This is a genomic window from Pseudomonas sp. CHM02, from assembly GCF_000612585.1.
In the GTDB taxonomy this organism is placed as follows: domain Bacteria; phylum Pseudomonadota; class Gammaproteobacteria; order Pseudomonadales; family Pseudomonadaceae; genus Aquipseudomonas.
In genome coordinates this window covers 57,672-113,678 of sequence record NZ_JFCA01000021.1, presented here as the reverse complement: position 1 = coordinate 113,678, position 56,007 = coordinate 57,672, and the positions used below count along the sequence as shown (strand labels likewise).

Genomic DNA, 56,007 nt, shown 5'->3' with positions numbered 1-56,007 from the left:
CTGCGCCCGTGGCGACATCCCCGGCCACTTCGATCTTGCAATTGGCTGTCGGGCTGGTGCCGCCGATCAATGCCAGGGTCGGTACGGTGCCCTGGTTGAGGGTGTCTTCGTACCCGGCCTTCAACGCGGTGATTTCAGCCAGGCCGGCGGTGAACTTGGCCTTGGCCTGGTGGGTGGTGTACATGGGCAGGCCGATGGTGGCCAAAATGCCGATGATTGCCACGACGATCAACAGCTCGATCAGGGTAAAACCTTTTTGACGTATCACATTCACTCTCCAGGATAGAACTCATGACAAGGCGCATCCTGCGCCCCGTGTTGTGCAGCGGCGCCAGTGTACTCATCTGCAGGCGGTCGATCGCGCACAAGACGCACATTCTGACATTTTATCCTCCGCTACCGGCCTGCCCGAATCCGTCAGCTGACTAAGCTATAAATCTTCGACGACCTCTGTGCGGAACCGTGACATGGACAACGCTGCAACGCTCTACGCCTGGGAAGGCATCAACCGCAAAGGACGCCGGGTGTCCGGGCAAACCACCGGGCACACCCTTGCTCTGGTCAAGGCGCAGTTACGCCGGCAAGGCATCAGCCCGGGGCGTGTACGCAAGAAGTCCGCGGTGCTGCCGAGCCTCGCATCGGCGATCAGGCCGGCCGACATTACCCTGCTCACCCGCCAGCTGGCCACGCTGCTGAAGGCCGGCATTCCTCTTCTGCAGGCCTTCGACATCATCGCCGAAGGTTTCGATGACCGCGCCGTGCGCGAGCTGGTGCAAGGCTTGAAACAGGCGATCGCCGCTGGCACCAGTCTTGCCGAAGCACTGCGCAAGCAACCTCGCTATTTCGACGCGCTGTACTGCAACCTGGTGGCCGCCGGCGAACAGGCCGGAGCGCTGGAAACCTTGCTGGAACGTGTTGCGATACACCGAGAAAAGAGCGAGCAGCTAAAGGCCAGGATCAAAAAAGCCATGACCTATCCGCTCACCGTCCTGGTGGTCGCCAGCGTCGTTACCGGCGTATTGCTGGTCCACGTCGTGCCACAATTCCAGACGCTGTTCGCCGGGGTCGACGGCGAACTGCCTGGTTTCACCTTGCAGGTCATCGCCCTTTCCGAGTTCATGCAGAAAGCCTGGTGGGTCGTGGCGCTGGGTATTCTTGCGGGAGGCCTGGGGCTGCGCGAAGCGTATCGATGCTTAGCGGATTTCCGTCTATGGCTGGACAGCTGTTTGTTGAAAACGCCCCTGGCAGGCAAACTGCTGAGCAAATCCGCCGTGGCCCGCTACGCCCGCACGCTGTCCACCACGTTTGCCGCCGGCGTCCCGTTGGTGCAGGCGCTGGACTCTGTGGCCGGTGCCGTCGGTTCCGATCCCTTCAGACAGGCAATCGAACAGATGCGACGCGACGTAGCGACGGGCATGCAATTGAATCAATCCATGGCCGCCAGCGGCCTGTTCCCCGGCATGGCAATCCAGATGACGGCCATCGGCGAAGAGTCCGGCACGCTGGATCGCATGCTGGAAAAGGTTGCCCACCATTACGAGGCGGATGTGGATAATTGTGTCGATAACCTCACCAGCCTGATGGAGCCGCTGATCATGGTGGTATTAGGAGGCATCGTCGGCGCGCTGGTGATTGCCATGTACCTGCCGGTCTTCCAATTGGGGAGTGCGTTTTGAGCCTGCTGCTGGCTGACTCCCCCTGGGCGTTTGTTGCGATGGCGACAGTACTCGGGCTGATCGTCGGCAGTTTTCTCAACGTAGTGGTGTGGCGCCTGCCGAAAATGCTCGAACGGGAATGGCGCGCTCAGGCCCATGAGGTGCTCGGCTTGCCCGCTGAACCTGCCGGGCCGACCTGCAATCTGATGCACCCCAATTCCTGCTGCCCGCACTGCAATCATCCGATACGCCCGTGGGAAAATATCCCACTGCTCAGTTACCTGTTTCTGCGAGGCCGCTGTGCCCATTGCCAAGGTGCGATCAGCGCCCGTTATCCACTCACTGAACTGGCGTGCGCGCTGATCTCAGCCTGGGTAGCCTGGCATTTCGGCTTTGGCTGGCAAGCGGGCGCGGTGCTGGTGTTGAGCTGGGGGTTGCTGGCAATGAGCCTGATCGATGCAGACCATCAGCTGTTGCCGGATGTGCTGGTGATGCCGCTGCTGTGGCTGGGGCTGATCGTCAACGGGTTCGGCCTGCTGACGACACTGTCCGATGCCCTGTGGGGCGCGGTGATCGGGTACATGAGCCTGTGGAGCGTCTTCTGGCTGTTCAAGCTGGTCACCGGCAAGGACGGCATGGGCCACGGCGACTTCAAGCTGCTGGCGCTGCTCGGTGCCTGGGGCGGCTGGCAGATCCTGCCGCTGACGCTGTTGATGTCGTCGCTGGTCGGTGTGTTCGTGGGCTTGATCCTGATGCGCCTGCACAAGGTCCAGGCGTCGGCACCGATGCCATTTGGTCCGTATCTGGCGATTGCCGGCTGGATTGCATTGCTCTGGGGTGGTCAAATAACCGACTTCTATTTGCAGTCTGTCGGTTTCAGATGACCACTTCTGTTGCAACACCCTGGATTCTTGGCCTCACCGGCGGCATCGGCAGCGGTAAAAGCGCGGCGGCCCAGCACTTTATCGACCTGGGCATCGACCTGGTGGACGCCGACCACGCTGCCCGCTGGGTGGTCGAGCCTGGTCGGCCGGCGCTGGCGCGTATCGCCGAGCACTTTGGTGCCGGCGTGCTGCAGCCGGACGGCCAGTTGGACCGAGGCGCATTGCGCAAGCTGATCTTTGAAGTTCCCGAAGAGCGCCGCTGGCTCGAAGCCTTGTTGCACCCGTTGATTGGCGAGGAGATTCGCAGCCACCTGGCGCGCGCGAAGTCACCCTACGCGATATTGGTGTCGCCGCTGCTGATCGAATCAGGCCAGTACAGCATGACCCAGCGCATCCTGGTGATCGATGTGCCGCAATCGCTGCAGATTCAGCGTACCCTGCAGCGCGACGGCATCAACGAACAACAGGTACACGCGATTCTCAAGGCCCAGTCCAGCCGAGACGATCGCCTGAACCATGCCGATGACGTGCTGGTCAACGACCGGGACCTCGCCTGGCTGCACAGCGAGGTCGAACGACTGCATCACTTTTACCTTACTTTGCGTGGAGGCCGATCATGAGCCAACCCTTGACCGTCGACTGCCCAACCTGCGGTGCACCCGTGGAATGGAAAGCGACCAACCTCAACCGGCCGTTCTGCTCGGAGCGCTGCAAACTCATCGACCTGGGCGCCTGGGCCGCTGAAGAACACAAGATCCCCGTCGCCCCGGATGCCGAAGACGAGCTATTTTCCGAAGACCTGCAGCCGCGCCACTAAGGGCGCATAAAAGCGTATTCCTGCTGGTCGTCGAGGTTCTCTGCAAGGTATTGCAGCTCGTCGGCCAGGTCTTCAAAGGTGCGCACACCCTTGCTTTGCTGCACCACCGCGCTGAGCATGGCACGTAGAGTCAAGCCGGGGTCGAATCCGATTTCCTGTGCCGCGTCCTGGCTTCTGCGCAACTCCTGCCGTGCCCACTCATACACACTCATGATCCGTGCTCCCGCCTTGCCTGGAAAAATTTCGCAGAGCATGGGCCTGCTCGGCTGGGCGGGATTTGATCTGGGTCAACGCTGTGAATCGTCATCCTTCCAGGGGGCCGACAGGTAGCGAGTACGGTTGAAGGTCTCCAGCCATTCCGGGCAGAACACCACCAGGGCGCTGATGACCATGCCGTTGATGAAGGCTTCGGGAAAGATGATCAGCCACAGGTAGCCGACGAAATCTTCCAGCCATTCCGGCATGGCGAAACGGCCGTCGAACCATAACAGGCCCAGCCCGACCAACAGACAGAGCAAAGCCGACAGCGCGGCTGCGAAAAAGCCGGAGCAGAAGATATACACAAAGGGGTTGCGCGGTTGCGCACGCTCGACCAGCAACGCGCAGGCTTCGGTGACCAGCACCGGCAACGCGACAAGCAGCAGGCCGTTGACGCCCAGGGCCGCGAGGTCCTGGCGCCCCAGCGCCATCAATCCCAACTGGGCGGCAAAGCCACCGACAATTGCGAGAGGCCAATCCAGCAGCAGGGTCACGGCGGTCATACCGATGAAGTGGTAGGACACGCCGGTATCGAAATCCCGCCGCACCAGCCACAGCATGAACAACGCGAACACGGTGCCGAACAGCAAATGCTGGCGGCGCCGGTCGGCGAACAACTCGACCCACGGCGAACGCAGGATCGCCCACAGTACCAGCGGCGCATACAACAGCCAGCCGATGCCCATTGTTGTCGGCGCCAACATGGCGGCACTGATCACGGCTGCACTCCCCTGCGTCGAATATTGCTCGGATGATCAGTCTACACCGACGTTTCACAGGGGTACTTCCTGCGGTCATCATTTGGGCGCTAAGCTGCTAGCTATGGATGACTCAGATTACTTGCGCCTGCTCACTGTAGCGGCCGAACAAGCCAACGCATTCTTGTCCAATGCCCGCAAATGGGAGCGTGAGCGTTGGGTCTGCCAGCGCCTGCTGCAAGGCTTGAACGTGCCCTACCGTGCAGAGGAATTCCACGCCGCCGGGCAAGAGCCGCCGGACGTGCTGTTTCGCGATGCCAGCTTCGAGGTGTTTTTTGTGCTGGACGAGGGCCGCCGCCTGAATGACGAGTGGCGCGACGAGTTGCTGCGCCGACGCAGCGCGTTCTCCCTGAGCCAACTGGTACGACGGGAGGCCAAGCCGCGACGCATCCCGGCGCATGAGTTCCTGCTGCGCCTGGCGCCCACGCTGCGCAAGAAGGCCCATAACTACAAAGAGCGCGGGATGGATCTGGGGGAGCTGGATATCGTCGCCTTCACCAGCCTCAAGCGCGAAGTGCTCGACCTCAACAGCCACTTCCCGCCGCCGACGGAATACCTGCGCCAGGGCTGGCGCTCGCTGTCGCTGGTGGGGCCTACCTTTGCACGGGTGTTGTTCGCCCACCCGGACGCGCCGGATTTCTTGCGCAACAACCTGGGCCGCAGCATAGTGTTCGACGTGGGCATCAGCCTCTGAGGCCCCGCACTGTAACGTGGCGCCCTTTTGCAACGTCTACCTGACGAGGCCTTTATGACCAGCCGCCTGAACCCCGATGACCAACAGCATGTCGAAGAGTACCTGCAACTCTCCCAGAATCGAGTCGAGCGCAAGCCTTTCCGGCCGTGGCTGCTCCTTGGTGTGGTGCTGGTAGTGGTGATCGGCCTGGGCCTGCTGAGCCGACTTTTGAGTTACCTGACGCTATGAGCTGCCTGGCGCTCGCGGGGGTAACTGCTCCGATTTCTTTTAGCCTTGCGAGATATCCCCATGACCCATCGTATTATTATCGTCGGCGGCGGCGCCGGCGGCCTGGAGTTGGCTACCCGCCTGGGTAAGACTCTGGGCAAGCGCGGCACCGCCAGCATCACGCTGGTGGACGCCAACCTGACCCATATCTGGAAGCCCTTGCTGCACGAAGTGGCGGCCGGTTCGCTGAATTCTTCGGAAGACGAACTCAACTACGTCGCCCAGGCCAAATGGAACCACTTCGAGTTCCAACTGGGCCGCATGAGCGGGCTCGACCGTGAGCAGAAGAAGATCCAGCTGGCCGCCACCCTCGACGAAGAAGGCCGTGAGTTGGTACCCGCGCGCGTGCTGGGCTATGACAGCCTGGTGATCGCGGTCGGCAGTACCACCAACGACTTCGGCACCGAAGGCGCTGCGCAGCACTGCTTGTTCCTCGACACCCGCAAACAGGCCGAGCGCTTCCACCAGCAACTGCTCAACCACTACCTGCGCGCCCATGCCGGGCAGACGGATGAGGTGGAAAAAATCAGCGTCGCCATCGTCGGTGCCGGTGCCACCGGGGTCGAACTGGCCGCCGAGCTGCATAACGCCGCGCACGAGCTGGCCGCCTATGGCCTGGACCGCATCAAGCCGGAAAACATGCACATCACCCTGATCGAAGCCGGCCCACGGGTACTGCCTGCCCTGCCGGAGCGTATTGGGGTGCCTGTGCATAAGACCCTGGAGAAGCTTGGGGTGACGGTGCTGACCAACTCGGCGGTCAGCGAAGTGACTGCCGATGCGCTGATCACCAGCAGCGGCCAGGTCATCCCTGCCAGTCTCAAGGTGTGGGCGGCCGGGATTCGCGCCCCTGGCTTCCTCAAGGATATCGATGGCCTGGAAACCAACCGCATCAATCAACTGCAGGTATTGCCGACACTGCAAACCACCCGCGATGAGAACATCTTCGCCTTTGGCGACTGCGCTGCCTGCCCACAACCGGGTACCGACCGCAACGTACCGCCGCGGGCCCAGGCGGCTCACCAGCAGGCATCGTTGCTGGCCAAGTCGCTGAAGCTGCGCATCGAAGGCAAGGACCTGCCGAGCTACAAGTACACCGACTACGGCTCGTTGATCTCGCTGTCGCGGTTCTCGGCGGTGGGTAACTTGATGGGCAACCTCACCGGCAGCGTGATGCTGGAAGGCTGGTTGGCGCGGATGTTCTACGTGTCGCTGTACCGCATGCACCAGATGGCGCTGTACGGGTTCTTCCGCACGGCGATGCTGATGCTGGGGAGCAAGATTGGCCGGGGCACCGAGCCACGCCTCAAGCTTCACTGACAACGCCCCCTCTGTAGGAGCCCGGCTTGCCGGCGAAGGCGACCTTGAGATCACCAATATCTCGCTGACGTCATCGCCGGCAAGCCGGCTCCTAAAGGGGCCGGTAGCGCATGATGAAATGGCGGACAAAAAAAATCCCCGTATCTTTCGATACGGGGATTTTTAATATGGTCGGGGTAAGGGGATTCGAACTCCTGACATCCTGCTCCCAAAGCAGGCGCGCTACCGGACTGCGCTATACCCCGGTAAAAAAAGGCGACCTCTCAGTCGCCTTCTTCGATCAGCGCTTTTGGCCTCTGATCTTAAGATTCGATTCCAGCGTTAACTGGTCTCAAAAATGGTGGGTCGTGTGGGATTCGAACCTACGACCAATTGGTTAAAAGCCAACTGCTCTACCAACTGAGCTAACGACCCAAATATGGTCGGGGTAGGGGGATTCGAACTCCCGACATCCTGCTCCCAAAGCAGGCGCGCTACCGGACTGCGCTATACCCCGATTTGAAATTGGCTCCGTGACCAGGACTCGAACCTGGGACCCAATGATTAACAGTCATTTGCTCTACCGACTGAGCTATCACGGAACTACATATTTCAAATTACAACTTTTACTGCGTACTACCTTCTCTTCGACTTGTCCGTATCGCTACGTTCATGTGTCTGAGGCGCGCTATTCTACAATCTTAAAAACCCCTGTCAACCCTTTAAATTGCTTTTAAGACAATGATTTGCGCTTGTTTCTGATTTCTTCTTGGGGAGAAGAAACCTGTGGGCTGACGTTGCTGCGGGGCGCACTTTACAAGCCTTTGCCTTACAGTTCAACGCCCTATCGAAAAAAAAGGCCCCGCAACGCGGGGCCTTCTCTTATCGCCATACAGGCCGGGCTCAGTGGAAGACGATTTCGTCGTTTTCCACAGTCGCCGTGACGCTGGTGCCTGGCATAAAGCTGCCCGACAGGATCAACTGGGCCAGCGGGTTCTCGATCCAGCGCTGGATCGCACGTTTCAACGGCCGTGCGCCATACACCGGGTCGTAACCCACCGCGATCAGCTTGTCCAACGCCTCGCGGCTCAGTTCCAGCGACAACTCGCGCTCTGCCAGACGGCCGCGCAGGCGACCCAGCTGGATCTCGGTAATGCCCGCGATCTGATCCCGTGCCAACGGTTCGAAGATCACCACTTCGTCGACCCGGTTGATGAATTCCGGGCGGAAGTGCGAGGTCAGTGCATCCATCACCGCCGCACGCTGGGCCTCACGATCACCCACCAGTTCCTGGATCTGCGCCGAGCCCAGGTTGGATGTCATCACGATCACCGTATTGCGGAAGTCCACCGTACGGCCGTGGCTGTCGGTCAGACGGCCATCTTCCAGCACTTGCAGCAGGATGTTGAACACATCCGGGTGCGCCTTCTCGACCTCATCCAGCAGGATCACCGAGTAAGGCTTACGCCGCACGGCTTCTGTGAGGTAACCACCCTCCTCGTAGCCCACGTAGCCTGGTGGCGCACCGATCAGGCGAGCCACGGAGTGTTTCTCCATGAACTCGGACATATCGATCCGCACCATGGCCTCTTCGGTATCAAAGAGGAACTCGGCCAAGGCCTTGCACAGCTCGGTCTTACCCACGCCGGTCGGACCTAGGAACATGAACGAGCCGCTCGGGCGGTTCGGGTCGGACAACCCGGCCCGCGAACGCCGTACCGCGTTGGACACTGCCACCACGGCCTCTTCCTGGCCAATCACACGCTGGTGCAACAGGTGTTCCATTTTCAGCAGCTTGTCGCGCTCGCCTTCGAGCATTTTCGACACGGGAATACCGGTCCACTTCGAGACGACTTCGGCAATCTCTTCCTCGGTCACCTTGCTGCGCAGCAACTGGTTCTCAGGCTTGCCGTGCTGGTCGACCATCTGCAGGCTGCGCTCCAGGTCCGGGATCACCCCGTACTGCAACTCGGCCATGCGGTTCAGATCGCCTTTACGGCGGGCAGCTTCCAGCTCCTGGCGCGACTGCTCGATCTTCTGCTGGATCTGCGCAGAACCCTGTACTTCGGCTTTTTCCGAGGTCCAGATTTCTTCCAGGTCCGAATACTCGCGTTCCAGGCGGACGATTTCTTCCTGGAGTTTCTCCAGGCGTTTCTTCGCCGCCTCGTCTTCTTCTTTCTTCAGGGCCTGGGACTCGACTTTCAGTTGAATCAGGCGCCGATCCAGACGGTCGAGCACTTCCGGCTTGGAGTCGATCTCCATGCGGATACGGCTGGCCGCTTCGTCGATCAAGTCGATGGCTTTGTCGGGCAGTTGACGGTCGGTGATATAGCGATGGCTCAATTTGGCCGCCGCAATGATCGCGCCGTCGGTGATCGCCACTTTGTGGTGGACCTCATAGCGCTCTTTCAAGCCACGCAGGATCGCGATGGTGTCCTCTTCGCTCGGTTCTTCTACCAGCACTTTCTGGAAGCGACGCTCAAGGGCCGCATCCTTTTCAATGTACTGGCGGTATTCGTTGAGCGTGGTAGCACCGACGCAGTGCAGCTCACCCCGCGCCAAAGCAGGCTTGAGCATATTGCCAGCATCCATGGAACCTTCGCCCTTGCCGGCGCCGACCATGGTGTGCAGTTCGTCGATGAACAGGATGATCTGCCCTTCCTGCTTCGACAGCTCGTTGAGCAGGGATTTCAGGCGCTCTTCGAACTCACCACGGAACTTGGCACCCGCGATCAGGGAGCCCATGTCCAGGGACAGCAGGCGCTTGCCTTTGAGGCCGTCCGGCACTTCACCATTGATGATGCGCTGGGCCAGGCCTTCGGCAATCGCGGTTTTACCCACGCCAGGTTCGCCGATCAGCACCGGGTTGTTCTTGGTACGACGTTGCAGCACCTGGATGGTGCGACGGATTTCATCGTCACGGCCGATCACCGGGTCAAGCTTGCCCTCTTCGGCACGCTTGGTCAGGTCGACGGTGTATTTATCCAGGGCCTGACGCGACTCCTCATGGTTGGGGTCGTTCACCGCGTCGCCGCCACGCAGGTTGTTGATGGCGTTTTCCAGGGCTTTCTTGCTCACGCCCTGGCCCAGCAACAACTTGCCGAGCTTGCTGTTCTCGTCCATGGCGGCGAGCAGCACCAGTTCGCTGGAGATGAACTGGTCGCCTTTCTGCTGGGCCAGACGGTCGGCCTGGTTAAGCAGGCGCGCCAGATCCTGCGACATATTCACGTCGCCGGTCGGGTTTTGGATTTTCGGCAATTGGTCGAGCTCTTTGCTCAACTCCTTGCGCAGGCTGTTGACGTCGAAGCCCACCTGCATCAGCAAGGGCTTGATAGAACCACCTTGCTGTTCCAGGAGCGCCTGCATCAAGTGCGCAGGCTCGATGGCCGGGTGGTCGAGACCCACCGCCAAGGATTGAGAGTCAGACAGTGCCAACTGCAATTTGCTGGTTAAACGATCAATACGCATTAGTCACCTTCCTTTTGAGCAGGCCGGAGCTAGTAAACACATCCTGAATGAAGAAACCTGCCAGATACCCCTATAGATGGGGTGGATTCTGGAAGATTCAAGCGACAGATGCTTGATGTGAGTCAGTGTTGACCCAGATCAGCTGAGTCTAGCGTTCAAGCCAGATAAGGGAGGCAAAACGCCCGGTGCGAGGGCTGCGCCGGTAGGAAAAGAAGCGCGGGTCGGTCACCGTGCAGAACCCACCCCCATAAACAGCAGTGACGCCACGCACTGCAAGGCGCAGGCGAGCCAGGGTATAGATGTCGGCCATGAACTTGCCCGGATTGCGGCTTGGCACAAAGGCTTCGGCAGAGATCGGCAGTTGCTGCATGAAAGCCTCACGCACTTCCGGGCCGACTTCAAAGGCTTGCGGGCCAATCGCCGGGCCCAGCCAGACCAACACTTCGCCAGGTTCGGCGTCGAGGCTTTCAAACGCAGCTTCCAGTACGCCCGCCGCCAGGCCACGCCAACCGGCGTGAGCCGCCGCCACGCGAGTGCCAGCGCGGTTGCAGAACAACGCCGGCAGGCAATCGGCGGTCATTGACGTACAGGCGATGCCTGGGGTGCCGGTCCAACTGCCATCGGCTTCGGCGGTACGCGCCGGATCGGCCTCAACCACGTTTATCCCGTGGACTTGGCGCAACCAGGCAGGCTGTATGTCGAATACGTCGGTTAGACGACCGCGATTTTCAAGCACGGCCTCCAGGCTGTCCTCGACATGATCGCCCAAATTGAGGCTGTCGAACGGCGCCAGGCTGACGCCGCCGGCCCGAGTGGTGACGCAGGCTTTCACCTGAGCCGGCGCGGGCCAGTCAGGAATCAGCCAGTCATTCACCCGACAAACGCCTCGCGATCCTGCTTGAGCAACGACAGCAACCAGACCAGGTCGTCCGGCAGAGGCGATTCCCAGCTCATCCGCTTACCACTCGTCGGATGATCAAGTTCCAGGAAGCGTGCATGCAGCGCCTGGCGCGGGAAGTTTTTCAGCGATTCGACCATGGTTGCACTGGCCGCTGGCGGAATACGGAAGCGACCACCGTAGGCCGGATCTCCGACCAACGGGAAATTGATGTGCGCCATGTGCACGCGAATCTGGTGAGTACGACCGGTTTCCAGCTTGACCCGCACGTGGGTGTGGGAGCGGAAACGCTCGAGCACACGGTAGTGGCTGACGGCCTGCTTGCCGCCTTCCATCACCGCCATGCGCTGGCGCTGCTGGCCGTGGCGACCGATAGGCGCGTTGATCTTGCCACCGGCCACCACCACGCCGATCACGATGCACTCGTAGATCCGACTGACGCTGCGGCTTTGCAATTGTGTGACCAACTGCGTCTGCGCCTGAATGGTCTTGGCTACCACCATCAAGCCGGTGGTGTCCTTGTCCAGGCGGTGCACGATGCCGCAGCGCGGGACATTGATGATGTCCGGCACGTGGTGCAGCAAGGCATTGAGCAAGGTGCCATCAGCGTGCCCGGCCGCCGGGTGAACCACCAGGCCTGCGGGTTTGTTGATGACCAGGATGTCGTCGTCTTCATAGACGATATCCAGCTCGATGTCCTGGGCAACCCATTCTCCCTGGGCTTCCTGCTCGGCAGTCAGCTCAAGAATCGCACCGCCATGCACTATGTCTCGCGGGCGGATAACCGCTCCATCCACAGTCAGGCGGCCGTCTTTGATCCAGGCGGAAAGGCGCGAGCGCGAGTGCTCAGCGAATAATTGTGCGGCGACTTGATCGAGGCGTTGGCCGCCCAATTCGGACGGCACCTCTGCGCGAAGTTCAATTTTATCGGACATGCTCAGACTAGGCGTGGCACAGCCTTTGGTTTCGGCTGCGCGCTTGTGGTTAAATACGGCGTCTTTTGCCCCGAGGCTTTCAACGGGGCGCTCATCATAACAGGACGGCCCCGCCCAAGACAGCGGCCGTCATAGGGACGCAAGCCGCCATGCAAGTGAAACACCTGCTGCTGATCGCCATCCTCGCCATGACTGCTGCTTGCTCGTCAACAAAGGACGTCGTCGACGAAAACCTGAGTGAAGTCGAGTTGTATCAACTGGCTCAGAAAGACCTGGACAACAATAGCTACACCAGCGCCACAGCGAAGCTGAAGGCCCTGGAGTCGCGCTATCCGTTCGGGCGCTACGCCGACCAGGCCCAGCTCGAACTGATCTACGCCAACTACAAGAACGCCGAGCCGGAAGCTGCCAAGTCCGCCGCCGAGCGTTTCATCCGCCTGCATCCGCAGCACCCGAACGTCGACTACGCCTACTACATGAAGGGCCTGACCTCGTTCGACCAGGACGTCGGCCTGTTGGCGCGCTTCCTGCCGCTGGACATGACCAAGCGTGACCCGGGCGCTGCCCGCGACTCCTACAACGAGTTCGCCCAGCTGACCAGCCGCTACCCCAACAGCCGCTACGCACCGGACGCCAAGCAGCGCATGATCTACCTGCGCAACCTGCTGGCTTCCTACGAGATCCACGTCGCCCACTACTACCTGACTCGCCAGGCCTATGTAGCGGCCGCCAACCGTGGTCGTTATGTGGTGGAAAACTTCCAGGAAACCCCATCCGTGGGTGATGGCCTGGCGGTGATGACCGAGGCTTACCAGCGCCTGCACCTGGACGAGCTGGCCAGTACCAGCCTGGAAACCCTCAAGCTCAACTACCCTGACCACCCAAGCCTGAAAGACGGCCAGTTCGTGCCTCAGGTGGCTGAAGCGGACAACCGCTCGTGGCTGAGCAAGTACACCTTGGGTCTGATCGAGTCCCGTCCACCGCTGCCGCCGGGCGAAACCCGCGCCAACCAGGACGTGATCAAGCAGTTCCAGGACGCCAAGGAAGCCATTCCTTCGGACCTCAAGCCACACGACGAGAACGGCGACGTGATCGAAGAGGAAGAGCCGCAGGCCCTCGGCAACAACCAGGACCGCTCGTGGTTCAGCTACATGACCTTCGGCGTGTTCGACTGATTGCAGCCTGCGTCATCAAGAAGGAGCCTTTCGAGGCTCCTTTTTTGTGGGCGGTATTATTGCGCTGTGCGCCTGGCACGTCCTTGGCTAAACTGGCGCATTCCTTGTCGAGAAACTGCCCATCATGCTTCGTCTACTGTTCTGGATTGCTGTCATTGCCGCCGCAGTATGGTTCTGGCGCAAATTCAAAAGCCCGGCCGCCAAACAGCAACGCGCCAATGAGCCCGATGCTGCCTTGATGGTCCGTTGCGCTCACTGCGGTGTGCATCTGCCGCAGGATCGCGCCTTGAGTTCCCGTCAGGAATGGTATTGCACCCAGGCGCACCTTGAGCAAGGGCCGAAGTCTATCCAGCGTTGATCCGACCTTCAGGCGCATAGGGCGCCGGGTCGATGATCGGCGCACGCGCCAGCAGCAAGTCGGCGAACAACTGGCAGGACGCCGGTGCGAGCACCAGGCCGTTGCGGTAATGCCCGCAGTTGAGCCACAACCCTTTGAAGCCCGGCACTTGGCCGATGTAAGGAATGCCCTCCGGCGAACCGGGGCGCAATCCGGCCCAATGCCCGACCACTTCGGCGTCCGCCAAGGCGGGAATCAACTCCACCGCTGACGCCTTCAGGCTTTCCAGCGCCGTTTCAGTCGGGGTCTTGTCAAAGCCTTCATGCTCCAGGGTACTGCCGATCAGGATGTGCCCGTCACGCCGAGGGATCGCATAGCGCCCCTTGGCCAGGACCATGCTCGACAGGAAGTCCGAGGCGCACTTGTACAGGATCATCTGCCCCTTGACCGGCGCCACCGGTAGCGACAAGCCCAGTGTGCCCAGCAACTCACCGCTCCAGGCCCCCGCTGCCAGGACCACCTGATCGCCCAGGATCGGGCCCTGCGCCGTGTTCACACCCACCACACTGCCGCCGTCCAGTACAAACCCGGTGACCTCGCATTGCTCATGGACGGTCACGCCAGGCAATGCCAGCAGCGCGGCCTTGAGGGATTTGACCAGGCGCGGGTTGCGCACATTGGCGACGTTGGCCATGTAGATCGCCTGGGAGTAACCACCACCCAGCACCGGAACGGCGTCATGGGCGGCCGAGACATCCACTTTGCTCAACGGGCGACCTTCACGTGCAGCCCAGGCCAGCGCTTCGGCTTCGTCATCCAGGTCCAGCCAGTACAGGCCTGTGGTGTGCACCTCCGGGTCAATACCCGTAGCCGCGAACAAGCGCTCCGCCAACTGTGGATAAAAATCCTGCGACCAATGGGCCAGCGCTGTGACTGCCGGGCTATAGCGCCACGGATACAGGGGCGAGACAATGCCACCACCCGCCCAGGAAGACTCCTGCCCCACCCCTGCGCGCTCCAGCAGCACCACCGCCTGCCCCTGGGTGGCCAGGTTGAACGCCGTCAACAAACCGATGACTCCGCCACCGACAATCACTACCTGCTGTTGCTCTGCCATCATTTGATCCAGCCGATAAATAGGAACAAGCGCACCCGGCGCCCAATCATCCAGCACCCTCATCATTGCCCCCAGCACAGCTTGCGCGACATTTCAGGTGCCGCGCCTGGGTTGGTCCGCGTACCGGTGCTGGTCAGGCTGAAGTCGCCACAAGGGTCGCCGCGCATCACCGAGTCGACGACGGGCGTAGCCACCAGCAGGAAATCCTGAGGGTTCAATGCAGCGGTGATTCTATAGCGATCATTGCCCGCACTGACGCCGCTTGCATCAATAAAAGTGCCGTTCCTCGCATAAAAGCGCTCCAGGTGTTGAGCCTGCTCGGTCAATAGCCCGACGACTTCTGCGCGATACACCTTTTTGACGTGGCCGGTATAGCCGGGGTATGCGATCCCGGCCAGAACCGCGATGATCGCCACGCCGATCAGTAGCTCGATCAGGGTAAAGCCTTGGCTGTCCATGCCCATTCCGTTGCTCCTTATTGAAGTTGCCGCCATGCCACCCGCCGAAAACGCGAATCGCCCTCCTCTTCCACCCGCGCGTAGATGCTCTCCAGCACCGTGCGCAATGGGCCACTCAGCCCGACTGCCGTCACTCGATACACCGCGGCCGGGGTTTGCGGCGGTAAATGCGCCAGCCCTGTCGCGGGCCCCAGGAATTGGACGCCGTACAGACCGCCCTTCAGCGTCATCCAGGTGACGCCCGACACAGGGTCCACTCCGGGGCCTACTACCGAAAATGCCCCTTCCGGCGGCGCACACGCCACAATCGAGTGACATAAACGCAACGTCGAAAATGACCGCTGTACGGCCGATTCCCCACGCCTCAGGCCACTCTCGGCACTTTGCAGCGACTGATTGCGGAGCCAGAGGCTGGCGGCGATTTTTTGCTGGGTGACTGCACCCTGCATCGATGACAAACCGACCAGCGACAACAGCAGCAGGAACACCAGGCTGATGAGCAACACCATGCCCGACTGCCGTAAACGAATACCCTCAGTAAGCGTCATGGCCGTGCTACCCCAGACGGTTGCGCAGCGCTGCCGCGACGCTATAGGTTTGATCCTTTACAAGGCCGGCCGGGTCTTGCAGCGTCAACAGGATGCGCACGCTGCGTATCAAGGACGCATCGGCCGGAGCAGCGTCGTAGCGCACAACGTTTAACGATGCCGGCTTGGCGGCGACGCCAAAACTGATATCGAACGCCTTCACGTTATCCACCAGTACGGCCTTGGCGGGCGATGCAGGCGTGCTGACCTTCAATTGGCCTGCTTCGAAGGTGTAGGTAAGTTGGCGTAATGCAAAACGGATCTGTCCGGGTGCGGGTGCCGGGGCATGCCCGACATAGGCCTGGGCGGTACCGGTGCAATCGGACAATACCGTCCAGTCCGGCTTGCCAGCTCCATCACCGACCTCCGCCGTCACCAGCGTCAGCGACTGTGTACCCGCCCCGACGCTCCAGCGCACAGGCTGATCGAAAGCCGGCGGCGCATTGTCGATAAAACCCGTGGCCAAACAGCCAAACATGCCCGCCTGGCGAATGTCCTGAATCATCTTGCCCAGCACGAACCGCGCATCATCCTGCAGCAACATGGCGGCCTGCTGGCTGGCGTGAGTAGCTCTGGAATTGATCGCCACCTGGCCACCGCCAAGCACCAGCACCAACCCCATGGCCAAAGCCAGCAACAACTCCACCAGGCTGAACCCTCGGGCGCGGCACCTCATTGCGCGACCTCGGGGTTATCGCCAATGCGACTGGTCAGGGTGAAAGTTTCCCGAGCGCCCGACCTGTTGGCGCCTCGACTGTCATCCCAACTGATGCTGACGGTCACCTCGCTCCCACTGATCGACACCGAGCCGCTGGCACTCTCCCCGGCGAAACCGAGAATGTTCGCCTCGAAATCATGCAAGTCCTGGTTGCGCACGTTCGCGCTGGCACTGTTGGCCAGGGCCCCCTCGGACCGGCCCCAAGCGTAGTCAGCGCCAACATTGGCTCGAATCCGATCAAGCATGTCATAGGCGATGAAACTGGCCTGGCTGGTCATCCTGGAACTGTCGGTGTACTTGAGCGCATTGAGCTGGATCACCGCCGCGCCCAGCAGGCCGACGGCGAGAATCAGCGTCGCGACCAGTACCTCGATCAGCGTCATGCCGGCTTGGTGCCGGTTCAGGTCTTGGGGCAAACAAGTGTTCGTGCAGGCAAGCATTACCGTCGTCATCCGTGTCGAGGTCCGAAATAGAGCAGGTAAAACCTGCTGTGCGGCCCAAGACTAGCGCCGGTTTTTCGCCTGCGCTGCTCCGGGAACAAAGGGAAATACTTTGGACATAAAGGCCATCATCCAGCGCCCCAACCGGGGCGCTATACCTAGGGCTGCACTCATATCCACGGAGGGATGGCACATGCACCAACGCGGTTTTACCCTGATCGAACTGCTGCTCGGACTGCTCCTGAGCGGCATCCTCGCCAACCTGGCAGTGCCTGGTTTCAAGCACCTGCTGGAATCACAGGAGCGACAGAGCGCGGCTCACGCCTTGACGCAAGGGCTGCGCTACGCCCGCACGGAAGCCATCGCACGCAACCGGGCGGTGGTCATTCACGCGCGGGAAGACAACTGGAGCCTGGGTTGGCGGGTAATCGTGGACATGAGCGGGCGCGGCCACCAGGACAATGACAACCCGGTGTTGCTGGAACGCCAGGACAGTGGGCAGGCTCCGATCGTGGGCAATGGGCCGCTCAAGAGCCAGGTGCGCTTCAGCGGGATGGGCGAGCCGATATTTTCAGGGGGAGGGTTTCGCGCGGGCACGGTGCATGTGTGTACCACGGACCAGGCGCAGAGCCTGCATCAGATCGTGCTGGCGCCCAGCGGGCGCATCAGCCTGCGCAGCGACCGTGCCGAGCAGGCGTTGTGCCGGAGCGAGTCCGGCCCCCGAACACTCACAGCAGTGAGCGAACCCGCAGTTCCTTGGGCATCGAGAACGTGATGTTCTCTTCGCGGCCGGCCAGTTCATCGGCACCAGTGGCGCCCCAGGCATGCAACTGCTGGATAACGCCGCGTACCAGCACTTCCGGGGCCGACGCGCCCGCGGTGATACCAATGCGCTCGACGCCATCGAACCAGCTGCGCTGCATGTCTTCGGCGCCGTCGATCAGGTACGCCGGCGTTGCCATGCGCTCAGCCAGCTCGCGCAGGCGGTTGGAGTTGGAGCTGTTAGGGCTGCCGACGACCAGGACCACATCGCACTCATCGGCCAATTGCTTGACCGCGTCCTGCCGGTTCTGCGTGGCGTAGCAGATGTCGTCCTTGCGCGGCCCACCGATGGCCGGGAAGCGGCTGCGCAGCGCATCGATCACGCGACTGGTGTCATCCATGGACAAGGTGGTCTGCGTCACGAATGCCAGGCGCTCGGGGTTGTGCACCTGCAGGTTGGCGACGTCTTTTTCGTCTTCCACCAGGTAAATGGCCCCGCCATTGCTAGCATCATATTGCCCCATCGTGCCTTCGACTTCCGGGTGACCGGCATGGCCGATCAGGATGCACTCGCGACCGTCACGGCTGTAGCGCGCGACCTCGATGTGCACCTTGGTAACCAACGGGCAGGTGGCATCGAAGACTTTCAGGCCGCGGCCTGCCGCTTCGGTACGCACCGCCTGGGAAACACCGTGGGCACTGAAGATGACGATGACGTCGTCCGGCACCTGGTCCAGCTCTTCGACAAAGATGGCACCGCGCGCGCGCAGGTCTTCGACCACGAATTTATTGTGGACGACTTCATGGCGCACATAGATCGGCGGCCCGAAGACTTCCAGGGCGCGGTTGACGATTTCGATCGCCCGGTCCACACCGGCGCAGAAGCCACGGGGGTTGGCGAGTTTGATTTGCATGCTGTGCCTCGTGTCTTGCAGCGCAAGAAATTGGATCAACTCAGCTCTATAAGAGTAAGCCTTTGTGGGAGCCGGGCTTGCCCGCGATGCAGACGACTCGGTGTATCAGGTACACCGAGGTGATGCAATCGCAGGCAAGCCAGCTCCCACACAAGCCCTACCCCAAAATAGGCCAGAGTCGTCTGCTAGATCGCTTTAACGCTGAAGATTTCAACATCAAAGGTCAAGGTTTTACCGGCCAACGGGTGGTTGAAGTCGATGGTCACTTGCGCGTCATCGAAGGTTTTTACCACGCCGGGCAGTTCGGTATTGGCCGCATCGTTGAAGATCACCAACAAACCTTCAGACAGGTCCATGTCCTGGAACTGCGAACGCGGGATGATCTGCACGTTTTGCGGGTTGGGCTGGCCAAAGGCGTTTTCCGGCAGGATCTGCAGGGTACGCTTGTCGCCAGCCTTGAAGCCGAACAGGGCCGCTTCGAAACCCGGCAGCAGGTTGCCATCACCGACCTTGAAGGTGGCCGGTGCCTTGTCGAACGTGCTGTCGACCGTGTCGCCATTCTCCAGGCGCAATGCGAAATGCAAAGTGACTTCCGTGTTCTGGCCGATGCGTTGCTCAGCCAATACCTGATCAGTCATTGACGGTCTCTCCGGTTTTCTTGCTTTTGAACATATCCAACGCCAGCATGATTGCACCGACGGTGATGGCGCTGTCGGCAAAGTTGAACGCCGGGAAGTAATGGCGGTTCTGCCAATGCACCAGAATGAAGTCGATCACATGGCCCAGGGCAATGCGGTCGTACAGGTTGCCCAGCGCGCCGCCCAACACGAGGGCCAAGGCGATCGCCAGCCAGGTGTCATCGCGGCCGAGGCGCTTGAGCCACACCACCAGTATCGCACTGACCACCACGGCGATCAGGGCGAACAGCCAGCGCTGCCAGCCGCCGCCATCCGCCAGGAAGCTGAAGGCGGCGCCGGTGTTGTAGGCCAGGGTCCAGCTGAAATAGTCGGGGATCACCACGATCTGCTGGAACATCTCCAGGGAGCCCTCGAAATGAGCCTTGCTGACCTGGTCGATGACCAGGACCAGCACGCTCAGCACGAGCCAGCCCAGACGTCCGAAACGACTGGCTGAGTTAGGCATAGTGACGAACCTCGCCTTCACCGCTGATGTTGTCGACGCAACGACCACAGATTTCCGGATGCTCGGGGTTCACGCCAACATCCTCACGGCAGTGCCAGCAACGGGCGCACTTGGGGAAGGCCGACTTGACGACTTTGAGCTTGAGGCCCGGTACTTCGGTGGCGACCGCGTCCGCCGGGGCCTGGGCAAACGGTGCCAGGCTCGCGGTGGAGGTGATCAGCACGAAACGCAGTTCGTTGCTCAGCTTGGCCAGGTCGGCGGTCAGGCCTTCCTCGGCAAACAGGGTGACTTCGGCTTGCAGGTTGCCACCAACGGCCTTGGCCGCACGCTGCACTTCCAGCTCCTTGTTCACCGCGACCTTCACGGCCATCACGCCTTCCCAGAACTCGCGGCCCAGTTCGAAATCTGCCGGCAGTTCGGTCAGGCCTTCGTACCAGGTGTTGAGCATCACCGACTCGTTGCGCTCGCCCGGCAGGTATTCCCACAGTTCGTCGGCGGTAAACGCCAGGATCGGTGCGATCCAGCGCACCAGCGCTTCGCTGATATGGTACAGCGCGGTCTGCGCCGAGCGGCGCGCCTTGCTGTTGGCGCCGGTGGTGTACTGGCGGTCCTTGATGATGTCGAGGTAGAAGCCACCCAGCTCCTGCACGCAGAAGTTGTGGATCTTCGAGTAGACGTTCCAGAAACGGTATTCGCCGTAGTGCTCCTGCAACTCGCGTTGCAGCAGCAGGGTACGGTCCACGGCCCAACGGTCCAGGGCGAGCATGTCCTCGGCCGGCAGGATGTCGGTGGCCGGGTTGAAACCGGTCAGGTTCGACAGCAGGAAGCGCGCGGTGTTACGGATGCGGCGGTAGGCATCGGCGCTGCGCTGCAGGATCTGGTCCGACACGGCGATTTCGCCCGAGTAGTCGGTCGACGCGACCCACAGACGCATGATGTCGGCGCCCAGGGTGTCGTTGATCTTTTTCGGCTCGATCACGTTCTTCAACGACTTGGACATCTTGCGGCCCGTCTCGTCGACAGTGAAGCCGTGGGTCAGCAGTTCGCGGTACGGCGCGTGATTGTCGATGGCGCAACCGGTCAGCAACGACGAGTGGAACCAGCCACGGTGCTGGTCCGAGCCTTCCAGGTACAGGTCGGCACGCGGGCCGGTTTCGTGACCCATCGGGTGCGAGCCGCGCAGCACGTGCCAGTGGGTGGTGCCGGAGTCGAACCACACGTCGAGGGTGTCGCTGATCTTGTCGTACTGCGGCGCTTCGTCGCCCAGCAGCTCGGCGGCGTCCAGCTTGAACCAGGCTTCGATGCCTTCCTGTTCAACGCGCTGGGCCACGACTTCCATCAGTTCGACGGTACGTGGGTGCAGCTCGCCGCTTTCCTTGTTCAGGAAGAACGGGATCGGCACGCCCCAGTTACGCTGGCGGGAGATGCACCAGTCAGGACGGTTGGCGATCATCGAGTGCAGGCGCGCCTGGCCCCAGGCCGGAACGAACTGGGTGTCTTCGATGGCTTTGAGCGAACGTACACGCAGGGTGTCGCCGCTGGTCGGCTCTTTGTCCATGCCGATGAACCACTGCGCGGTGGCGCGATAGATCAGCGGGGTCTTGTGGCGCCAGCAGTGCATGTAGCTGTGCTGGATGGTGGCGGTTTGCATCAGCGCACCGACTTCACGCAGCTTGTCGATGATCGGCTGGTCGGCCTTGAAGATGAACTGGCCGCCGAAGAACTCGAGCGAAGGCACGTAGACGCCGTTGCTTTGCACCGGGTTGATGATGTCGTCGTTGACCAGGCCGTATTTTTTGCAGATGACAAAGTCGTCTACGCCATAGGCCGGCGAGCAGTGAACAATGCCAGTGCCCGAACCCAGTTCGACGTAGTCAGCCAGGTACACCGGCGACAGGCGATCATAGAACGGGTGACGGAAATTGATCAGTTCCAGCGCGGAGCCGGTGGTGGTCGCAATCACCGAACCTTGCAGCTCGTAGCGGGCCAGGCAGGCCTCGACCATTTCCTCGGCCAGCACCAGCAAGCGATCACCGACGTCCACCAGGGCATAGGTGAATTCCGGGTGTACGTTCAGCGCCTGGTTGGCCGGGATGGTCCACGGGGTGGTGGTCCAGATCACGATGGCCGCAGGCTTGCCCAGGCTGGCCAGGCCAAAGGCCTCGGCCAGCTTGGCGTCGTCGGCGATCGGGAAGGCCACGTCGATGGTCGAGGACTTCTTGTCTTCGTACTCGACTTCCGCTTCGGCCAGGGCTGAACCGCAGTCGAAGCACCAGTTCACGGGCTTGAGGCCCTTGAACACGAAACCACCCTTGACGATCTCGGCCAAGGCACGGATTTCACCGGCCTCGTTCTTGAAGTTCATGGTCTTGTACGGGTTGTCCCATTCGCCGAGCACACCCAGGCGGATGAATTCGGACTTCTGCCCTTCGATCTGCTCGGTGGCGTAGGCACGGCACAGTTCGCGGGTCTTATCCGCGCCCAGGTTCTTGCCGTAGGTCACTTCGACTTTGTGTTCGATCGGCAGGCCGTGGCAGTCCCAACCCGGGACATACGGCGCGTCGAAGCCCGACAGGGTCTTCGAGCGCAGGATCATGTCCTTGAGAATCTTGTTCAGCGCATGACCGATGTGAATCGTGCCATTGGCATAAGGAGGGCCGTCGTGCAGGACGAATTTCGGACGATCCTTGCCAATCTCGCGCAACTTTCCGTACAGGCCAATACTGTCCCAGCGCTGCAGGATCTGCGGTTCGCGCTGTGGCAGGCCGGCCTTCATTGGGAAGGCGGTGTCCGGAAGGTTTAGCGTGGCTTTATAGTCGGTCATTTAAGGCTCTTCGGTTAGCGATGGGCGCTAGGTGCGGCTAGTGCACGGGCGGCGGCGACATCCGCATTGATCGCCGTTTTCAACGCCTCAAGCGAGGCGAAACGCTGCTCTTCACGCAGCTTCTGGTGGAAAACCACCGTCAAACGCCGGTCATACAGATCACCGGCAAAATCCAACAGATGAACTTCCAGGTGGGCCTTGCCATCACCTGCAACCGTGGGCCTGACACCTATGTTGGCGACTCCCGGCCACGATTGGCCGTCGATGTCGACGCTCACCAGGTAAACCCCGGTCAGCGGCACGCGACGGCGCTTGAGTTGCACGTTGGCGGTTGGCGTGCCCAATTGGCGCGCCAGCTTCTGGCCGTGCAGGACCCGTCCGGCAATGCGGAACGGGCGGCCGAGCAAACGCTCGGCCAAGGCGAAGTCGGCGGCGGCCAGGGCATTACGCACCTGGGTACTGCTCACGCGCAGGCCGTCCAGTTCGACGGTTTGCGCGGCTTCGACGGTAAAACCTTGCTTAACGCCGGCATGCTGCAGGAAATCGAAATCCCCGACGCGGTCGCAACCAAAACGGAAGTCGTCGCCGACCTCCAGATGCTGCACACCCAGGCCATCGACCAGGATGCGGTCGACAAACTCGGCGGCGCTCAGGCTTTGCAAACGCTGGTTGAAAGCCAGGCAGAGGACGCGGTCCACGCCTTCTTCAGCCAGCAATTGCAGCTTGTCGCGCAGACGGGCCAGGCGCGCCGGCGCTGTCTCGGGCGTGAAATATTCCCGCGGCTGTGGCTCAAAAATCACCACGCAGCTGGGCACGCCCAACTCGACCGCACGCTCGCGCAGCCGGGCCAGGATAGCCTGGTGGCCACGGTGAACACCGTCAAAGTTGCCAATAGTGGCGACGCAGCCCCGATGCTCGGGGCGCAGGTTGTGGAGACCTCGAACCAGCTGCATAACGCGCTTCTTGCTCATAAAGTGGTCGATTATAACCACACCCGGCCCCGGACGACAGGCAACAGCACCGGCCAAATGGATCGAATCGATAAAACAACCGTTTTATCGCAGCAAACTCTCTAGCTCAGCGACTTGCGATTGAAATCCCGCAGCCGGAAGCCTTGCAGCAGCAACATCCCGAAGTACACCACCACGCCAGCGACGACCAGCACGCCAAGGCGCATGAAACGCTCCAGCATATGGCCTTCGTCCCAGGCGGGCATGAAGTGCATCAGGCCCACCAACACAGCCGACATCGCCCCCACGGCCACCAGCAGCTTGAGAGCAAACAGGCCCCAACCTGGCTGCGGCTGGAACATTTGCTGCTTGCGCAGCTGGTAAAACAACAGCCCGGCGTTGATGCACGCGCCCGCGCTGATGGCCAAGGCCAGGCCGGCGTGGGCCAGCGGGCCGATAAACACCAGGTTGAGCAACTGCGTGACGACCAGCGTGAAAATCGCAATCTTGACCGGTGTACGGATGTTTTGCTGGGCGTAGAAGCCAGGGGCCAGCACCTTGATCACGATAATGCCGAGCAGGCCGACGGAGTAGGCAACCAGCGCGTGCTGGGTCATCAGGGCGTCATGGGCATCGAATTGTCCGTATTGGAACAGCGACACGGTCAGCGGCTCGGCCAGGATCCCTAGCGCCAGGGCACATGGCAGCACCAGTACAAAGCACAGGCGCAGGCCCCAGTCGAGGATGCGCGAGTATTCCTGGCGGTCTTTGCTCGCGTAGGTGCGCGCCAGGGTCGGCAGCAGGATCGTGCCTAGCGCCACGCCCAGCACGCCGGACGGCAACTCCATCAGGCGGTCGGCGTAGTACATCCACGACACCGAGCCGGACACCAGCAGCGACGCGAACGCCGTGTTGATAATCAGCGAAATCTGGCTGACCGACACACCGAGGATCGCCGGCAACATATTGCGCATCACACGCCACACGCCGGTGTCCTTGAGGTTCAGGCGCGGCAATACGAGCATGCCGATCTTTTTCAGGTGTGGCAGCTGGTACAGCAGTTGCGCCAGGCCCCCGGCCAGTACGGCCCAGCCCAGGGCCATTACCGGCGGATCGAAGTACGGCGTCAGGAACAGCGCGAAGATGATCATGCTGACGTTCAGCAGGGTCGGCACGAACGCTGGCACCGAGAAGCGGTTCCAGGTATTGAGGATCGCCCCGGCCAGGGATGAAAGGGAGATCAGCAATATATAAGGAAAGGTCACGCGCAGCAGGTCAGTGGTCAGCGCGAATTTTTCCGGCGTATTGGCAAAACCAGGAGCCGTGGCCCAGATCACCCAGGGAGCCGCGAGCATGCCGAGGACGGTCACCAGCATGAGTACCAGGGTCAACAGGCCGGAAACGTAGGCAATAAAGGTACGGGTGGCTTCCTCACCTTGCTGGGTCTTGTATTCGGCCAGGATCGGCACGAACGCTTGGGAAAACGCGCCTTCGGCGAAGATCCGCCGCAGCAGGTTGGGCAGCTTGAAGGCAATAAAGAAGGCATCCGTGGCCATGCTGGCGCCAAAAATGCGCGCCAGCAGGGTGTCACGCACAAACCCCAAAACCCGGGAGATCATCGTGATAGAGCTGACGGCGGCCAACGATTTGAGCAGATTCATTGAAAGAGTTTGCGCCTATAGATAAAGAGCAGGCGAACAAAGCGCCCACTTATGCGATACTGCGCGCCTGCAACAGCACAGAGCCAAAGCTCGCGAGTTTACAGGTCAAGCGCCGGAAATAAATCACCCGCCTCTTCAGATCGACCACTCAGCAGTTCGCATCAGCCGCCCTTGACAACCCATCAAGTCATCGGCATGATTCGCGGCCTATTTTGTTTGCTATTTCCTAAAAAGTCTTTCGAGGAGCTCGACGGTGGCCAACACACCTTCCGCCAAAAAACGTGCAAAACAGGCTGAGAAGCGTCGCAGCCACAACGCCAGCCTGCGTTCCATGGTTCGTACCTACATCAAGAATGTAGTTAAAGCCATCGACACCAAAGACGCTGAAAAAGCCCAAGCTGCTTACGTTCTGGCTGTGCCAGTTATCGACCGTATGGCCGATAAAGGCATCATCCACAAGAACAAGGCCGCTCGCCATAAGAGCCGCCTGAATGGCCACATCAAGGCTCTGAGCGTTGCTGCTGCAGCCTAAGTGGTAACAACTGCAACGCAGCCCCGGTTGCGAAACAGTTAAGAAATGCCCCGTACCGAAAGGTCCGGGGCATTTTTGTTTGTGCCTTACAAACCCTCTTGTGGTGGGAAGCTTCTGTGGTGAGCGGGCTTGCCCGCACTGGGCTGCGCAGCAGCCCCAATACATTCAACGCGTTCCTCCAGACAGAATCCAATTTCAGGTTTTAGGGCCGCTTCGCGCCCCAGCGCGGGGCAAGCCCGCTCACCACAAAAAACCCACTCACCACAAAAAGCCCGCTCACCACAGGAAACCGGTCCACCAAAAAACACAGGCAAAAAAAACGCCCCGAACCAGTCGGGGCGTTTTTGCTACCGTTTGATCAAACCACGATCAATGGTGATGACCGCCTTCACCGTGGACGTGACCGTGAGCCACTTCTTCCTGGGAGGCGTCGCGGATAGCAACGATCTTCACTTGGAAGTTCAGGCGCTGGCCAGCCAGTGGGTGGTTACCGTCGACGGTCACGTCATCGCCGTCCAGGTCACGGATGGTGACGATCTGCATTTGGCCGTCCGGCGCGGAGGCGTGGAACTGCATGCCCACTTCCAGCTCGTCAACGCCTTCGAACATGCTGCGGCTCAGGGTGCTGACCAGTTCGGCCGAGTACTCGCCATAGGCATCTTCAGGTTCTACGGCAACGGTCAGCTCATCACCGACGTTCTTGCCTTCCAGCGCCTTTTCCAGGCCTGGGATGATGTTACCTGCGCCTTGCAGGTAGACCAGCGGCGCGCCGCCGGCGGAGCTGTCGATGACCTCACCAGCGTCGTTGGTCAGGGTATAGTCGATGGAGACAGCCTTGTTAGCGGCGATCGTCATGGGGCGAGACCTTTTGCATAAGAATGAAGAACGGACAAGTCTAAACAAGGATTTGCCCGAAAGCGAATAGAACCCGGACGGACGGGACCGATCAACGGCATCCTTCATCATCGGGTTCCACCAGGATGAGGACCGGCACTGGGTGGCCGAGCTGTCCTGCGGCCACACCCAGCACCTGCGCCACCAGCCGCCCTGGCAGTCGCGCGCCTGGGTACTCGAGCCTGCGCAACGTATTGAAAAAATAGGCCAGCCCTTTGCCTGCGGCTGGTGTGCGCAGGAGCGCGAATAACGATAACCTTGGCGCCTGATTCGCGGTAGACGCTCAGCTATAGAGCGCCACCCAAGCCATGCACCTCCAGAGAATTCGCATGCAGACTTTTTTTATCGCGCCCACCGATTTTGGTGTGGGTCTGACCTCCATCAGCCTTGGGCTGGTGCGTACCCTTGAGCGAGCCGGGCTGAAAGTCGGCTTCTTCAAGCCGATTGCCCAGCCGCACCCCGGCGATACCGGCCCCGAGCGCTCCACCGAGCTGGTGGCGCGCACCCATGGCCTCAAGCCGCCACAGCCCCTCGGCCTGGCTCACGTAGAGCGCATGCTCGGCGACGGCCAGCTCGACGAACTGCTCGAAGAAATCATCACGCTGTACCAGCAAGCCGCCGTGGGCAAGGACGTGCTGATCGTCGAAGGCATGGTGCCAACCCGCAGCGCCAGCTATGCGGCGCGGGTCAACCTGCACCTGGCCAAGAGCCTGGATGCGGAAGTGATCCTGGTCTCGGCCCCGGAAAACGAAGTGCTCACCGAACTCTCCGGGCGCGTGGAACTGCAGGCCCAGCTGTTCGGCGGCCCGAAAGACCCGAAAGTACTCGGCGTGATCCTCAACAAGGTGCGCACCGACGAAAGCATGGAAGCCTTCTCGGCACGCCTCAAAGAACATTCGCCATTGTTGCGCAGCGGCGATTTCCGCCTGCTCGGCTGTATCCCCTACCAGCCGGAACTCAACGCACCGCGCACCCGCGACGTCGCCGACCTGATGGGCGCGCAGATACTCAACGCCGGCGACTACGAAACCCGGCGCATGACCAAGATCATCATCTGCGCCCGCACCATGCGCAACACCGTGGAGCTGCTCAAGCCCGGCGTGCTGGTGGTGACGCCCGGCGACCGCGACGACATCATCCTCGCCGTCAGCCTGGCGGCGATCAACGGTGTGCCCCTGGCCGGCCTGCTGCTGACCAGCGACACCCTGCCCGACCCGCGCATCATGGAGTTGTGCCGTGGCGCCTTCCAGGCCGGGTTGCCGGTGCTATCAGTGAGCACCGGCTCCTACGACACCGCCAACCAGCTCAACAGCCTCAATAAAGAAATTCCCATTGATGACCGCGAGCGTGCGGAGATCATCACCGACTTCGTCGCCAGCCACCTCGATGCGCGCTGGCTGCACCAACGCTGCGGCACGCCACGGGAAATGCGCCTGTCACCGGCAGTGTTCCGCTACCAACTGATCCAGCGTGCCCAGGCGGCCAACAAGCGCATCGTACTGCCCGAAGGCAGCGAGCCACTGACCGTGCAAGCTGCCGCCATCTGCCAGGCGCGGGGCATTGCCCGTTGCGTGCTGCTGGCCAAGCCGGCGGACGTGGAAGCGGTCGCCCGCGCCCAGGGCATCGAACTGCCCGAAGGCCTGGAGATCCTCGACCCGGACCTGATTCGCCAACGCTATGTCGAACCAATGGTGGCGCTGCGCAAGAGCAAGAGCCTCAACGCGCCGATGGCCGAGCAGCAGTTGGAAGACACCGTGGTGATCGCCACCATGATGCTCGCGCTGGATGAAGTCGATGGCCTGGTCTCCGGCGTCATTCACTCCACCGCCAACACCATCCGCCCTGCCCTGCAGCTGATCAAGACCGCACCGGGCTGCACGCTGGTGTCGTCGGTGTTCTTCATGCTGTTCCCCGAGCAGGTGCTGGTGTACGGCGACTGCGTGATGAACCCGCACCCGAGCGCCGCCGAGCTGGCGGAGATTGCCCTGCAAAGCGCCGACTCGGCGGCCGCGTTCGGCATCACCCCGCGCGTGGCAATGATCAGCTACTCCAGCGGCGACTCGGCCAGCGGTGAGGAAGTCGAAAAAGTCCGCGAAGCCACCCTGCTCGCCCACGAGCAGCAAAGCTCGCTGCTGATCGACGGGCCGCTGCAATACGATGCCGCCGCCAACGAAAACGTGGCCCGGCAACTGGCCCCCAACAGCCAGGTCGCCGGCAAGGCCACGGTATTTGTGTTCCCCGACCTCAACACCGGCAACACCACCCACAAGGCCGTGCAGCGCAGCGCCGATTGCGTGAGCCTGGGGCCAATGCTCCAAGGCCTGCGCAAACCGGTCAACGACCTGCCACGCGGCGCCCAGGTGGACGACATCGTGTACACCATCGCGCTCACCGCGATCCAAGCCGCCAACCGACCTATGGATATCTAAATGCTGGATTTTCTACCTGCCGCCGTGCGCGGGGTGATCGCTTCGCTGTTGTTGGCGCTGAACACGATCCTGCTGTGCTCGTTCCTGTTCATCGTCGCGTTGTTCAAGGCCTTGCCATTTGCCAAGCGCTTCAGCGAATGGCTGATGAACCACACCCATGAGGCCTGGGTGACCAACAACAAAGGCTGGATGAACCTGGTGCAGCGCACACGCTGGCATCTCACCGGCCTGGAAGGGCTGGACTATCAGCACTCGTACCTGGTGACCAGCAACCACCAGAGCTGGGTCGACATCATGGTGCTGCAATACGTGCTGAACCGCCGGATTCGCCCGCTGAAATTCTTCCTCAAGCAGGAGCTGATCTGGGTGCCGGTGATTGGCCTGGCGTGGTGGGCGCTGGGCTTCCCGTTCATGAAGCGCTACACCAAGGCGTACCTGGAAAAGCACCCGGAAAAGAAAGGCAAGGACCTGGAAACCACCCGCAAGACCTGTGCGAAGTTTCGCAACAACCCGGTGGGCATTTTCAACTTTGCCGAGGGCACGCGGTTTACGCCGGGCAAACATGCGCAGCAGAACTCGCCGTTTCGCTACCTGCTCAAGCCCAAGGCCGGTGGTATCGCGTTTGCGCTGGATGCCATGGGTGAGCAGTTGAAATCGCTGGTCAACGTGACCATTCACTATCCGACCGGGCGTCCCGGGTATTGGGATTTGCTGTGTGGGAATGTGAAGGATGTCGTAGTGCACTTTGAAGAAGTGCAGATTCCGGCTGAATTCATTGGCAAGAATTATGAGCAGGATGGGACGTATCGGTTGGCGTTCCAGGGGTGGATCAATCGATTGTGGGAAGAGAAGGATGCGCTGCTGGACACGCTGCATCAGGAATATCCGCGCAAGCCTTGAGGGCCTCATCGCCGGCAAGCCGGCTCCTACAATTGATCGCATTCCAATGTAGGAGCCGGCTTGCCGGCGATAGCATCCGACGCAACACCCACAATGCAAAAGCCCGCCACCGATCACGTCGGTGGCGGCTTTTGCATTGTGGCCGCGAGGGTTAGATCGCGCCGCGCTGACGCAACAGCTCCAGCACTTGCTTGACGCTCTCTTCCAGCGACAGGGCCTGGGTGTCGATGACCAGGTCGGCATTCAACGGCACGTCGTAGGGGAAGGACTCGCCCGGGATGTTATCCCCGCCCGCCGCGTACAAGCCTTGCGGGTCACGCTCGGCGCACACCAGCGGCGACGCTTGCACGTAGACCGTCAGCAGACGATCAGCGCCGATCAACGCCTTGGCCTGTTCGCGGCCTTCGGCATCCGGCGCCACAAACGCGGCCAGGGTAAGCAGGCCCGCTTCGTTGAACTGCCGCGCCACGTGGGCGGCACGACGCCAGTTCTCGGTACGGCCGGCACGGTCCTGCGGCAAGCCCTTGTTCAGGTCGTGGCGCAGGTTCTGGCCATCCAGTACGAACACCGCACGGCCCATGTCGAACAGCTTGCGCTCGACCGCGTAGGCCAAGGTGCTCTTGCCAGCGCCGGACAGGCCGCTGAACAACACGGTGGCCGGTTGCTGGCCGAAGCGCAGGGCGCGCTCTTCGGTGGCGACGTGAGCCAACTTGCCGTGTTGCGCCGAGCTACCGTGAGTGACCGGCGGCGCGATGATCATGCCCGCAGCCACGGTGCCATTGGTCAGACGGTCGATGACAATGAACGCGCCCGTGGTGCGGTTGCTGTCGTAGCCGTCCAGGGCGATGGCGGCGTCGAGGCTGACCTTGACGCGACCGATCTCGTTCAGTTGCAGCGAACTCGCCGGGCCTTCGGCCAGGGTGTTCACATCCACACGATGCACGATGCTGGTGATGGAACCCGGCACGTAGCTGGTGGCGCGCTTGATGTCGTACTTCTTGCCCGGCAGCATCGGTTCTTCGGCCATCCACACCAGCATGGCGTCGAAGGCGTCGGTCACTTGCGGCACGTTGTCGGCATGTACCAGCAAGTCGCCACGGGAGATGTCGATCTCGTCTTCCATGGTCAGGGTCACGGCCTGGCCTGGGCCTGCGTGCTCCAGCTCACCTTCAAAGGTGACGATGGATTTGACGCGGCTGCTCTTGCCCGACGGCAGCACCACGACGTCGTCGCCCTTGTGCACGATGCCGCTGGCCAGGGTGCCGGCGAAACCACGGAAGTTCAGGTTCGGACGGTTGACGTACTGCACCGGGAAGCGCAAGTCGGTGTAGTTGCGGTCGTTGGCGATCTCGACGGTCTCGAGGATCTCCATCAGCGACTGTCCGGTGTACCAAGGCGAACGCTCGCTCTTGTTCACCACGTTGTCGCCCTTGAGCGCCGACATCGGCACAAAGGCCAGGGTGCTCGGCTTGAAGGCAATACCGTCGGCGAACTTCAGGTAATCGGCCTTGATCTGCTCGAATACGCTTTGGTCGAAGCCATTGATGTCCATCTTGTTGACGGCCACCACGATGTGCTTGATGCCCAGCAACGAGGCGATAAAGCTGTGGCGACGGGTCTGGGTCTGCACGCCGTAGCGGGCGTCGATCAGGATGATCGCCAGGTCACAGGTGGACGCACCGGTGGCCATGTTGCGGGTGTACTGCTCATGGCCGGGGGTGTCGGCGATGATGAATTTGCGCTTGGCGGTGGAGAAGTAGCGGTAGGCAACATCGATGGTGATGCCCTGCTCACGCTCGGCCTGCAGGCCGTCGACCAGCAAGGCCAGGTCGATATCGTCACCGGTAGTGCCGGACTTCTTCGAATCGCGGGTGATGGCTTCCAGGTGATCTTCGTAGATCATCTTGGAGTCGTGCAGCAGGCGCCCGATCAGGGTGCTCTTGCCGTCGTCGACGTTGCCACAGGTCAGGAAGCGCAACATTTCCTTGCGCTCGTGCTGGCCCAGGTAGGCGAGGATGTCCTCGCTGATCAAATCAGATTGATGCGACATGACAGCCCCTTAGAAATAGCCTTGACGTTTTTTATCTTCCATCGAGCCTGCACCATCGTGGTCGATGACACGGCCCTGGCGCTCGGAAGTTCGCGTCAGGAGCATTTCCTGAATGATGTCCGTCAGCGTCTCGGCTTCGGACTCCACCGCGCCCGTCAACGGGTAGCAGCCAAGGGTACGGAAACGTACTTTCTTTTTGACGATTCGGGCTTTGTCTTCGTCGGACAGGTGCTCGAGGATGCGGTCGTCGTCGATCATGATCAACGTGCCGTTCTTCTCGATCACTTCGCGTTCGGCGGCGAAGTACAGCGGAACGATCGGGATGCCTTCCAGGTAGATGTACTGCCAGATGTCCAGCTCGGTCCAGTTGGACAGCGGGAACACACGGATGGACTCGCCCTTGTTGACGTTGCCGTTGTAGACGTTCCACAGCTCGGGGCGCTGGTTCTTCGGGTCCCAGCGGTGCTTGCTGTCACGGAACGAGTACACGCGCTCTTTGGCGCGGGATTTCTCTTCATCGCGACGGGCACCGCCGAATGCGGCGTCGAAACCATGCTTGTCCAGGGCCTGCTTGAGGCCTTCGGTCTTCATGATGTCGGTGTGCTTGGCGCTGCCGTGGGTGAACGGGTTGATGCCCTGCGCCACGCCGTCCGGGTTGACGTGGGTGATCAGTTCCAGGCCCAGCTCCTCGACCATCTTGTCGCGGAACGTGTACATCTCCTGGAATTTCCAGCGAGTGTCGACGTGCATCACCGGGAACGGCAGCTTGCCCGGAAAGAAGGCCTTGCGCGCCAGATGCAGCATCACGGCGGAGTCTTTACCGATCGAGTAGAGCATCACCGGGTTGTCGAACTCGGCGGCGACCTCGCGGATGATGTGGATGCTTTCCGCCTCCAGCTGTTTCAGATGCGTCAGTTTGTCGACCATGGTTACTCACGGAAAAACGATCTTATGGACGGCCAGCGGGCCGTGTTCGAGCGGGGCATGCTAGCACAGCACCTGCTTCTATTCAGGGAGCGGGCTAGATCGAAACGGTATATGAATATGCCCGTCCGTTCGGGTGCGCACGGCCCCTGCAGGCGTGATCAGATCGGGTTTGGGCAATCGATGAACAAATGCTCCAGGGCGAAACGCCGCGCCAGGTAATCCCCCAGCGCCTGCACGCCGTAACGCTCGGTGGCGTGATGGCCGGCGGCGATGAAGCTGATGTCGTTTTCCCGCGCGCTGTGGAAGGTCTGCTCGGAAGCCTCGCCACTCAGGAACAGATCGACACCGGCGGCAATCGCGTCGTCGATGTAGCCCTGGCCACCCCCGGTGCACCAGCCGACGCGGCGGATCATCTCGCTGCCTTCGATCAGGAGGGGCTCGCGACCCATGACTTCCTGCACGCGGCGCGCAAAGTCGCGGGGCAACAGCGGCTCGGCGAGGGAGCCAACCAGGCCGACGATTTTGGGGTTGCTCGGGTCCAGCGGGCCTTCGACGGTAATGTCCAGCTGGCGAGCGAGTTGCACGTTATTGCCGACCTCGGGGTGCAGGTCCAGCGGCAGGTGGTAGGCCAACAGGCTGATGTCGTGCTTGAGCAGGGTTTTGAGGCGGCGCTGCTTCATGCCGGTGATGCAGGGGTTTTCACCTTTCCAGAAATAACCGTGGTGCACCAGGATCAGATCCGCCTGGGCTTCAACGGCCGCGTCCAGCAGGGCCTGGCTGGCGGTCACGCCGCTGACGATGCGCATGACCTGGGGCCGCCCCTCGACCTGCAGGCCGTTGGGGCAATAATCGGCAATTTTTGCACTGCCAAGGTAGCGGTCCGCTTCCTCGACGAGGGTGGTAAGGGGGACGGCCATAAAAGACTCCTAAATATCCCGTTCGAAGGCGCTCGCAGCCTCGTATAATGCGCGACATTATGGGCGCTCTCCCGCCCCCTGCAACCTGTCAGGACTTACTTGATGCTCAAGGCGCTGCGTTTTTTTGGATGGCCATTGCTGGCTGGCGTGCTGATCGCGATGTTGATTATTCAGCGTTTCCCCGAGCTGGTGGGTCTTCCCAGCCTTGATGTGAACCTGCAGCAGGCGCCGCAGACCAGTGCCGTAGTGCAAGGCCCGGTGACCTACGCCGACGCGGTCACCATTGCCGCCCCTGCCGTGGTCAACCTGTACACCACCAAGGTCATCAACAAACCGGCTCATCCACTGTTTGAGGACCCGCAGTTCCGCCGCTATTTCGGCGACAACGGGCCGAAGCAGCGCCGCATGGAGTCCAGCCTGGGTTCCGGGGTGATCATGAGCCCCGAAGGCTACATCCTCACCAATAACCACGTGACTACCGGCGCCGACCAGATCGTGGTGGCCCTGCGCGACGGCCGCGAAACCCTGGCCCGCGTGGTGGGCAGCGACCCGGAAACCGACCTCGCGGTCCTGAAGATCGACTTGAAAAGCCTGCCGTCCATCACCCTCGGCCGTTCCGACGGTTTGCGCGTGGGCGACGTGGCGCTGGCCATCGGCAACCCGTTCGGCGTGGGCCAGACCGTGACCATGGGCATCATCAGCGCCACCGGGCGCAACCAGTTGGGCCTGAACAGCTACGAAGATTTCATCCAGACCGATGCGGCGATCAACCCGGGCAACTCCGGCGGCGCGCTGGTGGATGCCAATGGCAACCTGACCGGTATCAACACGGCGATTTTCTCCAAGTCCGGCGGTTCCCAGGGCATCGGCTTCGCGATCCCGGTGAAGCTGGCGATGGAAGTGATGAAGTCGATCATCGAGCACGGCCAGGTGATTCGCGGCTGGTTGGGGATCGAAGTGCAGCCGTTGACCAAGGAGCTGGCCGAGTCCTTTGGCTTGACCGGTCGCCCTGGCATCGTGGTCGCCGGGATCTTCCGCGACGGCCCGGCGCAGAAAGCCGGCCTGCAACTGGGGGATGTGATCCTCAGCATCAACGGTGAACCGGCCGGCGATGGCCGCAAGTCGATGAACCAGGTGGCGCGGATCAAGCCGACCGAGAAGGTGGCGATCCAAGTCATGCGCAATGGCAAGGAGATCAAGTTGCTGGCGGAAATCGGCTTGCGCCCACCGCCTGCGCCGGTCAAAGAAGAAGAATAAAGCGCCTCGTACAGGTACCCGTTCGCGGGTACCTGTAAGTTGGTATTTCGAACGCATCGAAGTGCTCAAGGGCCCAGCCGCCAGCCTGTACGGCCGTGGCGATCCCGGCGGCACCGTGAATATCGTCACCAAGAAGCCCCAGCCCGACGCATTCACCACGGTGCAAACCAGCGCCGGCAGCTGGGACCGCTATCGCACGGCCATCGACCTCAACACCCCGCTGGACAGCGAAGGCAACGTACTGTCGCGGGTCAACCTGGCGGTGGAAGACAACCACAGCTTCCGCGATCACGTGCAGAGCAAACGGGTATTCGTCGCGCCCTCGTTCAGTTGGCAACTGGCGCCGGACACCCGCCTTCTCGTGGAAAGCGAATTCGTGCGCCACCGCTCCACCTTCGACCGCGGCATCGTCGACGCACCGGGCGTGCCGCGCTCCACCTTCCTCGGCGAACCCAATGACGGTGATATCGACAACCATAACAACCGCCTCCAGGCGACCCTCGAACATCACCTCAACGACGCCTGGACACTGCGCCTGGCCAGCCACTACAAGCAAGGCAGCCTGTGGGGCGACGCCTCGGAAAACCGTGCGCTGAATGCCGACGGCCACACCCTCGACCGCCGCTACCGTGAGCGCTCCATGGGCTGGCACGACAGCATTACCCAGTTGGAACTGCGCGGCCTGTTCGATATCGGCAGTTGGCAGCACGAACTGCTGATCGGCACCGAATACGAGGATTACCGCAAGAAAGAACGCGTGACGGCTATCGGCGGTAGCCGCTACACCATCGACCTCCACAACCCGGTCTATGGCCAACCCAAACCCAACGGGGCGCGCTCCGGCACCGACTTCTTCGAGCAGAGCACCGATGACTTCACGCGCCACCACGCCAAGAGCCGGCAAACCCACGACGCCGTTACCCAGCGTGCCGGCCTGCTGTATCAGCTCACGCCGCAGGTTGGGGTGTTCGCCAACGCGTCCACCTCGTTCAAGCCCAACAGTGGCCTGGATGCCGACGGTCAATCCTTCAAGCCGGAAGAAGGCGTGGGCTATGAAGTGGGGGTCAAGAGCGAGCTGTTCGACGACCGTCTCAGCGCCACCGTCGCTGTGTTCCATATCGAGAAGGAAAACGTGCTCGCGCTGGACCCGCCCACCAATACCAACCGCGCCATGGGCAAGGCGCGCAGCCTGGGTGTAGACCGGCAACTGAGCGGGCAAGTGAGCGATGCCGTGCGGGTGATCGGCGCACTTGCGTACATCGACGCCGAAGTGACCAAGGGCGATAAAGCCATTCCTGCCGGCAGCCGGATTCTCGGCGTGGCCAAGCGCAGCGGCAGCCTGTTGGGCGTGTATGAATTCCAGGACGGCGCATTGCGCGGCTCAGACCTGGGGGCGGCGTTCACTTATGCAGGTGACCGCTCCGGCGAGGCCGGCACGCGCTTCGAACTGCCGGCCTACCACACCGTCGACCTGTTGGCCCATTACAGGGCCACGGACAACGTCACGGTGGGCTTGAACCTCAACAACTTGTTTGATGAGAAATACTACGAGCGATCCTACAGCAACTATTGGATCAATCCGGGTGAGCCGCGCAATCTCACGGTCAGCCTGACCCTTAATCTGTAAACGCGGTCAAACCATGTGGGAGCTGGCTTGCCTGCGATAGCGGTGTATCAGCCAACAACTCTATCGGCTGACACTCCCTCTTCGCGAGCAAGCCCGCACACATTCTGATCTTCACTTGGTTCGGTTACAGCGCTGTGGGCGCCCGCTCGCACAAGGTATTGAGCGCCTTCGCCCACTGCGGATCATCATTCAGGCACGGCACCAACACCAACTCCTCCCCGCCGGCCTCGCGGAACTGCTCCAGGCCGCGGTCGCCGATTTCTTCGAGTGTCTCGATGCAGTCGGCGACAAACGCCGGGCACATCACCAGCAGCTTTTTCACACCTTGCTGGGCCAACGCTTCAAGGCGAGCTTCGGTGTAGGGTTCGATCCATTTGGCACGGCCCAGGCGCGATTGGAACGCCACCGACCATTTATCTTCCGGCAAGCCCAGGCGTGCGGCAAAGTCACGGGCGACGCTGAAACACTGCGCGCGATAGCAGGTCTTGAGCACCTCGGCGGACGCGTTCTTGCAGCAGTCGGCATCCTTGAAGCAATGCTGGCCGGTGGGGTCGAGTTTGGTCAGGTGCCGCTCAGGCAAGCCGTGGAAACTCAGCAGCAGGTGGTCGTAATCCTGTTCCACGTAAGGCCGCGCGCTCGCTGCCAGGGCGTCGAGATATTCGGGCTGGTCGTAGAACGGTTGCAGGATCGAGAACTGCACATCGAGCTTTTTGTCGCGCACCACGCGCTGGGCTTCTTCGATCACCGTGGTCACGGTGCTGTCGGCAAATTGCGGGTACAACGGCGCCAGGGTGACCTTGCGGATGCCCTGGGCAGCAAGGCGGGTCAGCACACTTTCAATCGACGGTTCGCCATAGCGCATCGCCAATTCCACCGGGCCTTGGGTCCACTGCGCGGTCATCTGCTGTTGCAGGCGCCGGCTCAGCACCACCAGCGGTGAGCCTTCGTCCCACCAGATGGACGCGTAGGCATGGGCCGACTGCTCGGGGCGCTTGATCAGGATCAGCGACACCAGCAAGCGGCGCATCGGCCACGGCAGGTCGATCACATAAGGATCCATCAGGAACTGATTGAGGTAGCTGCGCACATCGGCCACCGAGGTGGACTTTGGTGAGCCGAGGTTGACCAGTAACAACGCGTGATCCGTCATGCAACATCCTATCTCTAGAGGCGGCTGGACAAGTCGTCCAGGGCCGCGCGCAACTCAGTGAACTGAAAAGTGAAACCGGCGGCCAGCAACCGTTCGGGCACCGCCTTCTGCCCGCCCAGCAACAGGCCGGACAACTCGCCCAGGCCCACCTTCAACGCAAAGGCCGGCATCGGCATGAACGCCGGACGGTGCAGTACCTGTCCCAGGGTTTTCGCAAACTCGCGATTGCGCACCGGGCGTGGCGCGCAAGCATTATAAGGACCGCTGGCGTCAGGCTTGTGCAGAAGAAAATCAATCAGGGCGATTTGATCCTTGATATGCACCCATGGCATCCACTGCCGACCCTTACCGATAGGCCCGCCCAGCCCCAGTTTGAACGGCAGCAACAGCCGCGACAAAAAGCCGCCCTCCGCCGCCAGCACCAGGCCGGTACGCACCAGCACCACGCGAATGCCCAGGGCTTCGGCGCGCTGGGCGGTTTCTTCCCAGGCGATGCACAGCTGGCTGGGGAAATCGTCCTGCACCGGGCCGCTGGCTTCGGTCAACTCGCGCTCGCCGCCATCGCCGTACCAACCCACCGCCGAACCGGACACCAACACCGCTGGTTTTTGCGCCAGGGTTTCCAGCCATGCCAGCAAGGTTTCGGTGAGACTGATGCGGCTGCTCCACAACAACGCCTTGCGCTTGTGGGTCCACGGGCGGTCGGCGATGGGCGCGCCGGCGAGGTTGATGACCGCGTCGACCGGGCCGATAACCTCTTGCAGGCCAGCCACACCCGACACCTGCTCGCCGCACAGTTTGGCGACCTGGTCCGGATGACGACTCCACACCGTCAGGCGATGGCCCTGGGCAAGCCAGTGCTTGCAGAGTTGGCGGCCAATCAGGCCAGTACCGCCGGTCAGCAAAATGTGCATGGGATCTTCCTCATGTAACGTTCGCCGCCCATCACTGGTCTATTTTATAAGCAGGGATCAATTTGAACGGGCGTGACGTTGGATTAAGCCTCTGCTTTAACCATAGGCCACGCCATAAGAACAGGTCAGCCAAAACTTATACCAAAAAACAATATTGTACAGCTATTGGTGTCGGCGTAGTCTGTACCCAACGGTAAAACGAGGCCTCCCATGACTGTTCCCATCGCGATCATCGGCACCGGCATCGCCGGTCTCTCCGCCGCCCGAGCGTTACGAGACGCGGGGCACGTTGTACAACTCTTCGATAAAAGCCGCGGCAGTGGTGGCCGCATGTCCAGCAAGCGCAGCGACGCCAGCTCCCTGGACATGGGCGCGCAATACTTCACCGCCCGCGACCGGCGCTTCGTCAACGAAGTGCAGCGCTGGCAAAGCAACGGCTGGGCCGAGCAATGGAAGCCCCAGCTGTACAACTTCAAGTCCGGCCAGCTCACGCCCTCTCCCGATGAACAGATCCGCTGGGTCGGCACACCGCGCATGAGCGCAATCACCCGCGCACTGCTCGATGACCTGCCGGTGGAATTCGGTTGCCGCATCACCGAAGTGTTCCAGGGCAAACAACACTGGAACCTGCTGGATGCCGATGGCGAAAACCACGGCCCCTTCAGCCACGTGATCATCGCCACCCCGGCGCCCCAGGCCACCGCGCTGCTGGCTGCCGCGCCCAAGCTGGCAAGTGCCGCCGCCGGGGTGAAAATGGACCCGACCTGGGCCATCGCGCTGGCCTTCGACAAACCCCTGGATACGCCCATGGAAGGCTGCTTTGTACAAGACAGCCCTCTCGACTGGCTGGCGCGCAACCGCAGCAAACCGGGGCGCGACACCACCCTCGACACCTGGGTGCTGCACGCCACCAGCGCGTGGAGCAAGGCGCACCTGGACCTGTCCAAAGAGGCGGTGATCGAGCACCTGCACGGCGCCTTCGCCGAGCTGCTGCACAGCGCCATGCCTGCGCCGTCGTTCAGCCTGGCGCACCGCTGGCTCTACGCGCGACCCTCCAGCAGCCACGAATTCGGCGTGCTGGCCGATGCCGACATGGGCCTCTACGTGTGTGGCGACTGGTGCCTGTCGGGCCGCGTGGAAGGCGCATGGCTCAGCGGCCAGGAAGCCGCGCGCCGTTTGATCGAGCACCTGCAATGAACCGCATCAATCCCGCCAAATTGCTGCTGTCGAAGTGGACAGCAGCGCGCCCCCGAAATAAGGAAAAACACTTCCTGGTCACCGAACTGTTTCGTGACAACGAAGGCACCGTGCTGGAAATCGAACTGCAGGCCGTCATGACCCTGCGCAGCGAACGCCTGCCCTGGCAAACCCTGCAGGATATCGACCGCTGGAAAATCGGCTGGAAATAGCCAACCCGCAGAAATTGTACAAATAATTTGACTTGTACAACATCGAACCTATGATGAGATTTAGTTGTACAAGATTAAAACCTTGTACAGGTATCTTGCGAGGGTTCGTGTATGTCCAGCACCACCAAACCGAAGATCGCCATCAGCGCCTGCCTGCTGGGCGAAAACGTGCGCTTCAACGGCGGCCATAAACAATCCCTGCTGTGCAGCCAGACCCTCGCCGATTATTTCGACTTTGTGCCGCTGTGCCCCGAAGTCGCCATCGGCCTGGGCATCCCACGCGAACCCATCCGCCTGGTGGGCGACCCTGCCCACCCGCAAGCCGTCGGCACTGTGCACCGCGAGTTGAATGTCACCCAGCCGCTGCACGACTACGGCCAGCAGATGGCGGCGGAACACACTGACCTGTGCGGCTACATCTTCATGCAGAAGTCACCGTCCTGTGGCCTGGAGCGGGTCAAGGTGTACCGCGAAAACGGCACCCCGGTGGACGGCGGCGGGCGCGGTATCTACGCCCAGGCCTTTTGTGCCCGCCACCCCAACCTGCCGGTGGAAGAAGACGGTCGTCTGAATGACCCGGTGCTGCGCGAAAACTTCCTGACCCGCGTATTCGTGTACACCAGTTGGCAGCAACTGCTGGCCGAAGGGCTGACCCGTCACCGCCTGCTGGCGTTTCATTCGCGCTACAAATACTTGTTGATGGCCCACAGCCCGGCGCACTACAAAAGCCTCGGCCACCTGCTGGGCAGCATGACCAAGGGCGCCAACCTGGATGAATTGGCCAGCGGTTATTTCAGCGAGCTGATGACCGGCCTGACCAAGTGCGCCACCCGTGGCACCCACACCAACGTGCTGCAACACATCAGCGGCTACCTCAAGCAGGCCATCAATGCCGACGACAAGCAGGAAATGCAAACCGTCATCGGCCAGTACCGCCACGGCATCGTACCCTTGGTCGTGCCGATGACCCTGCTCAAACACCACTTTCGCCAACACCCGGACCGCTACATCGCGCAGCAGGCCTACCTGCAACCGCACCCGGAAAACCTCAGCCTGCGAAATGCGATCTAGACCATGAAAGCTGCCCTGCTAGACGAACCCGGCGAAGACATCGCCCAAGCCCTCGAAGACGGCTGGCTGCCGATCCGCGAAGTGGCGCGCCAGACCGGCGTCAACGCCGTGACCCTGCGCGCCTGGGAACGCCGTTACGGCCTGATCGTGCCCCAGCGCACGCCCAAGGGTCATCGACTGTTCAGCGCCGAACATGTCCAACGTATCCACACTATTCTCACCTGGCTCAATCGCGGCGTGCCGGTCAGCCAGGTCAAAGGCCTGATCGACTCCGCCCAGGCCCTTCCCGATGCCGTCGAAAATGAATGGCACACCCTGCGCCAGAACCTGGTGCAAGCCATCAGCGAATTGACCGAGCGCCGGGTCGACGACGCCTTCAACCAGGCCATGGCGCTGTACCCGCCGCGCACCCTGTGCGAACAACTGCTGCTGCCGCTGCTTCAGGAGCTGGAACAGCGTTGGCAGGGTCAATTCGGCGCGCAGATGGAGCGGGTGTTTTTCCTGTCCTGGCTGCGCAGCAAATTCGGTGCGCGCATCTACCACAACAACCGCCAGTTGCACGGCGCACCGTTGTTGCTGGTGAACCAGTCCGACCTGCCGCTGGAACCGCATCTGTGGCTCAGCGCCTGGCTGGCCAGCAGTGCCGACTGCCCGGTGGAAGTGTTCGACTGGCCGCTGCCCGCCGGTGAACTGGCCCTGGCGGTGGAACACCTGCAACCACGCGCAGTGCTGCTGTATTCGAGCAAGGCACTGCATTTGTCGACGTTCGCCAAACTCTTGGGTGGCATCGGCTGCCCGAAGCTGATCGTCGGACCAACGGTATGCATCCACCAGGCCGAGTTGGCCGTATTAGCCCATGACATCCCTGAATTGCTCGTCGCCGAAGAACCGTTGTCGGCCCACCAGCTACTGATCCAGCGTGGACTCGTTTAAATGCATCTGATCTGGCTGCGCACCGACCTGCGCCTACACGACAACACCGCCCTGGCCGCCGCACGCCAGCGGGGCCCGATCGCGGCGGTGTACCTGATCACGCCCGAGCAGTGGCTGGCCCACGACGATGCGCCGTGCAAAGTGGATTTCTGGCTGCGCAACCTGCAAGAGCTGAGCACAACGCTCGGCGAACTGAACATTCCCCTGCTGATCCGCACCGCAGCCACCTGGGACCAGGCGCCGGGCGTGCTGAGCCAGCTGTGTGGTGAACTGTCGGTGGCGTCGGTGCACGTCAACGAGGAATACGGCATTCACGAAAGCCGTCGCGATGCGGCCGTGTCCGAGGCCTTGGAAGCGAAAGGCGTCAGTTTTCACAGCTACCTCGATCAACTGTTCTTCCAGCCCGGCAGCGTGCTGACCAAGACCGGCACTTACTTCCAGGTGTTCAGTCAGTTTCGCAAGGTCTGCTACGCCCGCTTGCACAGCGCCCTGCCCCGCACGGTCGCAGCGCCAAAGGCTCAAGCCGCGCTCACGCTGAAAAGCGATCCGGTGCCCACGGCAGTCGACGGTTTCGAGCCACCCAGCGAAGCCCTGCGGGCGCTGTGGCCGGCCGGCGAGGACGAAGCCCGTCGTCGTCTCGATGCCTTTGTCGATCAGCAGATCAGCTACTACAAGGACGAGCGCGACTTCCCTGCCAAGCCCGGCACCAGCCAGCTCTCCGCCTACCTCGCGGCGGGCGTCGTTTCGCCGCGCCAGTGCCTGCATGCCGCCTTGCAAACCAACGGCGGCGAGTTCGAAAGTGGCGACATGGGCGCCATCACCTGGATCAACGAACTGCTGTGGCGCGAGTTCTACAAGCACATTCTGGTGGGCTACCCCCGTGTCTCGCGCCACCGTGCGTTCCGTCCCGAGACCGAAGCCGTGGCCTGGCGCAACGCACCAAAGGACCTCGCTGCCTGGCAGGAAGCACGCACGGGCCTGCCGATTATCGACGCCGCCATGCGCCAACTGCTGGAAACCGGCTGGATGCACAACCGCCTGCGCATGGTCGTGGCGATGTTCCTGACCAAGAACCTGCTGATCGACTGGCGCGAAGGCGAACGCTTCTTCATGCGTCATCTGATCGACGGCGACCTGGCAGCCAATAACGGCGGCTGGCAGTGGAGCTCGTCCACCGGCACCGACTCGGCGCCGTACTTCCGGATATTCAGCCCCTTGAGCCAATCGGAAAAATTCGACAGCGAAGGCCTTTTCATCAAGCACTGGCTGCCGGAGCTGGCCGCACTGAATAAAAAGGAAGTGCACAACCCCGAAGCTGCCGGTGGCCTGTTCGGCGTGGCGGATTACCCGCGCTCGATCGTCGACCTGAAAAAATCCCGTGAACGGGCCTTGGCTGCCTTCCGCAGCCTGCCCTCGCGCCAAGCAGCGGGGGGCGAATATGAGTGACTTCCTGCGCCGTTTCGCCCAGGCCTTCGCCACGCTGGACAAGCACAACCTGCACCTGCTCGACAGCTTGTACAGCCAGGACATCGCGTTTGCCGACCCGCTGCACGACGTCCATGGCTTGCCCGCCATGCGCCGCTACTTCGCCGAGCTGTACAGCAACGTCAGCCAGCTGCGCTTCGACTTCCACGGGTTCGATCAGGTGGCCGAAGGCGAAGGTTACCTGCGCTGGAAAATGAGCTTCTGCCACCCCCGCCTGGCCAACGGCAAGGTGATCCGGGTGGAAGGCTGCTCGCACCTGATGTGGCACGACAAGGTGTACCGCCACCGCGACTATTTCGATGCCGGCGCCCTGCTGTACGAACACTTGCCCGTGTTGGGCAGCGTCGTCAGCTGGCTGAAAAGGAGACTGGGATGAGCCTTACAACGCCCCGCCGTTATTGGCTGACCGGCGCCAGCAGTGGCATCGGCGCCGCACTGGCCGTGGAGTTGCTCAACAGCGGCGCACACGTGGCCTTGAGTTCACGGTCGAAAGGCCCGCTGGAAGCCCTCGCCCAACGTTACCCCGGCCAAGTGCTGGTGGTGGCGGGAGACCTGACCAACAGCCAGACTGTGCGCGAAATTGGTGAACAGATCGGCGCGACCTGGGGCTCACTGGACACGGTGATCCTCAATGCCGGCACCTGTGAATACGTGGACGCACGGCAGTTTGACGCCTCCATTGTCGAGCACGTGGTCCGCACCAACCTGCTCGCCAGCAGTTACTGCATCGAAGCCGCCCTGCCGCTGTTGCGCGCCGGGGTGACGCCGCACCTGGTGGGCGTCGCCAGTGCCGTGACCTACCTGCCAATGCCACGGGCCGAAGCCTATGGCGCATCCAAGGCCGGCTTGCGCTACCTGTTCGAATCCCTGCGCATCAGCCTGTCGCCGGAAAGTATCGACGTGACCGTGATCAGTCCAGGCTTCGTCGATACGCCGCTGACCGAACGCAATGACTTCCCCATGCCGCTCAGTTGGTCGGCAGACAAAGCCGCGCGGCATATCTTCGCCAAGCTGGAAAAGCGCCCGCTGGAAATCGCCTTTCCCGCCCTGTTTATCGCCACTCTCTGGCCATTGTCGAAACTGCCCAACCGTGCCCAGTTGATCATCGGCAAGCGCATGTTGCGCAGCCCACCGCCGAAAAAGGACGACCTGTGAAGATCGCCATTATCGGGAGCGGCATCGCGGGGCTGACCAGCGCCTACCTGCTCAGCCGTCGCCATGACATCACCTTGTTCGAAGCGGGCGACCGCATCGGCGGGCACACCCACACGGTCAACGTGACGGTCGAGGGTAAACGCTACGCGGTGGACACCGGTTTCATCGTGTTCAACGACTGGACCTACCCGCATTTCATCCGCCTGCTGGGGCAGATCGGGGTGAAGTTCAAACCCACCGAAATGAGCTTTTCGGTGTGCGACGAGAACACTCGGTTCGAGTACAACGGTAATAACCTCAACAGCCTGTTTGCCCAGCGTCGCAATATCCTGTCGCCAGGGTTCTGGGGCATGTTGCGCGACATCCTGCGCTTCAATCGCGAGGCACCGCTGGACCTGCAAGCGCAACGCATCAGCGCCGACATGACCCTGGGCGATTACCTCGAGGCCCGCGGTTATGGCCCGCGGTTTATCCTGCATTACATCGTGCCGATGGGGGCCGCTATCTGGTCGATGTCACTGGTGGACATGCTGAAGTTTCCGCTGCAGTTCTTTGTGCGCTTTTTCAAGAACCACGGGCTGCTCTCGGTGAACAACCGGCCGCAATGGTGCGTGATCGAGGGCGGCTCCAGCAGCTATATCGAGCCCCTGACCCGCAGCTTTCGCGAACACATCCGCCTCGATTGCCCTGTGCATCGGGTAGAGCGCGACGCGCAGGGCGTGGTTGTCCACAGTGCCGCCGGCGCCGAAGCCTTCGACAAGGTGGTGTTTGCCTGTCACAGCGACCAGGCGCTGGCGTTGCTCGGCGACCCCAGCCAGGCCGAACAGGACATACTCGGTGCGCTGCCCTACGCCGATAACGATGTCGTGCTGCACACCGACACGCGCCTGCTACCCGACCGCAAACTGGCCTGGGCCAGCTGGAACTACCGGCTGACCGCCAACCAGCAGACACAGGCGGCTGTGACCTATGACATGAACATCCTGCAGGGCATCGACAGCGCCACTACGTTTTGCGTCAGCCTCAACCAGACGCCGATGATCAACCCGCTGAAAGTGCTTGCCCGGTACACCTACGCCCACCCGCAATACAGCCTGGGCGCGGTGGCGGCGCAGGCGCGTCGCGATGAGATATCCGGCGTGCGCAATACCTTTTACTGCGGCGCCTACTGGGCCAACGGCTTTCACGAAGATGGCGTGGTCAGCGCCCTGCACGTGGCCCAGGCATTTGGGGAAACCCTGTGAACAGCGCCCTGTACAGCGGCTGGATCGCCCATCGCCGGTTTGCGCCCAAGGCTCACGCCTTTCGCTACCGCATCGGCCTGCTGTACCTGGACCTGAGCGAAGAACATGAAGTGCTCGGGCTGTCCCCCCTGGCCGGGTGCAGCCGCCTGGCGCCCTTCGGTTTTCGCCAGCAGGACTACCTGCGTGAATTGACGCGTACCGGCATGAGCTTGAGCGATGCCGTGCGCCAGGAAGTCGGCAAGGCACTGGGGCGTATCCCCCAGGGCGTTATCTGCCTACTGACCCAGGCCCGCAGTTGGGGCCTGGCTTTTAACCCCGTGAGTTTCTTCTACTGCTTCGAGGCCGACGGACGTCTGGCCGCGATCCTGTGTGAAGTGACCAACACCCCGTGGCGCGAGCGCTATCACTACGTACTCCCGGCCCAGGCCTTGAGCGCAGACGAGCATCAGCATTTCGCCGTGGCCAAGGCCTTCCATGTGTCGCCGTTTTTGCCACGCGACCTGGAATACCGCATGAGCTTCAGCCCGCCCGCCGCCAGGCTCGGCGTGCACATGGCCGACTGGCAGGGCACACAGAAAGTCTTCGACGCCACCTTGAGCCTGCAAAAAGAAACGCTCAGCCGCGCCAGCCTGCATCGCTACCTGTGGCGCTTTCCGTGGATGACCGCCAAGACCTGCCTCGCAATCTACTGGCAGGCCATGCGGCTCTTGCTTAAACGCACACCGATTTTTTCCCATCAGGCCGCCGATGGCGCCTCTCGCACCGCAGTCGGGTATACCAAGGATCGCCGCCATGAAATCCCCTAGCTTATCGGTCAAGACCCACCGCCTGAACGTCAACGGCATGACTGCCGCGCTGTTGCGCAAGGCTGTCATGCGTCAACTCAGCCAACTGCGCCATGGTCAACTGGTGGTGATCGAAGAGGGCGAACGGCAAGTATTCGGCGCACGGGAAGCGCACTTGCTGGGGGAAATCCAGATCCTTGATTCGGCCGTGTGGGGCCTGGTGGCGGCCAACGGCTCCATCGGCGCCGGAGAGGCATTCATCCACGGTTATTGGACCAGCCCCGACTTGACCGCCGTCGTGCGCGTGATGGTCAGCAACCTGGACGTCCTCGACGCGATGGAAGGTGGCCTGGCGCGCTTGGCGCAGCCGTTCACCCAGGGCTTGCACTGGCTCAACCGCAACACACGCAAGGGCTCGCAGAAAAACATCGCCGCCCACTACGATCTGGGCAACGACCTGTTCGAAGAATTCCTCGACCCGACCATGATGTATTCGGCGGCGCAATTCCTGACCCCCGACGACACCCTGGAACAGGCACAGTTGAACAAGCTGGAGCGCATCTGCCAGAAACTCGCCCTCAAGCCCACCGACCACCTGCTGGAAATCGGCACCGGCTGGGGCAGCATGGCGCTCTACGCGGCGCAGCATTATGGTTGCAAGGTCACCACCACGACCTTGTCCAAGGAGCAGTTCGCCTACACCGAGAAACGCATCGCGACCCTCGGACTGCACGATCAGGTCACGCTGTTGCTGCAGGACTACCGCGACCTGACCGGCCAGTATGACAAGCTGGTGTCCATCGAAATGATCGAAGCGGTAGGCCATCGCTTCCTGCCGACCTACTTCAAGCAGTGCGCGCACCTGCTCAAGAGCGACGGCCTGATGCTGCTGCAAGCCATCACCATTCGTGAGCAACGCTTTGAACAGGCCAAGCGCAGTGTGGATTTTATCCAGCGTTACATCTTCCCCGGCGGCGCCCTGCCCTGCGTGCAGAACATGCTGCATATCGTCAGCCGCGACACCGATATGAACCTGCTGCACATGGAGGACTTCGGCCTGCATTACGCGCGAACCTTGCGCCTGTGGCATGAGAATTTTCGCCGTGCCCACGGTCGCCTCGCGGAACTGGGCTACGACGAATACTTCCTGCGTCTGTGGGAGTTTTACCTGTGCTACTGCGAAGGCGGGTTTATGGAACGCACCATCGGCACGGCGCAGTTGCTGCTGGCCAAACCCTCGGCGATCAACCCGCCGCTGCTCGGGCGCTTCAATGCTTAAGACTCTGGCCAATGCCGCGCTCTTTCAGTGCGGCTGGTTTGCCTGTGTGCTCGGTGGTGACAGCCGGTGGTTGCTGGCAGGGCTGGCCGTGCTGGCCATCCATCTGCTGTGGATAAGTTCGTGGGCCGAAGACGGCAAGCTGATTCTCGGCGTAACGGTGGTGGGCACATTATTGGATACCGCGTTGCGTGCGCTGGGCGTATTCCAGTTCACCGAACCGGGGCCGCTGATTCCCTTCTGGTTGATCCTGTTGTGGGCGTTGCTGGCGACGACATTGCGCCATTGCCTGGCCTGGAGTGCCCGCCCCTGGTGGCGTGCGGCGCTACTGGGCGCATTGGGCGGCCCGCTTTCCTACTATGCCGGCAGCCAATTGGCGGGGGTGCAATTTGGCTTCGGCCTCGCGTCCACGATGGTTGCACTGGCGTTGCTGTGGGCCGGGGTGTTTGTGGGATTGCACCGACTTGCGCGCTGACGCCTGTCAGTCGTTTCACACCTGTGTCACCCGCTTGCCTTACACTGCGCGCCTATGACCAACATCCCCCACACTCAAATCGCCGAACCCGCCGTCACCTGCTCGACATGCGCGGCCTGCTGTTGCCAGCTGGAAGTCATGCTGATCACCGACACGGGCGTGCCGGAGCGCTATATCGACACCGATGACTGGGGCGGCGAAGTGATGCTACGCCTGGACGATGGCTGGTGCGCGGCGCTGGATCGGGACACGATGATGTGCACGATCTACGAGCGACGACCGCTGATTTGCCGGGAGTTCGAGATGGGCGCACCGGAATGCCTGGCCGAGCGCGAAGGGATTGCAACAGCCTATCGCTGATTGAAATAGATGCTGTAGGAGCCGGCTTGCCGGCGATGCAGACACCTTGGTGAATCAGTCACACCGAGGTGATGCTATCGCCGGCAAGCCGGCTCCTACAGTTAGGTGTGTGTTTAGAGCGGCAAGGTGTAGTGCAACGAGTAGCTCTCTACCCCGTCGTTATGGCTGCTGATGCCCGCATTGGAATAATGCGTGGCACGAATGCCCACTTCATGCCCGCCGGCAAAACGCAGGCCGAAGCCCAGGCGGTCTTCGAACTGAAAGGCCTGGCCGATGTTGTTGTCTTCCACTTTGGTGCGAGAGAACACCGCCACACCGACCCCGGCTTCGATGTAAGGCTTGACCGACTCACCGGCAAATTCGTACACGAACACCGGAGAGAACGACAGGCTGCTGACGCTGGCGCGCTTGTCACCGTCCCAATAGGTGTAGGCGCCGCTCCAGTAGCCGGTCAGTCGACCGGTATCGCTCTGCCACCAGCTTTTGTCCCACTCCGATGTCAGACCCAGCCGATAGGTCATGGTCGAATCGCTGGTGCTCCCCACACCCAACTCCAGGCCAGCGGCCTGCGCCGAAACAGAGTGCCCCACTACAGCGGCCGCAATCGCAGCCAAACAGAACAAGCGCTTCATAAGAAACATCCTTTCCGAACGAAGTTATATGGTTTTGTACAGGCTATCTCGCTATAGAAGCTGGCGCGTAATCAGAAGTTCCAGCTGATTACGCTGGAATTTCACGAATTTTTCACGCACCGAAGCTTCGCACAACGCCCGGATATTTCCATAGTGTCGGTAGGATTTTTCTTAGGTGAGGCACATCGCCGCTGGTCCAGAACTGTGCAGGTTCAGGCTTGCCATCGGCCAGCAGGTCGCGCTCGTCCAGCAAACGCTTGAGCTGACGGGCTACGGCGGCGCCAGTGTCGATGAGGATGATGCTGGGGGGCAGCATCTGCGCCAGGAGCGGCTTGAGGAAGGGATAGTGGGTGCAGCCGAGAATGATGGTGTCGCAACCGGCGTTGAGCAGCGGTTCAATGTACCGCTGTAACAACTGGCGCAGGGCCGGGCTGTTCAAGTCACCGCTTTCAATCAGCTCGACCAGGCCCGGGCACGGTTGGGTGATGACCTTCACGTCGGTAGCGAAACGGTCAAGCAAGGCGGCGAACTTGGCGCTTTGCAGCGTACCGGTGGTGGCAAGCACCCCCACCACGCCACTGCGAGTGGCCGCGGCGGCGGGTTTGACGGCGGGCTCCATGCCCACCAGCGGCCAATCGGGAAAATCCAGGCGCAGGTCGGCGGCAGCGGCGACGGTGGCGGTATTGCAGGCAATCACAAAGGCCTTGGCGCCCTGCTCCCGGAAAAACGCCGCCACTCGCCGCGAACGCTCGAGAATAAACGCCGGACTTTTCTCGCCATAGGGGATGTGCCCGCAATCGGCCACGTACAGCAACGATTCATGGGGCAAAAGCTGCTGGATTTCGTCCAGCACGGTCAAGCCGCCGATACCGGAGTCGAATACACCGATCGGCGCGCCCTTAACCATGCGGCGTCCCGCACACGCTGCAACCGGGGTCACGCTTGACGCGCAACTCGCGAAAACGCGTGGTCAAGGCATCGATCAGCAAGAGGCGGCCCACCAAAGGCTCACCAAAACCGGCCAGCAGCTTCAGGGCCTCCAGGGCTTGCAGACTACCGACCAGCCCTACCAGAGGGCCGATCACGCCGGCTTCGCTGCAAGTGAGTTCGGTATCGCTGCCGTGCCCATATAAACAGTGGTAGCACGGGCTGTCGGCGCGACGCGGGTCGAATACCGACAATTGCCCCTCAAGACGAATCGCCGCGCCGCTGATCAATGGCGTGGCGGCCGCCACGCAGGCGGCGTTCACCGCTTCACGGGTGGAGAAGTTGTCGCTGCAATCGAGCACCACGTCCACCGCTTCTACCGCGGCGGCCAGGGAATCGGCATCCAGTGCGCAGCGGTGGGCGATCAGTTTGATGTCGGGGTTGATCGCGGTCAGGCGACGCAGGGCCGAGTCGACCTTGGTCTGCCCGACACTGTCGGTGTCATGGATGATCTGGCGCTGCAGGTTGGTCAGGTCGACCGTGTCGAAATCCGCGACATGCAGCTCGCCCACACCGGCTGCCGCCAGGTACAGCGCGACGGGGGCGCCCAGGCCACCGAGGCCGATGATCAACGCCCGGCTGTTTTTCAGGCGCAATTGGCCGTCGATGTCGACATGCTGCAACAGAATTTGTCGGCTATAGCGCAACAGCTCCTGATCGGTCAGCACGGCCGGCGTCCCAGGGTAATGCGTTCGTGGCCGCCGAGGTCGATACGGCTGTGCACCTCTTCAAAGCCTTCACTCAGCAGCAGGTCGCGCACGGCCGGGGCCTGGTCGTAGCCATGCTCCAGCAGCAGTCGCCCACCGGCATTCAGGTGGGCGGGGGCTTCTTTGATGATCAGCCGCAAGTCGTCCAAGCCATCATGGCCGGCCACCAGTGCGCTGGCCGGCTCAAAGCGCACGTCGCCCGCCACCAGGTGCGGATCGTTATCGGCGATGTACGGCGGGTTGCTGATGATCAGGTCATAGGTATGACCGTGCAGCGCGCTGAACCAATGGCTGTTCAGCACGGTGGCGTTCTTGAGGTGCAGGCGCTGGCGATTGCGCTCGGCCAGGGCCACCGCTTCCAGCACGCGGTCGACCGCGGTGACCTGCCAGGCCGGACGTTCGCTGGCCAGGGCCAAGGCGATGGCGCCACTGCCGGTGCCCAGGTCGAGGACCTTGGCGGGCGTGGCGGGCAACAGTTCCAGGGCAGCCTCCACCAGCAGTTCGGTGTCTGGACGCGGGATCAGCGTATGCGGCGCGACCTCCAGGTCCAGCTTCCAGAAGCCTTGCTGGCCGAGGATATAGGCCACCGGCTCACCGCCACGACGGCGCTGCAAGTAGTCGGCAAACGTCAGCGCATCTTCGCTGCTGACGATCTTCTCGGGCCAGGTGTGCAGGTAGCTGCGGGATTTGCCCAGGGCAGCGGCCAGCAACAATTCGGCATCCAGGCGCGCAGTGGGCGAGTCAGGCAGGTCGGCGGCGCGCAGCAGGCTGGCGATGATGGTCATTTATTCACCTATCGCCGCCAGTTGATCGGCCTGGTATTCGGCGAGCAACGGCTCGATCACTGCTTCAACGCCACCGGCGAGGATCTCGTCCAGGGAATAAAGCGTGAGGTTGACCCGGTGGTCGGTGACCCGGCCCTGGGCAAAGTTATAAGTACGGATGCGTTCGGAGCGGTCGCCCGAGCCCACCAGCAACTTGCGCTCGCTGGCAATCGCATTGGCGGCGGCGCTGGTCTGCTGGTCGTTGAGCTTGGCCGACAGCCAGGACATCGCCCGCGCTCGGTTCTTGTGCTGGGAACGTTCTTCCTGGCACTCCACCACGATGCCCGAGGGCAAGTGGGTGATACGGATCGCCGAGTCGGTCTTGTTGACGTGCTGACCACCGGCGCCCGACGAGCGGTAGGTGTCGACACGCAAGTCGGCCGGGTTGATCTCGATAGCTTCCTGCTCGTCCGGCTCGGGCAACACTGCGACGGTGCACGCCGAGGTGTGGATACGGCCTTGGGACTCGGTCGCGGGCACGCGCTGTACGCGGTGCGCGCCGGACTCGAACTTGAGCTTGCCGTAGACGTTGTCGCCTTCGACCCGCGCGATGACTTCTTTATAGCCGCCGTGCTCGCCTTCATTCTCGGACAGTATCTCGACACGCCAGCCGCGACGCTCGGCATAGCGCGAATACATGCGGAACAGGTCGCCGGAGAAGATTGCGGCCTCGTCACCACCGGTGCCGGCACGGATCTCGAGGAACACGTTGCGCCCGTCATTCGGGTCCTTGGGCAGCAACATGCGCTGCAGGTCACCTTCCAGCTCGGCCAGCTTTTCCTTGGCTTCGCGGACTTCTTCCACGGCCATTTCGCGCATGTCCGGGTCGCTGTCCTTGAGCAGCGCCTGGGCGCCTTCGAGGTCGGCCTGCACTTTAGTCAGGTGCTTGTAGGTCGCCACAATCGGCTCAACTTCGGCGTATTCCTTGGAATACGCACGGAACTTGGTTTGATCGGAAATGACCTCGCTATCGCCGAGCAAGGCGGTCAGTTCTTCGAAACGGTCCTGGAGCACGTCCAGTTTATTGAGCAGTGACGCTTTCATTGCGGTTTTTTATCCGAAGAGCTATCTGACGCGCCCTCACCGAGGGCAAAGAGTTCCTGGGCCATGGCCAGCGCATCGAGGCGGCCTTCGGCGGTAAGCTTTTTCAATTGTACGCTGGGTGCGTGGAGCAACTTGTTGGTGAGGCCACGGGCCAGTTGCATCAGCACCTCCTCGGCGCTGCTGCCGTTGGCCAGCAAGCGCTGGGCCTTGATCAGCTCTTCGTCGCGCAGGCGTTCGCCTTGCTGACGATACGCCTTGAGCACGTCCACCGCCGCCAACTCGCGCAGGCGCACCATGAAATCTTCGGCGCCGGTGCTGACCATTTCCTCGGCGGCCTGGGCAGCGCCCTGGCGGCTCTTGAGGTTTTCGGCGACGACTTCGTGCAGATCGTCGACGCTATAGAGGTAAACGTCGTCCAACTCGCCGACTTCGGGTTCGATATCCCGCGGAACGGCGATGTCCACCATGAAGATGGGTTTGTGCTTGCGCAGTTTCAATGCGCTCTCGACCGCGCCCTTGCCCAGGATCGGCAACTGGCTGGCAGTGGAGCTGATGACGATATCGCTGCGCACCAGTTCGGCCGGGATATCCGCCAGCAGCACGGCGTGCGCGCCGAACTGCTCGGCAAGAATACTGGCGCGCTCCAGGGTACGGTTGGCCACCACGATGCGCTTGACGCCCAGGTCATGCAGGTGGCGGGCGACCAGGGTAATGGTCTCGCCGGCGCCGATCAGCAGGGCCTGGCTGCGTTGCAAATCACTGAAGATCTGTTTCGCCAGGCTGACCGCGGCAAATGCCACGGACACCGGGTTTTCACCAATGGCGGTGTCGGTGCGCACCTGCTTGGCCGAATTGAACGTGGCCTGGAACAGGCGACCCAGCAACGGACCGACGGTGCCGGCCTCACGCGCCACGGCGTAGGCGGACTTCATCTGGCCGAGGATCTGCGGTTCACCCAGCACCAGCGAATCGAGACCGGCCGCCACCCGCATCATGTGACGAACTGCCGCATCCTCTTCGTGCACATAAGCGCTCGCGCGCAGGTCGTCGAGGTTCAAATGGTGGTAATCGGCCAGCCAGCGCAGCACGACATCCGCTGAAAGATGTTCCTGCTCTATATAAAGCTCGCTGCGATTGCAGGTCGAAAGGATCGCAGCTTCGCGACTGTCGGTGAGCCGGCAGAGCTGCTGCAAGGCCTCAACCAACTGCTCTGGCGTAAACGCCACGCGCTCGCGCACGTCTACGGAGGCAGTCTTGTGGTTAATACCGAGTGCGAGGAAGGCCATTCAATATCGCTGATGATGTCGGGAAGCCGACAATTGTCCTACTTCGAAAGATTCAGAACAACCACCGTCGTCTATTGTCCCTATACCTTGTGCCTATAAATGGCATCCGCGCAGGAGCGAGCTTGCTCCTACACGGGGGAGCAATAAGCGTATTACGGGTGCCCCGGTTATGTTTGGCCGAAGGCTTGTGTCATGATGATCCGACCGCAGGTTAGTCGTCCTCTTCCTATATGAATAGATCTTCCGCGTTGCTCCTTGCTTTTGTCTTCCTCAGCGGCTGCCAGGCCATGGCACCCGTGTCGCCGGACGGTACGCCGCCGGTGGAAGACAGCACCCCCGCCCCTGAAAAACCCAAGGTTTATTCCTCGTTCAGTGAAGAAACGGTGTACAGCCTGCTGACCGCGGAGCTGGCCGGCCAACGCAATCGCTTCGACATTGCGCTGGATAACTACGTGACCCAGGCCATCAACACTCAGGATCCGGGGATTTCCGAGCGGGCCTTCCGTATCGCCGAATACCTGGGCGCCGACCAGGCTGCGCTGGACACGTCGCTGATCTGGGCGAAAAACGCCCCGGACGACCTGGAAGCACAACGGGCGGCCGCCATTCAACTGGCGCGTGCCGGGCGTTATGACGACTCCATGGTCTATATGGAGAAAGTCCTGCAGGGCAAGGGCGACACCCATTTCGACTTCCTCGCGCTGTCGGCTGCCGACACCGACCAGGACACCCGCAACGGCCTGATGAAGAGTTTCGACCGCCTGCTGCAAAAGCATCCGAAAAACAGCCAATTGGTGTTCGGCAAGGCACTGCTGTTGCAACAGGACGACGAAGCCGACGCCGCGCTGAAGCTGCTGGAGCAGAACCCGCCGGAAGAAGGCGAGATCGCCCCGATCCTGTTGCGCGCACGCTTGCTGCAGAACCTCAATCGCGGCAAGGAAGCAATTCCGCTGCTGGAAAAAAGCATCAAGAAATACCCGGATGACAAGCGCCTGCGCCTGACTTACGCCCGCATGCTGGTGGAACAGGACCGCATGGAGGACGCCAAGGTGCAGTTCGCCAATCTCGTCCAGCAATACCCGGACGACGACGAGCTGCGTTATTCCCTGGCGCTGGTGTGCCTGGAAGCCAAGGCCTGGGACGAGGCCAAAGGCTATCTGGAAGAACTGATCCAGCGTGAAAGCCATGTGGACTCGGCGCACCTGAACCTCGGCCGTATTGCCGAGGAACGCAACGACCCGCAGGCTGCGCTGCTCGAATACGCCCAGGTCGGCCCCGGCAACGACTACCTGCCGGCCCAATTGCGCCAGGCCGACATCCTGATGAGCAACGGTCGTACCGACGAGGCGGAGAAACGCCTGGCCGCTGCGCGGGATGCCGAACCGGACTATGCGATCCAGCTGTACCTGATCCAGGCCGAAACCCTGTCGGCCAACAATCAGGGCGAGCGTGCGTGGAAACTACTGCAACAAGCCCTGCTGCAATTCCCCGACGATCTGAACCTGCTGTACACCCGCGCCATGCAGGCGGAAAAACGCAATGACCTGGCGCAGATGGAAAAAGACCTGCGCCTGATCATCAAGCGCGACCCGGACAATGCCATGGCCCTCAACGCCCTGGGTTATACCCTGTCCGACCGCACCACGCGCTACGCCGAAGCCAAGGAGCTGATCGAACAAGCTCACAAGCTCAACCCGGAAGACCCGGCCGTACTCGAC

Annotated in this window: 56 protein-coding genes, 4 tRNA genes and 2 pseudogenes (2 of these 62 running past the window's edge); 29 read left to right on the top strand and 33 right to left on the bottom strand. The window is 61.6% G+C overall.

Annotated elements, in window-relative coordinates:
• Positions 1-265, bottom strand: the 5' portion of a protein-coding gene (locus tag BM70_RS0114125) for a pilin (protein WP_025856602.1). 149 nt of this gene lie to the left of the window's left edge; 265 of the gene's 414 nt are visible here — the first part of the coding sequence; it begins with the start codon at positions 263-265; its stop codon lies beyond the left edge, outside the window.
• A gap of 202 nt (positions 266-467) precedes the next feature.
• On the opposite strand from BM70_RS0114125, the gene BM70_RS0114120 reads away from it, so the two are divergent.
• Genes BM70_RS0114120 through yacG form a run of 4 tightly spaced genes read left to right on the top strand, consistent with a single transcriptional unit; the run spans position 468 to position 3,356 of the window.
• Positions 468-1,676 carry a type II secretion system F family protein gene (locus BM70_RS0114120; protein ID WP_025856601.1) on the top strand — a complete coding sequence of 403 codons (1,209 nt, stop codon included), beginning with the start codon at positions 468-470 and terminating at the stop codon, positions 1,674-1,676.
• On the top strand, positions 1,673-2,539 hold the full coding sequence (locus tag BM70_RS0114115; RefSeq protein ID WP_025856600.1) for an A24 family peptidase: 867 nt from the start codon (positions 1,673-1,675) through the stop codon (positions 2,537-2,539). Before BM70_RS0114120 ends, BM70_RS0114115 begins: the two co-directional genes overlap by 4 nt.
• Entirely contained in the window at positions 2,536-3,159 is a 624-nt protein-coding gene (coaE, locus tag BM70_RS0114110) for a dephospho-CoA kinase (protein WP_025856599.1), read from the top strand. The genes BM70_RS0114115 and coaE overlap by 4 nt, the downstream gene beginning before the upstream one ends.
• Positions 3,156-3,356: a DNA gyrase inhibitor YacG gene (yacG, locus tag BM70_RS0114105; RefSeq protein WP_025856598.1), complete on the top strand. Its 201-nt coding sequence runs from the start codon at positions 3,156-3,158 to the stop codon at positions 3,354-3,356. Before coaE ends, yacG begins: the two co-directional genes overlap by 4 nt.
• Here the strand turns inward: yacG and BM70_RS0114100 are convergent.
• On the bottom strand, positions 3,353-3,568 hold the full coding sequence (locus BM70_RS0114100) for a hypothetical protein (RefSeq protein WP_025856597.1): 216 nt from the start codon (positions 3,566-3,568) through the stop codon (positions 3,353-3,355). The two genes, yacG and BM70_RS0114100, sit on opposite strands and share 4 nt — an antisense overlap.
• A 75-nt stretch (positions 3,569-3,643) precedes the next feature.
• The gene (locus BM70_RS0114095; RefSeq protein WP_025856596.1) at positions 3,644-4,333 is read right to left on the bottom strand and encodes an energy-coupling factor ABC transporter permease; all 690 of its coding nucleotides are present in this window, start codon (positions 4,331-4,333) and stop codon (positions 3,644-3,646) included.
• 103 nt (positions 4,334-4,436) lie between these two features.
• Here BM70_RS0114095 and BM70_RS0114090 point away from each other — a divergent pair, with 103 nt between their 5' ends.
• Genes BM70_RS0114090 through BM70_RS0114080 form a run of 3 tightly spaced genes read left to right on the top strand, consistent with a single transcriptional unit; the run spans position 4,437 to position 6,653 of the window.
• On the top strand, positions 4,437-5,066 hold the full coding sequence (locus BM70_RS0114090) for a DUF1780 domain-containing protein (protein WP_010213242.1): 630 nt from the start codon (positions 4,437-4,439) through the stop codon (positions 5,064-5,066).
• 54 nt (positions 5,067-5,120) lie between these two features.
• A complete protein-coding gene (locus BM70_RS31265) occupies positions 5,121-5,294 on the top strand; it encodes a DUF3094 family protein (RefSeq protein ID WP_016976295.1) in 174 nt (57 codons plus the stop codon).
• 60 nt (positions 5,295-5,354) lie between these two features.
• Positions 5,355-6,653: an NAD(P)/FAD-dependent oxidoreductase gene (locus tag BM70_RS0114080; protein WP_025856595.1), complete on the top strand. Its 1,299-nt coding sequence runs from the start codon at positions 5,355-5,357 to the stop codon at positions 6,651-6,653.
• A gap of 168 nt (positions 6,654-6,821) precedes the next feature.
• Here BM70_RS0114080 and BM70_RS0114075 read toward each other — a convergent pair.
• The 7 genes from BM70_RS0114075 to rluD form a co-directional block, all read right to left on the bottom strand.
• A tRNA-Pro gene (locus BM70_RS0114075) sits at positions 6,822-6,898 on the bottom strand.
• 93 nt (positions 6,899-6,991) lie between these two features.
• Positions 6,992-7,067: transfer RNA gene (locus BM70_RS0114070), tRNA-Lys, on the bottom strand.
• 5 nt (positions 7,068-7,072) lie between these two features.
• Positions 7,073-7,149, bottom strand: a tRNA-Pro gene (locus BM70_RS0114065).
• 9 nt (positions 7,150-7,158) lie between these two features.
• A tRNA-Asn gene (locus BM70_RS0114060) sits at positions 7,159-7,234 on the bottom strand.
• A 301-nt stretch (positions 7,235-7,535) separates the two neighbouring features.
• The gene (gene clpB, locus BM70_RS0114055; protein ID WP_025856594.1) at positions 7,536-10,100 is read right to left on the bottom strand and encodes an ATP-dependent chaperone ClpB; all 2,565 of its coding nucleotides are present in this window, start codon (positions 10,098-10,100) and stop codon (positions 7,536-7,538) included.
• Positions 10,101-10,248: 148 nt separating this feature from the next.
• A complete protein-coding gene (gene pgeF / locus BM70_RS0114050) occupies positions 10,249-10,974 on the bottom strand; it encodes a peptidoglycan editing factor PgeF (protein ID WP_025856593.1) in 726 nt (241 codons plus the stop codon).
• The gene (rluD, locus tag BM70_RS0114045; RefSeq protein ID WP_025856592.1) at positions 10,971-11,933 is read right to left on the bottom strand and encodes a 23S rRNA pseudouridine(1911/1915/1917) synthase RluD; all 963 of its coding nucleotides are present in this window, start codon (positions 11,931-11,933) and stop codon (positions 10,971-10,973) included. The genes pgeF and rluD overlap by 4 nt, the downstream gene beginning before the upstream one ends.
• 149 nt (positions 11,934-12,082) lie before the next feature.
• Here rluD and BM70_RS0114040 point away from each other — a divergent pair, with 149 nt between their 5' ends.
• Positions 12,083-13,108, top strand: coding sequence for an outer membrane protein assembly factor BamD (locus BM70_RS0114040; RefSeq protein ID WP_025856591.1), 1,026 nt, complete (start codon positions 12,083-12,085; stop codon positions 13,106-13,108).
• A 124-nt stretch (positions 13,109-13,232) separates the two neighbouring features.
• Positions 13,233-13,466, top strand: coding sequence for a PP0621 family protein (locus BM70_RS32375; RefSeq protein WP_081782068.1), 234 nt, complete (start codon positions 13,233-13,235; stop codon positions 13,464-13,466).
• Here the strand turns inward: BM70_RS32375 and thiO are convergent.
• From thiO to pilV, 5 genes are all read right to left on the bottom strand, one after another.
• Positions 13,453-14,562, bottom strand: a complete 1,110-nt coding sequence (gene thiO, locus BM70_RS0114030) for a glycine oxidase ThiO (RefSeq protein WP_025856589.1) — start codon at positions 14,560-14,562, stop codon at positions 13,453-13,455. The two genes, BM70_RS32375 and thiO, sit on opposite strands and share 14 nt — an antisense overlap.
• A gap of 62 nt (positions 14,563-14,624) precedes the next feature.
• Positions 14,625-15,026: a type IV pilin protein gene (locus BM70_RS0114025; protein WP_025856588.1), complete on the bottom strand. Its 402-nt coding sequence runs from the start codon at positions 15,024-15,026 to the stop codon at positions 14,625-14,627.
• Positions 15,027-15,037: 11 nt separating this feature from the next.
• Positions 15,038-15,568 carry a PilX N-terminal domain-containing pilus assembly protein gene (locus BM70_RS0114020; protein WP_025856587.1) on the bottom strand — a complete coding sequence of 177 codons (531 nt, stop codon included), beginning with the start codon at positions 15,566-15,568 and terminating at the stop codon, positions 15,038-15,040.
• Between the two features lie 7 nt (positions 15,569-15,575).
• Positions 15,576-16,283, bottom strand: a complete 708-nt coding sequence (locus BM70_RS0114015; RefSeq protein ID WP_025856586.1) for a PilW family protein — start codon at positions 16,281-16,283, stop codon at positions 15,576-15,578.
• Entirely contained in the window at positions 16,280-16,765 is a 486-nt protein-coding gene (pilV, locus tag BM70_RS0114010; RefSeq protein ID WP_025856585.1) for a type IV pilus modification protein PilV, read from the bottom strand. Before pilV ends, BM70_RS0114015 begins: the two co-directional genes overlap by 4 nt.
• Positions 16,766-16,958: 193 nt before the next feature.
• On the opposite strand from pilV, the gene BM70_RS0114005 reads away from it, so the two are divergent.
• Entirely contained in the window at positions 16,959-17,540 is a 582-nt protein-coding gene (locus BM70_RS0114005; RefSeq protein WP_025856584.1) for a GspH/FimT family protein, read from the top strand.
• On the opposite strand, the gene ispH is transcribed toward BM70_RS0114005, so the two are convergent.
• From ispH to murJ, 6 genes are all read right to left on the bottom strand, one after another.
• Positions 17,494-18,441 carry a 4-hydroxy-3-methylbut-2-enyl diphosphate reductase gene (gene ispH / locus BM70_RS0114000; RefSeq protein WP_025856583.1) on the bottom strand — a complete coding sequence of 316 codons (948 nt, stop codon included), beginning with the start codon at positions 18,439-18,441 and terminating at the stop codon, positions 17,494-17,496. The two genes, BM70_RS0114005 and ispH, sit on opposite strands and share 47 nt — an antisense overlap.
• A gap of 185 nt (positions 18,442-18,626) precedes the next feature.
• Positions 18,627-19,064, bottom strand: a complete 438-nt coding sequence (gene fkpB / locus BM70_RS0113995; RefSeq protein ID WP_177326556.1) for an FKBP-type peptidyl-prolyl cis-trans isomerase — start codon at positions 19,062-19,064, stop codon at positions 18,627-18,629.
• A gap of 7 nt (positions 19,065-19,071) precedes the next feature.
• Positions 19,072-19,584: a signal peptidase II gene (lspA, locus tag BM70_RS0113990; protein ID WP_025856581.1), complete on the bottom strand. Its 513-nt coding sequence runs from the start codon at positions 19,582-19,584 to the stop codon at positions 19,072-19,074.
• Positions 19,577-22,408: an isoleucine--tRNA ligase gene (ileS, locus tag BM70_RS0113985; RefSeq protein WP_025856580.1), complete on the bottom strand. Its 2,832-nt coding sequence runs from the start codon at positions 22,406-22,408 to the stop codon at positions 19,577-19,579. Before ileS ends, lspA begins: the two co-directional genes overlap by 8 nt.
• A gap of 14 nt (positions 22,409-22,422) precedes the next feature.
• The gene (ribF, locus tag BM70_RS0113980; protein WP_025856579.1) at positions 22,423-23,361 is read right to left on the bottom strand and encodes a bifunctional riboflavin kinase/FAD synthetase; all 939 of its coding nucleotides are present in this window, start codon (positions 23,359-23,361) and stop codon (positions 22,423-22,425) included.
• Positions 23,362-23,480: 119 nt separating this feature from the next.
• Complete coding sequence (gene murJ, locus BM70_RS0113975) at positions 23,481-25,019, bottom strand: murein biosynthesis integral membrane protein MurJ (RefSeq protein WP_025856578.1); 1,539 nt, start codon at positions 25,017-25,019, stop codon at positions 23,481-23,483.
• A 253-nt stretch (positions 25,020-25,272) separates the two neighbouring features.
• Between murJ and rpsT the strand changes: the two genes are divergently transcribed.
• Complete coding sequence (gene rpsT / locus BM70_RS0113970) at positions 25,273-25,551, top strand: 30S ribosomal protein S20 (protein WP_016976313.1); 279 nt, start codon at positions 25,273-25,275, stop codon at positions 25,549-25,551.
• A 369-nt stretch (positions 25,552-25,920) separates the two neighbouring features.
• Here rpsT and BM70_RS0113965 read toward each other — a convergent pair whose 3' ends face one another.
• Positions 25,921-26,406: a peptidylprolyl isomerase gene (locus BM70_RS0113965; protein WP_003188398.1), complete on the bottom strand. Its 486-nt coding sequence runs from the start codon at positions 26,404-26,406 to the stop codon at positions 25,921-25,923.
• Here BM70_RS0113965 and BM70_RS31260 point away from each other — a divergent pair.
• From BM70_RS31260 to BM70_RS0113950, 3 genes and pseudogenes are all read left to right on the top strand, one after another.
• Positions 26,375-26,714, top strand: a pseudogene (locus BM70_RS31260) (DUF3565 domain-containing protein). The gene BM70_RS0113965 and the pseudogene BM70_RS31260 overlap by 32 nt on opposite strands.
• Before the next feature lie 60 nt (positions 26,715-26,774).
• Positions 26,775-28,874, top strand: a complete 2,100-nt coding sequence (pta, locus tag BM70_RS0113955) for a phosphate acetyltransferase (protein ID WP_025856577.1) — start codon at positions 26,775-26,777, stop codon at positions 28,872-28,874.
• Positions 28,875-29,774 (top strand): acyltransferase, encoded by a 900-nt coding sequence (locus BM70_RS0113950; protein ID WP_025856576.1) that lies wholly within the window; start codon positions 28,875-28,877, stop codon positions 29,772-29,774.
• 151 nt (positions 29,775-29,925) lie between these two features.
• Here the strand turns inward: BM70_RS0113950 and cysN are convergent, their stop codons facing one another.
• The 3 genes from cysN to BM70_RS0113935 all read right to left on the bottom strand — a co-directional run bounded on the left by cysN (position 29,926) and on the right by BM70_RS0113935 (position 33,668).
• Positions 29,926-31,824, bottom strand: coding sequence for a sulfate adenylyltransferase subunit CysN (gene cysN / locus BM70_RS0113945; RefSeq protein ID WP_025856575.1), 1,899 nt, complete (start codon positions 31,822-31,824; stop codon positions 29,926-29,928).
• A gap of 9 nt (positions 31,825-31,833) precedes the next feature.
• Positions 31,834-32,751 carry a sulfate adenylyltransferase subunit CysD gene (cysD, locus tag BM70_RS0113940; RefSeq protein WP_025856574.1) on the bottom strand — a complete coding sequence of 306 codons (918 nt, stop codon included), beginning with the start codon at positions 32,749-32,751 and terminating at the stop codon, positions 31,834-31,836.
• Between the two features lie 158 nt (positions 32,752-32,909).
• Entirely contained in the window at positions 32,910-33,668 is a 759-nt protein-coding gene (locus BM70_RS0113935) for a Nif3-like dinuclear metal center hexameric protein (RefSeq protein WP_025856573.1), read from the bottom strand.
• A 102-nt stretch (positions 33,669-33,770) separates the two neighbouring features.
• On the opposite strand from BM70_RS0113935, the gene algW reads away from it, so the two are divergent.
• Positions 33,771-34,925, top strand: a complete 1,155-nt coding sequence (gene algW / locus BM70_RS0113930; protein ID WP_025856572.1) for a Do family serine endopeptidase AlgW — start codon at positions 33,771-33,773, stop codon at positions 34,923-34,925.
• A 49-nt stretch (positions 34,926-34,974) separates the two neighbouring features.
• Positions 34,975-36,552, top strand: a pseudogene (locus BM70_RS0113925) (TonB-dependent siderophore receptor); the annotation flags it as partial.
• A gap of 124 nt (positions 36,553-36,676) precedes the next feature.
• Here BM70_RS0113925 and hemH read toward each other — a convergent pair.
• Positions 36,677-37,702, bottom strand: a complete 1,026-nt coding sequence (gene hemH / locus BM70_RS0113920; RefSeq protein WP_025856570.1) for a ferrochelatase — start codon at positions 37,700-37,702, stop codon at positions 36,677-36,679.
• Between the two features lie 14 nt (positions 37,703-37,716).
• Entirely contained in the window at positions 37,717-38,616 is a 900-nt protein-coding gene (locus BM70_RS0113915) for a TIGR01777 family oxidoreductase (RefSeq protein ID WP_025856569.1), read from the bottom strand.
• 210 nt (positions 38,617-38,826) lie between these two features.
• On the opposite strand from BM70_RS0113915, the gene BM70_RS0113910 reads away from it, so the two are divergent.
• The 12 genes from BM70_RS0113910 to BM70_RS0113855 all read left to right on the top strand — a co-directional run bounded on the left by BM70_RS0113910 (position 38,827) and on the right by BM70_RS0113855 (position 48,809).
• Complete coding sequence (locus BM70_RS0113910; protein ID WP_025856568.1) at positions 38,827-39,813, top strand: NAD(P)/FAD-dependent oxidoreductase; 987 nt, start codon at positions 38,827-38,829, stop codon at positions 39,811-39,813.
• Entirely contained in the window at positions 39,810-40,025 is a 216-nt protein-coding gene (locus BM70_RS0113905; protein ID WP_025856567.1) for a TIGR02450 family Trp-rich protein, read from the top strand. Before BM70_RS0113910 ends, BM70_RS0113905 begins: the two co-directional genes overlap by 4 nt.
• Before the next feature lie 111 nt (positions 40,026-40,136).
• The gene (locus BM70_RS0113900; RefSeq protein ID WP_025856566.1) at positions 40,137-41,096 is read left to right on the top strand and encodes a DUF523 and DUF1722 domain-containing protein; all 960 of its coding nucleotides are present in this window, start codon (positions 40,137-40,139) and stop codon (positions 41,094-41,096) included.
• 3 nt (positions 41,097-41,099) lie between these two features.
• Positions 41,100-42,029 (top strand): MerR family transcriptional regulator, encoded by a 930-nt coding sequence (locus BM70_RS0113895; protein WP_025856565.1) that lies wholly within the window; start codon positions 41,100-41,102, stop codon positions 42,027-42,029.
• The gene (phrB, locus tag BM70_RS0113890; protein WP_025856564.1) at positions 42,030-43,475 is read left to right on the top strand and encodes a deoxyribodipyrimidine photo-lyase; all 1,446 of its coding nucleotides are present in this window, start codon (positions 42,030-42,032) and stop codon (positions 43,473-43,475) included. It abuts the gene before it with no gap.
• Positions 43,468-43,890, top strand: a complete 423-nt coding sequence (locus BM70_RS0113885; protein WP_025856563.1) for a nuclear transport factor 2 family protein — start codon at positions 43,468-43,470, stop codon at positions 43,888-43,890. Before phrB ends, BM70_RS0113885 begins: the two co-directional genes overlap by 8 nt.
• The gene (locus BM70_RS0113880; RefSeq protein WP_025856562.1) at positions 43,887-44,669 is read left to right on the top strand and encodes an SDR family oxidoreductase; all 783 of its coding nucleotides are present in this window, start codon (positions 43,887-43,889) and stop codon (positions 44,667-44,669) included. Before BM70_RS0113885 ends, BM70_RS0113880 begins: the two co-directional genes overlap by 4 nt.
• Positions 44,666-45,913, top strand: coding sequence for an NAD(P)/FAD-dependent oxidoreductase (locus BM70_RS0113875; RefSeq protein ID WP_025856561.1), 1,248 nt, complete (start codon positions 44,666-44,668; stop codon positions 45,911-45,913). Before BM70_RS0113880 ends, BM70_RS0113875 begins: the two co-directional genes overlap by 4 nt.
• The gene (locus tag BM70_RS0113870; protein WP_025856560.1) at positions 45,910-46,719 is read left to right on the top strand and encodes a DUF1365 domain-containing protein; all 810 of its coding nucleotides are present in this window, start codon (positions 45,910-45,912) and stop codon (positions 46,717-46,719) included. The genes BM70_RS0113875 and BM70_RS0113870 overlap by 4 nt, the downstream gene beginning before the upstream one ends.
• Entirely contained in the window at positions 46,706-47,977 is a 1,272-nt protein-coding gene (locus BM70_RS0113865; RefSeq protein ID WP_025856559.1) for a cyclopropane-fatty-acyl-phospholipid synthase family protein, read from the top strand. Before BM70_RS0113870 ends, BM70_RS0113865 begins: the two co-directional genes overlap by 14 nt.
• Positions 47,970-48,449: a DUF2878 domain-containing protein gene (locus BM70_RS0113860; protein WP_025856558.1), complete on the top strand. Its 480-nt coding sequence runs from the start codon at positions 47,970-47,972 to the stop codon at positions 48,447-48,449. Before BM70_RS0113865 ends, BM70_RS0113860 begins: the two co-directional genes overlap by 8 nt.
• Positions 48,450-48,503: 54 nt before the next feature.
• Positions 48,504-48,809 carry a YkgJ family cysteine cluster protein gene (locus BM70_RS0113855; RefSeq protein WP_025856557.1) on the top strand — a complete coding sequence of 102 codons (306 nt, stop codon included), beginning with the start codon at positions 48,504-48,506 and terminating at the stop codon, positions 48,807-48,809.
• Positions 48,810-48,922: 113 nt separating this feature from the next.
• Here BM70_RS0113855 and BM70_RS0113850 read toward each other — a convergent pair whose 3' ends face one another.
• The 6 genes from BM70_RS0113850 to hemA all read right to left on the bottom strand — a co-directional run bounded on the left by BM70_RS0113850 (position 48,923) and on the right by hemA (position 54,289).
• Positions 48,923-49,441: an acyloxyacyl hydrolase gene (locus BM70_RS0113850; RefSeq protein WP_025856556.1), complete on the bottom strand. Its 519-nt coding sequence runs from the start codon at positions 49,439-49,441 to the stop codon at positions 48,923-48,925.
• Between the two features lie 112 nt (positions 49,442-49,553).
• Complete coding sequence (murI, locus tag BM70_RS0113845; RefSeq protein ID WP_025856555.1) at positions 49,554-50,348, bottom strand: glutamate racemase; 795 nt, start codon at positions 50,346-50,348, stop codon at positions 49,554-49,556.
• Positions 50,341-51,096, bottom strand: a complete 756-nt coding sequence (locus tag BM70_RS0113840) for a molybdopterin-synthase adenylyltransferase MoeB (RefSeq protein WP_025856554.1) — start codon at positions 51,094-51,096, stop codon at positions 50,341-50,343. The genes murI and BM70_RS0113840 overlap by 8 nt, the downstream gene beginning before the upstream one ends.
• The gene (prmC, locus tag BM70_RS0113835) at positions 51,090-51,920 is read right to left on the bottom strand and encodes a peptide chain release factor N(5)-glutamine methyltransferase (RefSeq protein ID WP_025856553.1); all 831 of its coding nucleotides are present in this window, start codon (positions 51,918-51,920) and stop codon (positions 51,090-51,092) included. The genes BM70_RS0113840 and prmC overlap by 7 nt, the downstream gene beginning before the upstream one ends.
• Positions 51,921-53,003, bottom strand: coding sequence for a peptide chain release factor 1 (prfA, locus tag BM70_RS0113830; protein WP_025856552.1), 1,083 nt, complete (start codon positions 53,001-53,003; stop codon positions 51,921-51,923).
• Positions 53,000-54,289, bottom strand: a complete 1,290-nt coding sequence (gene hemA / locus BM70_RS0113825) for a glutamyl-tRNA reductase (RefSeq protein WP_025856551.1) — start codon at positions 54,287-54,289, stop codon at positions 53,000-53,002. Before hemA ends, prfA begins: the two co-directional genes overlap by 4 nt.
• Before the next feature lie 230 nt (positions 54,290-54,519).
• Between hemA and BM70_RS0113820 the strand changes: the two genes are divergently transcribed.
• Positions 54,520-56,007, top strand: the 5' portion of a protein-coding gene (locus tag BM70_RS0113820; protein ID WP_025856550.1) for a tetratricopeptide repeat protein. Its footprint extends 237 nt past the window's final position; only the first 1,488 of its 1,725 coding nucleotides appear in the window; it begins with the start codon at positions 54,520-54,522; the stop codon falls past the right edge of the window.

Bases quoted from the DNA above. Each gene is read 5' to 3' on its own strand.
- BM70_RS0114120 (WP_025856601.1), top strand. From the start codon at position 468: ATGGACAACGCTGCAACGCTCTACGCCTGGGAAGGCATCAACCGCAAA.
- coaE (WP_025856599.1), top strand. From the start codon at position 2,536: ATGACCACTTCTGTTGCAACACCCTGGATTCTTGGCCTCACCGGCGGC.
- yacG (WP_025856598.1), top strand. From the start codon at position 3,156: ATGAGCCAACCCTTGACCGTCGACTGCCCAACCTGCGGTGCACCCGTG.
- BM70_RS0114100 (WP_025856597.1), bottom strand. From the start codon at position 3,568: ATGAGTGTGTATGAGTGGGCACGGCAGGAGTTGCGCAGAAGCCAGGAC.
- BM70_RS0114090 (WP_010213242.1), top strand. From the start codon at position 4,437: ATGGATGACTCAGATTACTTGCGCCTGCTCACTGTAGCGGCCGAACAA.
- BM70_RS31265 (WP_016976295.1), top strand. From the start codon at position 5,121: ATGACCAGCCGCCTGAACCCCGATGACCAACAGCATGTCGAAGAGTAC.
- BM70_RS0114080 (WP_025856595.1), top strand. From the start codon at position 5,355: ATGACCCATCGTATTATTATCGTCGGCGGCGGCGCCGGCGGCCTGGAG.
- clpB (WP_025856594.1), bottom strand. From the start codon at position 10,100: ATGCGTATTGATCGTTTAACCAGCAAATTGCAGTTGGCACTGTCTGAC.
- rluD (WP_025856592.1), bottom strand. From the start codon at position 11,933: ATGTCCGATAAAATTGAACTTCGCGCAGAGGTGCCGTCCGAATTGGGC.
- BM70_RS0114040 (WP_025856591.1), top strand. From the start codon at position 12,083: ATGCAAGTGAAACACCTGCTGCTGATCGCCATCCTCGCCATGACTGCT.
- BM70_RS32375 (WP_081782068.1), top strand. From the start codon at position 13,233: ATGCTTCGTCTACTGTTCTGGATTGCTGTCATTGCCGCCGCAGTATGG.
- thiO (WP_025856589.1), bottom strand. From the start codon at position 14,562: ATGGCAGAGCAACAGCAGGTAGTGATTGTCGGTGGCGGAGTCATCGGT.
- BM70_RS0114025 (WP_025856588.1), bottom strand. From the start codon at position 15,026: ATGGGCATGGACAGCCAAGGCTTTACCCTGATCGAGCTACTGATCGGC.
- BM70_RS0114020 (WP_025856587.1), bottom strand. From the start codon at position 15,568: ATGACGCTTACTGAGGGTATTCGTTTACGGCAGTCGGGCATGGTGTTG.
- BM70_RS0114015 (WP_025856586.1), bottom strand. From the start codon at position 16,283: ATGAGGTGCCGCGCCCGAGGGTTCAGCCTGGTGGAGTTGTTGCTGGCT.
- pilV (WP_025856585.1), bottom strand. From the start codon at position 16,765: ATGCTTGCCTGCACGAACACTTGTTTGCCCCAAGACCTGAACCGGCAC.
- BM70_RS0114005 (WP_025856584.1), top strand. From the start codon at position 16,959: ATGCACCAACGCGGTTTTACCCTGATCGAACTGCTGCTCGGACTGCTC.
- ispH (WP_025856583.1), bottom strand. From the start codon at position 18,441: ATGCAAATCAAACTCGCCAACCCCCGTGGCTTCTGCGCCGGTGTGGAC.
- lspA (WP_025856581.1), bottom strand. From the start codon at position 19,584: ATGCCTAACTCAGCCAGTCGTTTCGGACGTCTGGGCTGGCTCGTGCTG.
- ileS (WP_025856580.1), bottom strand. From the start codon at position 22,408: ATGACCGACTATAAAGCCACGCTAAACCTTCCGGACACCGCCTTCCCA.
- ribF (WP_025856579.1), bottom strand. From the start codon at position 23,361: ATGCAGCTGGTTCGAGGTCTCCACAACCTGCGCCCCGAGCATCGGGGC.
- murJ (WP_025856578.1), bottom strand. From the start codon at position 25,019: ATGAATCTGCTCAAATCGTTGGCCGCCGTCAGCTCTATCACGATGATC.
- BM70_RS0113965 (WP_003188398.1), bottom strand. From the start codon at position 26,406: ATGACGATCGCCGCTAACAAGGCTGTCTCCATCGACTATACCCTGACC.
- pta (WP_025856577.1), top strand. From the start codon at position 26,775: ATGCAGACTTTTTTTATCGCGCCCACCGATTTTGGTGTGGGTCTGACC.
- BM70_RS0113950 (WP_025856576.1), top strand. From the start codon at position 28,875: ATGCTGGATTTTCTACCTGCCGCCGTGCGCGGGGTGATCGCTTCGCTG.
- cysN (WP_025856575.1), bottom strand. From the start codon at position 31,824: ATGTCGCATCAATCTGATTTGATCAGCGAGGACATCCTCGCCTACCTG.
- cysD (WP_025856574.1), bottom strand. From the start codon at position 32,751: ATGGTCGACAAACTGACGCATCTGAAACAGCTGGAGGCGGAAAGCATC.
- BM70_RS0113935 (WP_025856573.1), bottom strand. From the start codon at position 33,668: ATGGCCGTCCCCCTTACCACCCTCGTCGAGGAAGCGGACCGCTACCTT.
- algW (WP_025856572.1), top strand. From the start codon at position 33,771: ATGCTCAAGGCGCTGCGTTTTTTTGGATGGCCATTGCTGGCTGGCGTG.
- hemH (WP_025856570.1), bottom strand. From the start codon at position 37,702: ATGACGGATCACGCGTTGTTACTGGTCAACCTCGGCTCACCAAAGTCC.
- BM70_RS0113915 (WP_025856569.1), bottom strand. From the start codon at position 38,616: ATGCACATTTTGCTGACCGGCGGTACTGGCCTGATTGGCCGCCAACTC.
- BM70_RS0113910 (WP_025856568.1), top strand. From the start codon at position 38,827: ATGACTGTTCCCATCGCGATCATCGGCACCGGCATCGCCGGTCTCTCC.
- BM70_RS0113905 (WP_025856567.1), top strand. From the start codon at position 39,810: ATGAACCGCATCAATCCCGCCAAATTGCTGCTGTCGAAGTGGACAGCA.
- BM70_RS0113900 (WP_025856566.1), top strand. From the start codon at position 40,137: ATGTCCAGCACCACCAAACCGAAGATCGCCATCAGCGCCTGCCTGCTG.
- BM70_RS0113895 (WP_025856565.1), top strand. From the start codon at position 41,100: ATGAAAGCTGCCCTGCTAGACGAACCCGGCGAAGACATCGCCCAAGCC.
- phrB (WP_025856564.1), top strand. From the start codon at position 42,030: ATGCATCTGATCTGGCTGCGCACCGACCTGCGCCTACACGACAACACC.
- BM70_RS0113885 (WP_025856563.1), top strand. From the start codon at position 43,468: ATGAGTGACTTCCTGCGCCGTTTCGCCCAGGCCTTCGCCACGCTGGAC.
- BM70_RS0113880 (WP_025856562.1), top strand. From the start codon at position 43,887: ATGAGCCTTACAACGCCCCGCCGTTATTGGCTGACCGGCGCCAGCAGT.
- BM70_RS0113865 (WP_025856559.1), top strand. From the start codon at position 46,706: ATGAAATCCCCTAGCTTATCGGTCAAGACCCACCGCCTGAACGTCAAC.
- BM70_RS0113860 (WP_025856558.1), top strand. From the start codon at position 47,970: ATGCTTAAGACTCTGGCCAATGCCGCGCTCTTTCAGTGCGGCTGGTTT.
- BM70_RS0113855 (WP_025856557.1), top strand. From the start codon at position 48,504: ATGACCAACATCCCCCACACTCAAATCGCCGAACCCGCCGTCACCTGC.
- BM70_RS0113850 (WP_025856556.1), bottom strand. From the start codon at position 49,441: ATGAAGCGCTTGTTCTGTTTGGCTGCGATTGCGGCCGCTGTAGTGGGG.
- murI (WP_025856555.1), bottom strand. From the start codon at position 50,348: ATGGTTAAGGGCGCGCCGATCGGTGTATTCGACTCCGGTATCGGCGGC.
- prmC (WP_025856553.1), bottom strand. From the start codon at position 51,920: ATGACCATCATCGCCAGCCTGCTGCGCGCCGCCGACCTGCCTGACTCG.
- prfA (WP_025856552.1), bottom strand. From the start codon at position 53,003: ATGAAAGCGTCACTGCTCAATAAACTGGACGTGCTCCAGGACCGTTTC.
- hemA (WP_025856551.1), bottom strand. From the start codon at position 54,289: ATGGCCTTCCTCGCACTCGGTATTAACCACAAGACTGCCTCCGTAGAC.